Here is a 57,671-nt window from a genome sequence, read left to right on the forward strand (position 1 = left end):
ATGCGCGGGGCTACCAGCTCATGGTGGGGCAGAGCGGCTACGACGTACCGCGCGAGGACGCGCTGCTGCGGGCCATCATCGGCCGTCGCCCCGACGGCATCGTGCTGACCGGCGTCATGCATTCGCCGCAGGGGCGCCGCCTGCTCCAGGCTTCCGGCATCCCCGTCGTCGAGACCTGGGACACCACGGCCACGCCCATCGACATGCTGTTGAGCGTGTCGCACGAGCAGATCGGCGCGGCCGTCAGCCGTTATCTGTTCGAGGCCGGCAAGACCCGTCTGGCGGTGTTGAGCGGGGATGACGAGCGGGCGCACCTGCGCGCCGCGAGCTACGTGCGTGCGGCGCTCGCAATGGGCCTGCCCGAGCCCGTCGCGCTTTATCTGCCCGCGCCGACCACGCATGCGCAGGGACGCGAGGGCCTGCGCGCGCTGCGGCGCAGCGGCAAGGACATCGACGGCGTCTTCTGCACATCCGACCTGATGGCGGCGGGCGTCCTTACCGAGGCCATGGTGCAGGGCGTGGACGTGCCCGGACAACTGGCCGTCGTCGGTTTCGGCGACATGGATATCGCCGCGTCGATGTCGCCTTCCATCACCTCGGTGCACGTGGACGGGGCCGCGATCGGGGCCAAGGCCGCGGAAATGATCGCGGCCCGCGCCGGCGGACAGCGGCCGGCGGCATCCATCGTCGAGATCGGCTTCCGCATCGTCGCGCGCGAAAGCGCCTGACGGGTTCCGGCCGCGTCCGGGAATCGCGTCGATTAAACTTCCGGCCGATCCGCGATGAAGGTTTGCATGGACATAGAAATCAACGAAGAACTGCGGGCTTACATCGATCCGCTGAGCGAAGACGAGTACGCCGCGCTGGAGGGCAGCCTGCTGGCCGAAGGGTGCCGCGATGCGCTGGTGCTGTGGGGCAACGTGCTGGTCGATGGGCACAACCGCTACGGCATATGCAGGAAGCACGGCATCGAATTCCGGACCGTGCAGAACACGACGTTCCGTTCGATGGATGACGTGCGGCTCTGGATGATAGACAACCACCTGGGCCGGCGCAGCATTTCCGACTACCAGCGGGGCGTGCTGGCCTTGCGCAAGAAGGACATCCTGCAGGCGCGGGCGGCCGCCGCACCGGCCCCCGCCGCGCCGGCGGACGCCGCCGAGACGCCGCCCACGCGGGATGGCGGCGCGCCCGCCGAGCCGGCACGGCCTGCGATGGCGACGCGCGAGGCGGTGGCCCGGGCCGCCCGGCTCAGCACGGCCACCGTCGGCCAGATCGAGAAGATACAGAAAGCGGCCGCGCCCGAACTCGTGGCCGCGGTCAAGTCGGGCACCATCTCCATCAGCGCGGCGGCGGCCGTCGCCACGCTGCCGGCCGAGGAGCAGGTCGTGGCCGTGGCTGGCGGCAAGGACGAGCTGCGGCGCGCGGCGCGCCAGGTGCGCGAAAAGAAGGCCAGGGCCCGTCCGGCGGATGAGCCGGCGGCGGCCGGGGGCGGGGAAGGGGAGGACGACCTGCCGCCCGAGAGTACCGATGTGGCAGAGCTCCAGGGCCTGGTGCGCGCACTCAGGGCCGAGAATGCCGACTTGAAGCGGAAGGTGGCGAATCTGACCGTGGCGCTGAAGGAAGCGCGCGGCGCGAAGGCCGAGAGCGGCATGTAACCAAGGGTTCCCGCGTCATTTACAGAGCTTACATGTAGATTACACGTCCCGAACACTCTCCGCCGTATGCTCGCCCCGCGTTCACGCTTTACCGAAAGGAGGTCGTCGTGGCGAACAACAGATTTCCATATGGCATGCTGGCTCTGGGATGCGCGGGGGCATTGGGATTGGCGGCATGCGGCGGCGGAGACGGCTCGTCCGCTCCCCCCCAGGCACGCTGCAAGTCTCGATGACCGATGCGCCTGCCTGTGGCTTCGATCATGTCTTCGTAACCGTCAGTAAGATCCGTGTGAACGGCAATCCGAACGTCGATGTCATCCGGCCGTTCACCGTTGCGCCCGATACGCTGACCGATCTCGTACTGGACTTCGACGCCTGTAAGTCCATCGTCGCGCGCGGCAATGGCGGCTTCAATCTCAAGCCCGTGGTGACCGCCATTCCCATCGTGGTGAGCGGCAAGGTGGTCGGCTACGCGCCGGCCGGTTCGCGCGTCTATGCCGAGCGCGGCGGCGAGGTCGTCAAGGGCACCGTGGCCACGAGCGAAGGCGCGTTCACGCTGTCGCCCATCGAACAGAGCAGCACGGCCGGCAACGTCGACGTCGTGGTCGTGCCGCCGGCATCGGCCGCGCGCGGCGTAGGCATCATCCGGTCGGTGCCGGTGGTGGCCGGAGCCAGCACGACGGTCTCCACGTCGACGGCGCCGATCGCTCCGCCGCCGTCGGCCTTCAACACCGTGTCGGGAACCGTGACGCCGTTGAGCGCCGAAGCGTCGCTGCGCGCCTTGCAGACGACGGGCGGGGCGAAGTTCGAAGTGGCCTCGACGTTCGCCAACCTGGCGACCGGCGCCTATGGCATGAACCTGCCCGCCGCCGCGTCGGTGGTCGGCACCTACCAGACCACGCTGCCCATTCCCCTGGTCCCGGACGCGACCGTGGCCGGACGCTACACGATAGAGGCCACGACTTCGACGGGCGCCGTGAAGTCCTCGTCCGTCGATATCGGTACGGGACCGGCAACGCGGGACTTCGCGTTCTGATCGGTACGCAAGGAGCAATCATGAAATCCATCCTGACCGCCATCGTTGCGGCGACCGCGCTGGGCGGATGCGCGGTGTACACCCCGGGAGGGGCCGTCGTGGCCCCGGCGCCGGGGTACTACTACGATTCGCCGGGGTATTACTACGAGTATCAACCGGCCTACCGGGGCGGTTATCCCGGGCCGCGCTTCTGCCCGCCGGGACAGGCGAAGAAGGGCCGTTGCTAGCAGAGTAAGAGCGGAGGCGCCGCTGGTACGGGGCGCAGGGGACGGCGCCGTTGGCCCGTCCCCCTTGTCCGTCCAGGCCGGTCAGGCCAGGGCGGGGTAGTCGATGTACCCCTTTTCCGTGCCGCCGTAGAACGTGGTGTTGTCCGGCGTGTTGAGCGGAGCACGCTCGCGCAGGCGGCGCACGAGGTCCGGGTTGGCGATGAAGAGCTTGCCGAAGGCCACGAGATCCGCGGCCCCGCTCTCGACCGCTTGCTCGGCGGCCGCGCGGTCGTAGCCGTTGTTGGTCATCCACGCGCCCCGGCCGCCGGCTTCGGCGTAGGCCGCCTTCAGCGCCGAATAGTCGAACGGCGCGTCACCCTGCCGGTAGTCGCGGGCGCCCCCCGTCGCGCCCTCGATGATGTGGACGTAGGCCAGGCCGTAGCCGGCCAGCTTGCGGACCACGTACTCGAACAGGGGTTGGGGTTCGGGGTCCGAGGCGTCGTTGGCCGGCGTGACGGGCGAGATACGGATGCCGGTGCGGCCGGCACCGATTTCGTCGGTGATGGCGTCCAGCACTTCCGTCAGCAGGCGCGCCCGGTTCTCGATCGAGCCGCCGTAGGCGTCGTCGCGGCGGTTGCTGCCCGAGCGCAGGAACTGATCGATCAGGTAGCCGTTGGCGGCATGCAACTCGACGCCGTCAAAGCCGGCCTCGATGGCCGCGCGGGCGGCGCGCCGGTAGTCGGCCACGATGCCGGGCAGTTCATCCAGGCGCAGCGCGCGCGGCTCCGAGGTCGGGACGAATCCACTCCCGTCCGGCCCGACGAGGTAGGTCTTGGCGTTGGCCCGGATGGCCGAAGGCGCCACCGGCGCGCCGCCGTCCGGCTGCAGCGAGGTGTGCGATATGCGTCCCACGTGCCAGAGCTGGACGACGATCTTGCCGCCCGCGGCGTGGACCGCGTCGGTCACCCGCCGCCAGCCGGCCAGTTGCTCTTCCGAATACAGGCCGGGCACGTCGGCATAGCCCTGGCCCTGGTGGCTGATGGCGGTGGCTTCGGTGATCAGCAGGCCGGCGCTGGCGCGCTGGCTGTAGTAGGTGGCCGTGACCGGCTGGGGGACGGCCCGCGGCGACCGGTTGCGGGTCAGCGGGGCCATGACGATGCGGTTGGCGAGCCGGAGGTCGCCGACGGTGATGGGATCGTACAGCGTGGTCATAGGAAATCCTGGTTTAGAGATGCGGCGAATCATATCGATGACTCTCGAATCATATATCGTTAAGTGACGATATATGCTCATGTCCGTTGTGCCGTAGGGGTTATCCGGCCGGCGGAGCCCTGCCGCAAATCCGGTACTATGCCCGGCTGGTCTCCGTCTGCCGTGCCGCTGTCGCCGTCGTTCCATGTCCGATCGCTCCGCTTCCTCCCGGGTTTCCGCGTCGCTTCCCGTCTTGTCCGTCTCCACGCTGTGCTCCTGGCTGGGTTCGTTCCGGCCGGGCCGGATGCGCATCAACGGCAGGGAGCGCGTGCGCATCGTCCTGGGAGCCCTGGCCGGGATCCTGCTGGCCGCCTGGGCGAGCCGTGCGATGGCCGGCAGCCTGGGGGCCGCCGCCTGGATGGTCGCCCCGCTGGGCGCGAGCGCGGTACTGGTGTTCGCCTTGCCGGCCAGCCCCCTGGCCCAGCCGTGGTCGGTGATAGGCGGGAACACGCTGTCGGCGCTGGTGGGCATCGCCTGCGTCAATCTGGTGGGCGATCCGGTCCTGGCGGCCGCGCTGGCGGTGGGAGGCGCCATCGTGGTGATGCTGTCGCTGCGCTGCCTGCATCCTCCGGGGGGAGCGGCGGCCCTGACCGCGGTGCTGGCCCAGGCGGCCGACTACCGCTACGCGCTGTTTCCCGTGCTGGCCAACTCCGTGCTGCTGATCGTGGCCGGCCTGGCCTACAACAGCCTGACGGGACGCCGCTATCCCCATGCCCAGGCCAAGCCCGTGCCCGGCCCCCGGTCGCGTTTCACCGCGGCCGACCTCGACGCCGCGCTGGCTCACTACAACCAGGTGCTGGACGTCAGTCCCGACGACCTGGAGGACCTGCTGCACCATGCGGAAATGGCCGCCTACCGGCGCAGCCTGGGGGAGCTTCGGTGCCGGGACATCATGACGCGCACCCCGCTCAGCGCCAAGCCGGACATGCCGCTCAAGGACGCCTGGGCGCTGATGTGCCAGCATCGCATCAAGGCGCTGCCGGTGATCGACCAGGCCCGCGGCGTGGTGGGCATCGTGACGGTGGCCGACTTCATGAGGCAGCTGGAAATGGACCGGCCCGAGGGGTGGGGAGGGCGGCTGCGGGCGCTGATCGGTCTCGCGCCCGGGGCCGGCGGGCGTCCGCGGGTCATTTCGCAGATCATGACCCGCCATGTCCGGGTGGTCAGCGCGAGCCGCTACGTGATCGAGCTGATTCCGATGTTCGCCGACGGCGGCCATCACCATATCCCCGTCATCGACGAGGAACGCACGCTGGCCGGCATCATCACGCAGACCGATCTTGTCAAGGCCCTGTCGCGGGCGGTCGGAGCCGGAAGAGACGCGTGATTCGGGGTCTATTCCGCGTCGAAGCGCGTCTCAACTTGGCGGCGGGCCCGCCGTTAATACCGTTGCAAGTACGTTGACCGGAGACAGGCCCTGCTATCGTCCAGCTGTCCAGGCGTGGTTCCGGGCCTCCCTTGAGCCCGTCCCTCCATGCGACTTGATACCTTAGACCGCGTTTGCGCCGATCCGGTGGCCTCTTTCGAAAGCGCCATCGACTTCTTCGCGCGCATCGACCAGCAGGGCCGGTTCCTGTACATCTCCGAGCCGGGGCTTGCGTTCATCGGCTATCACCGCGAATACCTGCGCATCGTGACGCTGCGAGACCTGGTCCCGCAGGAGGACGTGTCCCTGCTCGAAGCCTGCCTGCGCCAGGCCCAGCAGACGGGCGAGGTGCAGAAGTGCACGCTGCACCTGATCAAGACGCTGACCTATCCCCGGCTGGTGGAGTTGCGCGTCGCGCCCGACGCGACCGAGCCGGGGCAGTTGCTGGTGGTCGGGCATGACGTGTCGGCCTGGGCCGACAACGAGCAATGCCTGACCTACGCCATGTACCACGACGTGCTGACGGGGCTGGACAACCTGGCCTCGGCGCGCCACGAGATCGAACGGGCCAAGCAGGAGGCGCTGGACAAGGGCTACCGCGTGGCCCTGCTGCAGATAGACATCGACGAGTTCCATCGCGTCAACCAGGCCTTCGGCTACGAGGCCGGCGACCGCATCCTGCACGAGACCGCGCTGCGGCTCAAGGGCGCCTGCCATGCCCGGGAGTTCGTGGCGCGCTGCTACAGCGACGCCTTCCTCATCCTGTTGCGCGACGTGCCCGACCGCGGCTACGTCGAGGAATTCGCCCGCCGGGTGTCCGATGCGATCCAGCTGCCGTATTCCCACGAGGGGCAGACGCTGCAACTGTCGGTACGCATCGGTGCCGTGCTGTTCCCCGACCGGGCGAACGGCTGCGACCAATTGCTCCACCACGTGGACGAGGCGCTGGCGCAGGCCGGCCGCAATCGCGGCTACAGCTTCGCCTTCTACGAACGGCGCGCGGCCGGCAACCGGCCCGACACGCTCAGGCTCGAATCCGACCTGCACAGCGGCATCCGCAACGGCGAGTTCTCGCTGCACTACCAGCCCATCGTCGAGGCGCGCAACGGGCAGGTGACAGGGATCGAGGCCTTGATGCGCTGGCATCACCCTGTGCTGGGCGCCGTTTCGCCGGAGATATTCATCTCGCTGGCCGAATCGGCCGGCCTGATCAATTTCCTGGGCGGATGGGCCCTGAAGAATGCCTGCATGCAGCTCATGCAGTGGGACGCGCGCGGCATCCATCTGCAATATGCCAGCGTCAACGTCTCGGCCCAGCAGTTCCGCGACAAGCGCTTCCCGGCCGCGGTGCGCGAGGCGTTCAAGCTGACGGGGCTGGCGCCCCGGCGCATCGTGCTCGAGATCACCGAAAGCGTGCTGATGGAGGATCCGGCCCACGCCAAGTCCCTGCTCGAGGAATTGACCGATCTGGGGGTGCGCTTCGCCGTGGACGATTTCGGCACCGGCTATTCCAGCCTGGCCTACCTGCAGAGTTTTCCCCTGGCCGCCCTGAAGATCGACCGGCGTTTCATCAGCAACCTGCCTTCCTCGCGCAATGACCAGGCCATCGTCGACGCCATCGTCGGGCTGGCCGGCACGCTGGGCCTGGACCTGGTGGCCGAGGGCGTCGAAACCGAGGCCCAGCGCGACCTGCTGGTGGCCAGCGGTTGCGAATTGATCCAGGGCTGGCTGGTATGCAAGGCCCTGCCCATCAACGAACTGGCGCACAAATTCGAAACCGGCGAGCTGCGGCCGCTGGCGAGCTGACGCCGGTAGACGGATTCCCCCATGCCGGATACCCAACAACGCCACGCGTTGACCCGCAAGCTGTGGTCGCGCATCAACGAGCGCGGCGACTTCCCGCTGCTGTCGGATTCCCTGCGTGCCACGATCTCGGCGATGAAGGGGGACGACCACGACATCACGGCGCTGGCCCAGATCGTCCTGTCGGACTTCACGCTGACGCAGCGCGTCATCCGACTGGCCAACTCGGCCATGTACATGGCCTTCGGCGGCAATATCACCACGGTGTCCCGCGCGCTGGTCGTGCTGGGCATCGAGGCCGTGGGCCACCTGGTGCTGGGCCTCAAGCTGGTGGATCATTTCCAGCAGTCCCATCTGCAATTGCAGCGGCTCGACGCCAAGCTGGAGCTGAACCGGGCGATGCTGGCGGGCTGCGTGGCGCGCAAGGTATGCGAGGTGCGCGAGCTGCTGACCAGCGAGGAAGCGGTGGTCTGCACGCTGATGCGCCAGCTCGGCAAGCTGCTGTGCATCTTCTATCTCGAGAGCGAATGGACCCAGATTCGGGAGCATGCCCTGGAATATCGCCGTACCGAGGACGAGGTGTCGGCCGAGGTGCTGGGCATCAGCTTCGAGGAGCTGGGCGAGGACGCCGCCGAGCGGTGGGGGTTGCCGGCGGTGATCCGGCGCGGCATGGAGCCCTTCGACCTTGCCGGCCTGCCGGCCGACCAGGACGTCGTGCTGGACCACGACCGGTGGCTGCGCGCGGTGGCCAGCTTCTCGGTACAGATGTCGCGCAGCATGACCATCGCGGGCGGCGACGTCGAATTGCGCGAGCGGCGGATGCGCGAGACGGTTCAACGCTATGCGCACGCGCTGGCGGTGGCGCCTGAGCCGCTGTACGAGATCATGGAGGAGCTGACCCGCGAGCGGGCCAGCCAGCGTTTCATCCAGGAAATCGACGACCTGCACGCGGAGTCGACACAGGGTGGATCGCACAACGCCGAGCGCACGCTGCGCGAGGGCATGCGCGACCTGCGTTCGCTGCCGTCCGAGCATCATCTGGGACCCGTGCTGGCCATGGCGTCCGAAGCCATGCTGGCTGGCATGCAGTTCTCGCGCACCATCGTTTTCGTGCGCGATCCGCGTCGCCATACCTTCGAGGCGCGGCTGGGATTCGGCCGCGGCATCGAGCAACTGCTCCCCCAACTGCGCTTCAATGAGATATTCTCGGTGGACGTCTTCCACCTGGCCATCACCAATTCAGTGGGAATCTTCATCGAGAACGCCAGCGATCCCAAGTTCAGCGTCCACATCCCGCGCTGGTTCCGCGATGCCGTGCCCGATTCGCACGCCTTCGTGCTGCTGCCCGTGCGCGCGGACAAGGATACGGTGGCGCTGATCTATGGCGACTGGAACAGCGCTCAGCTGGCGCGCAAGATTCTTCCCGAGGAAATGGCCGCCCTGAACGAGCTGGCACGGGAGCTGGGCCGATTCTTCGGCCACGCCCGCACGGCGGCTCGCGAAGCGCCTTGAGCGGCGGCCGCGCCGCCGTGCATCGCCAGTTGATCGAGCTGGCACGGCGCAAGGCGTTATCGGCCGGGGCCGCCGAAGAAGGGCTGCGGTTGGCGGCGGTGCTGCCCGACGGACCGGCCTGGCGGCGTTTCCTTGAACGGGTATGCGCCTACGGCGGCACGCTGGCCTGCGCCGCCGGCATCATTTTCCTGGTGGCTTTCAACTGGCAGGAATGGCCGCCCATCGCCAAGTTCGCGCTGTTGCAGGCCCTGCTGGCGGCATCCGCCGCGGTGGCCTGGCGCCTGGGCACGGCGCGCCCGGCGGGCCGGGTGGCGCTGCTGTTCGCGATGATCCTGTGCGGCGCGCTGCTGGCCTATCTCGGCCAGCACTACCAGACGGGAGCCGACAGCTACCAGTTGTTCCTGGCATGGGGCCTCCTCATCCTGCCCTGGGTGGCCGTGTCGCGGTCGGCCGCGGCATGGGCGCTGCTGCTGGTGCTGGCCAACCTGGCCGCCCAGCTCTACGTGGGGCGGTTCTCGCCCATCCTGCTGGCCGCGCTGGACGGGGGATGGCCGCATCCCTGGCTGTTCTGGCTGGACCTGGCCGCCGCCGCGGCGGCCGAAGCGCTGGGCGGGCGGCTCGCCGACGGCGGCCGGATGCGTTTCCTGCCCCGGCTGGCCGGCGTGCTGGTGCTGGCCATCGTCGTGAGCGCGCTGGTCGGCGCCATCCTGGATGACGCGCGTGCCGGCGGCATCCTGGCCTGGGCCAACCGGGCCGTGATGGCCCTGGCCCTGGCCGGCGGTTTCCTGTTCTACCAATGGCGCCGTGACCTGCCCATGCTGACCCTGTGCTGCCTGGCGGCGATCGCGGTCGCGACGGCCGGGCTCGCGCGCCTGCTGGCGCAAGGCGATCCGGGCGCGCTGGCCCTGCTCGTCGTCGGCGGTTTCCTGATCGCGGCCTCGGCGGGCGCGGCCGTCTGGTTGCGGCGCCTGCAGGCCCGCTGGGCGGAGGAGGCATGAACGGCCTGCCGCAGGTCTGGGACCAGCTGCGCCGCCAGGGGCTGGCCGAGGGCGATGTCCCGCCCATGGCACAGGCGGAAGTGGCAACGCCCTGGCACGTGCGCCTGATGCTGGGCGTGTGCGGCTGGCTGGGCGGCCTCCTGCTGCTGGTTTTCGCCGGGCTGGTCCTGCCGGATCCTTTCGATTCGCATAGCCTGGTGGTGGTGGGCGTGCTGCTGCTGATCGTCGCGCGCATGCTGCTGCAGGGCCAGCCGCCCGAGTTGCGGGCGCAGTTCGCGCTCAGCCTCTGCCTGGCGGGTTATGGCGCCGTCGCCGTCGCCGGGGCGGCCTGGCTGCCGGTCTGGGGGACTTTCCTGGCGGCGGCGGGGCTGGGACTGGTCCTGGCGATCGTCATGCCGAACGCGATCGCCCGCTGTTTCGGCGTCATGGCCTTGCTGTTGGCGGGCGAGGGATGTTTCCGCGAACTGGACTGGCCGAGTCCCGTGCCGGTCATCGCGGCCTGGGCCTGCGCGGCGGCCTGGCTGGGCGAGACACGATGGGCGCATCGCCTGGGGCAGGGGCAGGCGCCGTTGTCCTGGGGCGTGACCCTGGCGTTGTGGGTGCTGGGCCTGGCCGGCGCGCTGTTGCACGGCATGGACCTGTCCGTGCCGCCCGCCTGGCGTGCGCTGGCCTGGGCCGCGCATGTGCTGGCGGCGTTGCCGCTGGCCCGGGTCGCCTGGCGCCTATCGGTCCGCGCCCGACCGGCCCTCCGCGGCTGGGCCGCCGCCACGGCCTGCGCCCTGGTCCTGGCCGGGGCCTGGGCTCCGGGAGTGGCCTTCGGCCTGATGACGGCGGTGCTGGGCTACGCCCGTGCCCGGACCCCGCTCTGGGTGGGCGGGCTGCTGGTGGCGCTGTGGAGCGTGGGTTGGTTCTACTACGCACAGGCCTGGAGTCTGCCGCGCAAGGCGGCGGTGCTGCTGGCGCTGGGGGGCGTGCTGCTGCTGGCCTGGCGCGGCATCGCCAGGCTGGGTGCGCCGGAGGGCGGCCATGACTGAGCGCATGGCCCGCTGGCTGATCGCCGCCGGACTGGTCCTGGTGCTGGGCCTGGTCAACGCTTCGATCTGGCGCAACGAGTCGCTGCTGGCCAGCGGGACGCTGGTGTCGCTGGAGCTGGCGCCGGTCGATCCCCGGTCGCTGATGCAGGGCGATTACATGGCGCTGGACTGGGCGCTGGCGCGCGAGCTGCGCCAGCGCCTGGGCGAGGACCTGCCCGCCGCGGGAGCCATCGTCGTCCGGCGCGAGGCCGGCTCCAGCCGCGCAGCCCTGGTTCGCCTGGACGACGGCACGCCGCTGGCCGAGCGCGAGAACCGGCTGGCCTACACGGTGCGCGACGGGCGGATCCGGATCGCCACCGACGCCTATTTCTTCCAGGAGGGGCGGGCCGGGGACTTCGAGCGCGCCCGCTATGGCGCGCTGCGCGTGGGAGGGGACGGACGGGCGCTGCTGGTCGGCCTGCAGGATGCCGACCTGGGGTGGCTCGGCCCTCACGGCGAGCGGCCGTAAGGGCCCGGCGCAGGGGCCCCGCGGGATCAGTCTTCCTGGTTCTTTGCCTGGTTGACGTTGGTGTTGGCCGGCACGCTCTGGGTCAGCCAGACGTTGCCGCCGACCGTCGAGCCCCGGCCGATGGTGATGCGGCCCAGGATGGTCGCGCCGGCGTAGATGACCACGTCGTCCTCGACGATGGGGTGGCGGGCGATGCCCTTGGTGAGCTTGCCGTCGGGATCGGCGGGGAAGCGCTTGGCGCCCAGCGTGACGGCCTGGTAGAGGCGGACCCGCTCGCCGATGATCGTGGTTTCGCCGATCACCACGCCGGTGCCGTGGTCGATGAAGAAACTGGCGCCGATCTGGGCGGCCGGGTGGATGTCGATGCCGGTGGCCGAGTGGGCGATGTCCGAGATCAGCCGTGCCAGGAACGGGGCGCCCAGCTTGTGGATCGCGTGGGCCAGCCGGTAGTGGATGATGGCCTTGATGCCGGGGTAGGACAGCAGGATCTCGGAAATGCTGGTGGCGGCCGGATCGCCCTGGTAGGCCGCGTGCAGGTCGCTGACCAGGACCGCGCGGATGGCCGGCAGTTGCGAGGCGAAGCGGCGGGTGATCTCGATCGCCTTGCCCTGCAGGTTCTGCTTGTCGTGGGTGTCCGGCGCTTCCGAGAAATACAGCGCGCGGCGGACCTGTTCGCAAAGCAGGTTGAGCGTGGCGTTCAGCGTGTTGCCGACGAAATAATCGATGCTGTCGTCGGTCAGCTTGCAGCGGCCGTAATGGGTGGGGAAGAGCGCGGCCGACAGGCCGTCCAGCACGGTGACCAGGGCTTCGCGCGAGGGCAGCTCGCGCACCCGGTCCAGGTAGCGGATCTTGTGCTCGATCTCGCGCGAGGTGCGCAACTGCTCGACGATGTCGGCCAGGTGCCACTCGGGAGCGATGTCCGGGGAGGGCGTGTGCGGTAGGTTCATGACGGAAAAATGAGTTGCGTGGGCAATGCCCACAAGCATAGTCGAAGCGGCTTTCCCCGCTAGGGGAAACCCTTTCGACTCGTCTGGTATGGCCCGAAACGGTAGAATATCGCCCCAAGTCGCCCGCGCCCGGGGCCCGCGCCGTCCCGCGCCGTGGACGCCCAGGCGCAAACGCGACACCTATAGGGACACTCACATGAACCGCATTTTCAGTCAATCGCTGGTGGCAGCGGCCGCCCTCGGCGCCGCTGCGTTCGCCCAGGCCGCCGACGTCAAGATCGGCCTGGCGGCCGCCCTGTCCGGCGGTGCCGGCCAGTACGGCGCCGCCATCCGCAATGGCTTCCAACTCGCCGCCGACGAACTCAACGCCGCGGGCGGCGTCAACGGCAACACCATCAAGCTGGTCATCGAAGACGAACAGGGCAAGAAGGAAGAAGCCATCAACGTCTTCAAGAAACTGGTATTCCAGGACAAGGTCGTGCTGATCTTCGGCCCGACGCTGTCCAACTCGGCCCAGGCCGCCGACCCGATCGCGCAGGCCGCCAAGACCCCGGTGTTCGGCACCTCGAACACCGCCGACGGCATCACTTCCATCGGCAACTACGTCTTCCGCAACTCGGTCACCGAGGCCGACGTGCTGCCCGAGACCATCCGCGTCGCCGCCAAGCACAACGGCATCAAGAAGGTCGCGGTGTTCTACGGCAACGACGACGTGTTCACCAAGAGCGGCTACGACAACTTCAAGAAGGCCCTGGAAGACCTGAAGATCCCGGTCACCACGACCGAGACCTTCGCCAAGGGCGACGTCGACTTCAAGGCCCAGCTGACCAAGATCAAGGCCACCAATCCCGACGCCGTGGTGCTGTCGGCGCTGATCGCCGAGGGCGGCCCCATCATGGTCCAGGCCCGCCAGCTGGGCCTGAACGTGCCCTTCATCGGCGGCAACGGCATGAACTCGGTCAAGGTGTTCGACCTGGCCAAGGAACGGGCCGACGGCCTGTGGGTCGGCAGCCCCTGGTCGATCGAGAACGCGACCCCCGAGAACACCAAGTTCATCGCCGCCTACAAGGCGAAGTACAATGTGGCGCCGGACCAGTTCGCCGCCCAGGCCTACGACGCGATGCACATCGTCGCCGAAGCCCTGAAGAAGGTGAAGCTCTCGGGCAACCTGCAGGCCGACCGCGACGCCCTCCAGGCGGCGCTGCCCGCGGTGAAGATCACCGGCGCGACCGGAGCCTTCCAGTTCCGCCAGGCCAAGGGCGCCGCCGGCAAGCCCGGCGGCTACGATGCGGTCCAGACCCCCATCGTGATGGTCACCCGCGGTGGCCGCTACGTCATCGAGAAATAAGCGGCACCCGCGGAATCCGCCGGCCTCGCGCCGGCGATCCGAAAGGGCGCGGGACTCCCGCGCCCTTTGTAATAGCAAAGTAGGGCTCGTGCCCATTTTCCATTGGTAATCTTGCTGCTTCGCTCCTGTATCCGGCCCTGGCAAAAAGTAGGCCGCCCGATCCAGGGCGCCGAGGATCCGGCTCCGCCGGTCCTCCAGCGCCGCCCCCTGGGGGGCGCGCGAAGCGCGTAGGGGGGGGCATGTTCCAACAGCAACTCGTCAACGCACTATCGCTGGGGTGCGTTTACGCTCTGTTCGCGCTCGGCTTCACGCTGGTATTCGGCGTGCTGGGCGTCATCAATCTCTCGCACGGCGCGGTGTTCATGGTCGGCGCCTACGTGGCGCTGCAACTGATCACCCAGTTCGACCTGCCCCTGTGGGCCGGCCTGGCCGCCGCGGCGGTGGGCAGCGGCATCGTCGGCATCCTGATCGACGTGCTCGTCCTGAAGCGCCTGCGCAAGCGCAACGCGCCGCACCTCATACCCATGATCGCCACCATAGGCGTGGCCATCGCGCTCAACAGCGGCATGCAGGGCATCTATGGCGCCGCGAACATGCGCTTCCCGTCCGGCCTGGTGCCCGACGACGCCATCGAGATCGCCGGGCTGCACATGACGGTGATCGAGCTCATCATCATCTTCCTGTCGTTCGCGCTGATGGCAGCGCTGATGGTCGTCATGAAGCGTACCCAGCTGGGCAGGGGGCTGCGCGCCATCGCCGAATCGCCCAAGGCCGCCTCGCTGCTGGGCATCAACGTCGAGGGGCTGTTCATGCTGACCTCCTTCGCCGCTGCCGCCCTGGGCGGCGTGGCCGGCGTGCTGATCGGCCTTTATTCCAACGCGGTGTTCCCGCTGATGGGCCAGCCCATGCTGCACAAGGGCATCGCCGTCATCATCCTGGGCGGCATGGGCGACATACGCGGCGCCATGATAGGCGGGCTGTTCCTGGGCTTCGCGGAGGTGCTGTCGGTGGCCTACATCGGGTCGACCATGCGCGACGCCGTAGCCTTCGGCCTCCTGTTCCTGATCCTGCTCGTCCGGCCGCAGGGCTTGTTCGGCAAGGTGCTGGAACGCAAGGCATAAGGACGCAGACAAGAAATGGAATGGTTCGATAACTTCTGGTCGATCTACAGCAACCTGGTGCTGACCCTGGGCACCAACGCCCTGCTGGCCCTGTCGATCTACCTGACGCTTTCCTGCGGCATGCTGGCCATGGCCAATGCCGCCTTCATGGGGATAGGCGCCTACACCGCGTCCATCCTGACGATGAATTTCGAGATGTCCTTTCCGGTGGCGCTGCTGGGCGGCATGGCCGCGCCCATGCTGGTGGCCTTCGTCATCGGCAAGCCCACGCTGCGCCTGTCCGGGGTCTACCTGGCCATGGCCACGCTGGGCTTCGGCGAGGTGGTCCGGGTCGTGATCCTGAACACGGAGTCGTGGACGGGCGGTGCCCTGGGCCTGAACGGCATCCCCCAGCTGACGCAGTGGTGGCACATCGCGCTGGCCGTGGGGTTGTCGCTGGCGGTGCTGTTCCGGCTGCTGCGCTCGAAGGTCGGCCGCGCGTTCGAGGCCATCAAGGAAGACGAGACCGCCGCCGGACTGATGGGCATCGACGTCAACAACACCAAGATGCTGGCCTTCGTCCTGGGGGCGTTGCTGGCGGGCCTCGCGGGCGCGCTGAACGCCCACCTGACCTTCTTCATCGGACCCAACGAATACGGGTTCGACCGGGGCGTCGAGATCCTGACCATGACCATACTGGGCGGCATCGGCAGCCTGGCCGGGCCCGTGGCCGGCGCCGTGATCCTGACGCTGCTGCCCGAGACGCTGCGCGCGTTCAACGATTTCCGGCTCGTCATCAACGGCGTGATCCTGGTCCTGATCGTGCTGTTCCTGCCCAAGGGCATCTGGGACCCGGCGCTGCTGCGCAGCTGGTTCCGCCGGCGGAGCCAATGACATGCTGAAACTGCAATCCATCTCCAAGAGCTTCGGCGGCCTGCACGTGCTGCAGGACGTCAACATCGAGGTTCCGCAGGGAACGATCTTTGGCCTGATCGGCCCCAACGGCGCGGGCAAGACGACGGTGTTCAACCTGATCACGGGCCTGCTCGAACCGACCGGCGGCTCGCTCACCTTCGACGGCCAGAGCCTCGTCGGCGCCAAGCCGCACCAGATCACCCGGCGCGGCATCGCCCGCACGTTCCAGAACATCCGCATCTTCAAGGAAATGTCGCTGCTCGAGAACGTGGTGGTCGGCATGCACCGCCACCTGGACTACGGTCCGGCAGGCCTGCTGCTGGCGTTGCCCGGGTTCCGCGCCCAGGAACGCCGCGCGCGCGAACGGGCGCTCGAGCTGCTGTCCTGGGTCAAGCTGGAGCACAAGGCGCACCAGACCGCGGACAACCTCTCCTACGGCGACCAGCGCAAGCTGGAGCTGGCTCGGGCGCTGGCGACCGAGCCCAAGCTGCTGCTGCTGGACGAACCCGTGGCGGGCATGAACACCGGCGAGAAAGTGGACCTGATGGCCGAGATCCAGAACATCAAGGCGCGGGGCTACACCATCTTCATGATCGAGCACGACATGCGCTTCGTGATGGGCCTGTGCGACCGTATCGCGGTGCTGAATTTCGGTCGGATCATCGCCGAGGGCCTGCCCGAGGAAATCCGCAACAATCCGATGGTGATCGAAGCCTACCTGGGACGCGAGGACGACGTGGCGGACGAGGTGCAAGCATGAATCCGCTGCTGAAAGTCGACGGCCTGAAGGTTTCCTATGGCCACATCGCCGCGGTCAAGGGCATAGACCTCGAGCTGCGCGAAGGCGAGATCACGACGCTGGTCGGCGCCAACGGCGCCGGCAAATCCACCACGCTGCTGGCCTTGTCGGGCCTGATCCCCAAGGAAGCGGGCACCGTCACGTTCCAGGGCGAGGACATCTCGCGCCTGGCGCCGCACCGTATCGTCTCCAAGGGCATCGTGCAGGTGGCCGAGGGTCGTGCCATCCTGACCACGATGACGGTGCGCGAGAACCTCGAACTGGGCGCCTATACCCGGCGCGACAAGGGCGGGATCGGCGCCGACCTGGATCGCGTGTTCGAACTTTTCCCCCGGCTCAAAGAGCGCCTGAACGGCATGGCGGGCAACCTGTCAGGCGGCGAGCAGCAGATGCTGGCGATCGGACGGGCGCTGATGGCCAAGCCGCGGTTGCTGCTGCTGGACGAGCCCTCCATGGGGCTGGCGCCTATCATCGTGCAGGAGATCTTCCGCATCCTGCGCGAGATCAACCGGCAGGGATTGACGATCTTCCTGGTCGAGCAGAACGTGCGGCAGGCGCTCAAGATCGCCCATCGCGGCTACGTGCTCGAGACGGGCGGCATCGCCTTGTCGGGCTCCGGCAAGGAACTGCTGGGCGATCGCAGGCTGGTGGAAGCCTACCTGGGCGGCTGAGGGCCGCGCCGGCAAAAGCACGATATCCTCCGCTCTTTGGCGTCCCGGTGAAACCGGGGCGCGTACCAGCCAGGAGATCGCTTCGTGCAAGCAAGGCATTCCCCGCCGACCCGGATCGCGTTGCCGGTCGGTTTCATCGTCGTGCTGGGCATGCTGGCCGGCCTGCCGCCCCTGTCCATCGACATCAGCCTGCCCGGGCTGCCCGCCATCGGCGCCGAACTCGGCGCCACCGACTCGCAGATGCAGGCCACGCTGGGCGCCTTCATGCTGACTTTCGGATTCGGCCAACTGGCCTGGGGACCCTTGTCCGATCGCCACGGGCGCCTGCGCGTCATCCTGCTCGGCCTGGCCGTGTACGTGGTGGCGGCCATCGCCTGCACGCTGGCGGCGGACGGCGCCGCGCTGATCGGCTGGCGGGCGGTCCAGGGCTTCGGCGCGTCGGCCGCATCGGTGGCCGGCATCGCGCTGGTCCGCGACGTCTTTCCCCAACCGCAGCAGCGGGCCACCATCCAGTCCTTCATCGTCGCGGTGCTGAGCCTGGCGCCCATCGTGGCGCCGCTGATCGGAGCGTTCGTCATCCACGCGGTGGGCTGGCGCGGCCTGTTCGCGGTGCTGGCCGGGGCGGGGCTGCTGCTGGCCGCCATCGTCGGGATCCGCCTGCGGGCGGGACGGCTGCGCGCGCTCCGGGGCGTGCAGCCGGCGGCACCCGCTTCCGAAGACCGGCAGGCGGGCCCGGGCCAGCCGCAGCCAGAAGGCGGCGGGCGCCCCGCGGGCTATCGGAGCTTTCTAGCGCTGCCTCATGCGCGCGCCCTGTCGTGCGCGCTGGGTGTCGTGTTCTGCGGCATGTTCGTCTTCATCAGCGGGTCGCCTTTCGTGCTGATCGACGGCATGGGCGTGTCCAGTTCGGTCTATGCGATCGCGTTCGCGCTGGCCTCGGCCGCGGTGCTGGCGGGATCGCTGACGACCGCGCGCCTCTCGCAGCGAGGCGTGCCGCCCCAGCGTGTGTTGTACGCGGGCGTGCGCGGCGCGGCCTGCGCCGGCCTGGCCGCCCTGGCGGTCGGGCTCGCGCTGCGTGGCGCGCACGGGCAATGGTGGGAGATCGCGGTCTTCGTCGTGGCGATGGCGGCCAGTCTTTTCTTCGGCGGCTTCATCATGCCGACCCTCTTCGCGCTGGGATTGCAGGACGCGGGAGCGATGGCGGGCGTGGGTGCCGCGGTGCTGGGCGCATCGCAGATGCTGGGCGGCGCGCTGGGCAGCACGGCGGTCGGCATGCTGCCGGTCGCGCCCATCGTCGCAGTCGGAACGCTCGCCGCGCTGTGCGGCGTGGCGGTATGGATCATCGCTCGCGCAACGTTCGGCCGGACGTCGTCATGACGATCATGCACGATGCGATGACGTGACATCGCGCGTGGTGCCGAAGCAAAAATTTTCGTCGTTGGCATCCAAAAGGGTTGACATTGTTTTGAGCACCATTAACACTTCGGGCCTCGACTTTTAGAGATTGATATGGTTAAGAAATCGCAACCCGTTAAGGCCGCCGCCAAGCCGGCAGCCAAGAAGCCGGCCGCGAAGGTCGCCAAGAAAGCCGCTCCGGCCAAGTCGGCCGGCGTGCTGGCGAAGCTCGAAGCCGCCGCCGTGCGTCTGGGCGATGCCGCCAAGAAGGCGCTCGAGCGTTCCGAGAAGGCCCGCAAGGACGCCGCTCAGCGCGTGAGCCTTTACGAGAAGGCCGTCAAGGCCGCCGTGAAGGAAGCCAAGGCTGTCGTGGCCGCAGGCGACAAGAAGCCTGCTGCCAAGAAAGCCAAGGCCGCCACGAAGGCCGCCGCTCCGGCCAAGAAGGCTGCTGCCAAGCCCGCCGCCAAGGCCGCCAAGCCCGCGGTGAAGCCGGCCGCCAAGCCGGCTGCCAAGCCTGCCGCGAAGAAGCCCGCCGCCAAGCGCGTGGCGAAGAAGGCTGCTGCCCCGGTTGCCGCTCCGGCCGCCGCCGAACAGCAGGCTGCTTCGGCTCCCGCCGCCGCCTGATCGGCTGCAGGATGAAAAATGCCGCCCTTCGGGGCGGCATTTTTTTTGCCTGGCGACTGCGTCAGAACGGATAGTGCCGCGGCGTGGTCTGGACGGTGATCCACCGCAATTCGGTGAACTCGTTGATCCCGGCCTTGCCGCCGAAGCGGCCGTAGCCGCTGGCCTTGACGCCGCCGAACGGCATCTGCGCCTCGTCGTGCACGGTGGGGCCGTTGATATGGCAGATGCCGCTTTCTATGTGCTTGGCCACTTCCATCGCCCGTGCGATGTCGCGGCCGAACACGGCCGACGACAGCCCGTACTCGCTGTCGTTGGCCACGCGTATGGCTTCTTCGGTGCCGCTGACCCGAACGATGCACACCACCGGGCCGAAGGATTCCTCGCCGTAGATTTCCATCGCCGGGGTCACCTTGTCGAGTACGGTGGCCGCCATGATGTTGCCTTCGATGCCGCCGCCGGCAATGAGCTTGGCCCCCTTGGACACGGCATCGTCGATCAGGCGCCGGATGCGCTGGATGGCTTCCGGCGTCACGACCGCACCCAGCACGACGTCGTCGCGGCGGGGATCGCCGGCGGGCAGCGAAGCCGCCTTGGCGGCGAACCTGGCGGCAAAGGCATCGGCGATGGCGTCGTCGACGACCAGGCGTTCGGTGGACATGCAGATCTGGCCCTGGTTCATGAAGGCGCCGAAAGCCGCCGCGTCGACTGCGGCGTCGAGATCGGCGTCGTCGAGCACCAGCAAGGGCGCCTTGCCGCCCAGTTCCAGCAGGACGGGCTTCAGGTGGCGGGCGGCGCTCTGGGCGATGATGCGGCCGACGCGGGTCGAGCCGGTGAAGTTGACCCGCCGGATCGCGGGATGGGCGATCAAGGCCTCGACCACGGCGGGCGCGTCGTCGGGCGCGTTGGAGACGACATTGACGGTGCCGGCGGGCAGGCCGGCGTCACGCAGGGTCTGGGCGATCAGGTGGTGCGTGGCGGGGCACAGCTCCGACACCTTGAACACGACGGTATTGCCGCAGGCCAGGGGCATGGCGATCGAGCGCGTGCCCAGGATGATGGGCGCGTTCCAGGGCGCGATGCCCAGGACCACGCCCACCGGCTGCCGGACGGCCATGGCCAGGCTGCCAGGCACGTCGGAGGGGATGACCTCGCCAGCGATCTGCGTCGTCATGGCGGCGGCCTCGCGCAGGATGCCCGCGGCCAGGTGCACATTGAATCCGGCCCAGCCGCGCGTGGCGCCGGTTTCGGCGATCATGCGGGCGATGAACTCCGGCGTGCGCTGATCGAGCAGGTCGGCCGCCCGGTTCAGCAACTGCCGCCGTTCGCCAGGACCCAGCGCGGCCCAGGCCGGAAAGGCTGCCGCGGCGGCATCGGCGGCGGCGCGGGCATCGGCCACCGTGGCGGCCGCGGCACGCGTGCTGTCGGCGCCGGTGACCGGGTCGCGCCGCACGAACGTGGCGCCGCCGGTAGCGTCGCGGTCTTCATCGTCGATCAGGAGCTTGATGTCGAACATGGTGGTTGACTCCAGTAATGGCGGCCCCGCGGCCGCCTTGATTCGCGTCAGGCTTTCGCCATGCCGAGATAGGCCTGTTGCACGGCCGGGTCGTTCATCAGCGCGCCTGCTTCGCCTTCGCCGGCGATGGCGCCGTTCTCGATCAGGTAGCCGCGCTGGGCGATCGCCAGGCTCAGGCGGGCATTCTGCTCGACCAGCAGGATGCCGACACCGTCCTGCCGGATGGCGGCCAGGGACTTGAACAGCTCGGCGCTCATCAAGGGAGACAGGCCCAGCGACGGCTCGTCCAGCAGCAGGATCTCCGGCCGCGACATCAGCGCCCGGCCGATGGCGACCATCTGTTGCTCGCCGCCGCTCATGGTGCGGGCGGTCTGGCCCAGGCGCTCGCCCAGCCGGGGGAACAGGGCCAGCACGCGTTCCAGGGTCGCGGCCTCGGTTTCCCGGGCGCGGTGCGCATAGGCGCCCAGCCGCAGGTTCTCGCGCACCGTGAGCTCGCCGAAGATGCCCCGGCCCTCGGGGACCAGGGCGATGCCCAGCTCGACGATACGATGGGCGGGCGTCGCGGCGATGTCCTGCCCCGACAGGCGCACCACGGCCTGGCCGTCGTGCGGGACGAGGCCGGCCACGGCCTTGAGCAGCGTGCTCTTGCCGGCGCCGTTGGCACCCAGCATGACGACGATCTCGCCCGGCCCGACCGACAGCGCGACCTTGCGCAGCGCCGTATGCTTGCCGTAGGCGACGGACAGGTTGGCGACTTCAAGCACTGGCGTCTCCCAGGTAGGCGCGGATCACTTCCGGATCCGACAGGACGGCGGCGGGCGTACCCTCGGCGATCTTGGCGCCCGCGTTCATCACGACGCAGCGATCGCACAGCGAGTGCACGGCATCCATGACGTGCTCGACCAGGATGATGCTCATGCCCTCGTCCTTGAGCGAGCGCACCAGCGCGATGCCTTCGAGCAGTTCGGACGGATTCAGGCCGGCCAGCCATTCGTCCAGCAACAGCAGGCGGGGCGACAGGGCCAGGGCGCGCGCCAGCTCCAGCCGCTTCTGGTCGATGTAGGTCAGTTCGCCGGCCAGCGTCCGGGCATGGCGCGCCAGGCCGACGCGCGCCAGCAGTTCGGCGGCTCTGGCCGTGGCCTGCGCGCCCCACATCGGTTCGCGCGAGAAGGCCAGGCCCGCCACGACGTTCTCGGTCGCGTCCATGTCGGCCAGCACTCGCACCAGTTGGAAGGTCCGGGCCACGCCCGCGTGCGCCACCTTGTGCGGGGCCTTGCCGGCGATGGGCAGGCCCGCCAGTTCGATGTCGCCCGCATCCGGCGCCAGGGCGCCCGAGATCAGGTTCATGACCGTGGTCTTGCCCGAACCGTTCGGCCCCAGCAGGCCGACGATCTCGCCGGCCTCGACCGAGAAGCTCAGGTCGTTGACCGCGGTCAGGCCGCCGAAGGTTTTCCGCAGTTGGGAAATGCGCAGGCTGTTCATGATGCCTCCCTGGCGGCGGGCGCCGCCGCGCGGTCGGCCTTGCGCAGCCGCCGGGCGAGGCCGACGACGCCGTTGGGCAGCAGGTAGACGATGATCATGAAGACGGCGCCGAGCAGGATGCTGTAGTGGTTGGGGAAGTTCGCGCCCAGGTATTCGAACAGCAGCGCGAGGGGGATGACGCCCAGCAGCGGGCCGTACAGCCGTTGCACACCGCCCAGCAGCGCCATGATCAGCACCTGGAACGACATGACGGGATTGAACGCGATGGCCGGGTCGATGTAGGTCCAGCGCGGCGCCATGATCGCGCCCGACAGTGTCATGAACACCGCGCTGAGCGCGAACAGCAGCACCTTCGCGCGGGTGGTGTCGATCCCGCAGTGCCGGGCCACCGTTTCGTCCGCGCCGATGATGCGCAGCGCGAAGCCCAGGCGGGAGCGGCCCAGCAGCAGGGTGGCCACGAACAGCACCGCGCCCAGCGCCAGCAACTGCCAGTAGATTTGTTCCTGGCTGATGTCCAGGAATACATAGCGGCCGATGGAGTTGGACACGTTCACCTCGTACCAGGTGACCAGCTGGCGGATGAGCTCGGTCAGCCCGAAGGTGAAGATGACGAAGTAGACACCGGCCAGCCTGAGGGTGGACAGCCCGACGACGACAGCGACCACCAGGCCGACCACGGCGGCGGCCGCCAGTACCGCCGGCCAGGGCAGGGCATCGCCCAGGACCGCCACGGTATAGGCGCCGATGCCGAAGAAGGCGACCGTGGCCAGCGACACGTAGCGGGTGGGGCCCGAGAACATCGCCCAGGCGGTGGCCAGCACCGCGTAGTTGAGGATGTTGATGGCCAGCGACAGGCCATAGCCGTCGGCCACCAGGGGCACGCCGGCCAGCACGGCCAGCACGGCGACACCGGCGATCAGGGGAATGCGCAGCGGGGCGTTCATCGCGCGGCCCTCCCGAACAGGCCGGTGGGACGCACCAGCAACACCAGCAGGAACACGCCGTAGGTCACGGCGATCGTCAGTCCGGGATCCACGTAGGTGGCGATGAAGGATTCCGCCAGGCCCAGCAGCAGGCCCGCGACCAGCGCGCCCAGGACGTTGCCCACGCCGCCCATGATGATCACGATCAGCGCCTTCATGGTGAAGATCACGCCCATGTTGGCGTTGAAGGTCAGGAACATGCTGACCAGCACGCCGCCGCTGGCAGCCAGCGCGCCGCCGGCGGCGAAGGCCAGGGCCGAGGCCCAGCGCACGTCGATGGCGACCAGGCGCGCGGCCACCGGGTCCACCGCCACCGCCCGGATGGCGGTGCCCAGGCGGGTGCGGGTCAGCGCCAGGTAGAAGCCGATGCCGAACACCGCGGCGAAGCCCAGGGCCAGCAACCGGTTCAGGGCCAGTACCGAATCCAGGATGCGCACGGGTTCGTTCAGGTAGGAATAGCTGTAGTAGTTGCCGCCGAAGGTGACCTGCATCACGCCCTGCACGATGAACAGCAGGCCGAACGTGGCCAGGATGCTGTCCACCTCCAGCGCGGCGCGCGTGCGGGTGCGCCTGACCAGCGGCGTCAGCAGGAAGCTGTAGACCAGCCAGTTCAGGGCGAAGGCGACGGGGACGATCAGCAGCAGGCCCCACAGGGGCGCGATCTGGAGACCGGTCATCAGGAGGTAGGCGCAGAAAGCCGCGGCGACGAGAAACTCGCCATAGGCCAGATTCATGATGCGCGAGACGCCATACTGCAGGGTCAGCCCCATGGCGACGAGCGCGTACATGCCTCCCAGCGTGATGCCGGAGAAGAGTGCATCGATGAACATACGGGATTCCTGTCGCGCGCCATCCGGCGGCGTGCCGGACGGCGCGGGTTGAGGGTCAGCGCGCGGCGGCGCCGGCCTGCCAGGCGGACTTGGGGAAGACCAGCTTGGCGGCGCCGGCGTGGCTGGCCGGCTCGATGCCGACGAACTCGCCGTTCTGCCATTGGCCCAGCGTCAGCATGTTGGGCACCATGTGGTTCTTCAGGTTGATGCGGCCCAGGATGGTGTCGAACTCCTCGCTGGCGATCTTGGCCGACACGGCCTTGCGGTCCAGGGTCCCGGCCTTCTCGATGGCCTGTTGCAGCACCTGCAGTCCGGCATAGGTGACCAGGCTGGCCCAGCGGTCCGGTTCGGCCCCGGTCACTTCCTTGTGGCGCTGGATGTAGGCCTTGACGGCGGGGCTGTTGGCGTCGATGCCGCCCAGGCTGGCCACGCCCTCGACGTTCGCGCCGAAGCGGTTCTTGTACAGCGGGAAGGCGGTGCCCACCCCGGTGTAGAACACCTTGGGATTGAAGCCCAGCACCCGCGCCTGGTCGGTGATGGCCATGGTGTCGGGCGGATAGCTGAACGCGATGAAGACGTCGGGGTTCAGGTTCCTGGCTTCGGTCACGATGGGGGCCAGGTCCTGCGTGCCGACCGGGTAGGTCTTGGCGTAGGCCAGCTTGAAGCCGGCCTTCTGGAACGCGGCGCGCGCCGCGGTGGCCAGCTCGATGCCGAAACCGTCGGCGATGGAGACCATGGCGATGGAGTCGCCGATCTTGCCGGCCTTGCGCAGGCTGGTCAACTGGTCGACCAGGGCCTCGGCGTATTGCGAACCGGTGCCCAGCAGCCAGTAGCTGTTGGGCCAGCGCTTGGCGAACTCGGGCGCGCGTTCGGTCACCGCCGAGCCCGCCAGCAGCGGATAGCCGTAGCGGTGGAAGGTGGGCGCGACGGCCAGGTTCATCGCGGTCGACCACGGAGGCAGCAGGAAGTCGACCTTGTCCTGCGTGATGAGGCGCTCGACGGCGCGCACGGCGTCCTCGGAGCTGGAGCGGTCGTCGTATTCGACGACCTTGATGGGCAGGCGCTTGGCACCGACCTTCAGGCCGCCCGCCTGGTTGACCTCATGGACCCAGAGCTTGTAGTTGGGAATGGTCGTGATGCCCGCGCCGCCGGCGTTGACGCCGGTCTTGGACACCGCGTAGCCGATGGTGACGGCGTCCTGGGCATGGGCCGGAAGGGCGAGCGAGAACGCCGATAGGGCAACGGCCGTGCCCAGGCGGCGCAGCGATTTCAGGGACGAGGTGAGCATGGTGTGTCTCCCGGTAATTTTGTAACAATCGCGGAGTTTTGTTGTAGCGACGTACAAATTCTGGCTAGAGGGCTCGGCCGTGTAAAGTTGCAGGCATTGATGAAATCGGACGAATACTTGTACTTTTTTGCCCGCCTTCCCGAGGATCCGCATGGCCGTTTATCCGCATTCCCTGCCCGACGTGCATCCGGACATCGGCGAGACGCCGCTGGCCACCCTGATGGAGAGCGAAGTGATGATGCCCGCGCTGGCCGCGCGCGAATGGGTGGTCGAGGCCGCGCGCAGGCAGGGGCGCAGCCATGCCTTGCTGCTGACGGCGGGGAAGGGCGTGGCCACGCTGCGCCATGGCCAGCTCGCATTGCGCGCGCCTTGCCTGGCCTGGCTGCCACCCGGCATGGCGCAATCCATCCGCCTGGAGGCCGGCGGTGCCGGCTACATGCTGTCGGCGGCCGAGGAGCTGGTGTCGCGCGCGTCGGCCGCCAGCCAGCATGCCGCGGCCCTGCGCAACGTGGCCGACCGCCTGCTGCACATCGGGCCGGACGAGATGGCGGCCGGGCGGGACATGCTCTGTCCCGTGTTCGAAGCCGTCAGCCATGAGCTGCGCCAGGCGGCCAAGGGCGCCGCGGGGATCGCCGTCGCCTACCTGTCCATCGTCCTGACGCATCTCTGGCGCATGAGCGACATCGACCCCGAGGCGCCTACCGGCGACCGGCCCGGTTCCGTCGTGTTCCAGCGTTTCCTGCGCGTGGTCGAGATGCACTTCCGCGAGCACTGGCCGATTTCCCGCTACGCCCGCACGCTGGGGGTGACCGAACGCCGGCTGCATGCCGCGTCCATGCGCAGCGCCGGCTGCGGCCCGCTGGCCGTGGTGCACGAGCGCCTGTTGCAGGAGGCCCGGATACGCCTGCAGCAGTCGCCGCTGCCCGTGGCCCAGGTCGCCTACGGCCTGGGGTTCCGCGACACCGCGCACTTCAACCGTTTCTTCAAGCGCCACATGGGCATGCCTCCCGGCAGCTACCGCCGCCGGGTACTCGAAGAAGCGGGCCGCGAGGATCTCACGTACTCTGCCTGGCCGTAGAGGTCCCCCCTACGCGCTTCGCGCGCCCAGCATGGTTGAGCCCCAGCCGCTACGCGGCAGCCCCCGAGAAGGCCGGGACCCGCCTCGGGGCGGCCCGGCGCCGGGTCCCGGGAGAAAATCGAAAGCTATACTTTTCCCATCTAGCCTTGGGTGTGAATGTCGTGAAGGTTTTCGTCGGACGGGATTTGTCGTGGGGAGCGCTGGCCGGGGCGCTGGGGCTGATGTTCCTCGTGTCCAGCGCGCTGCGCGGGCCGCTGCCCGAGGGGCCGTTCAGCGAGCGCGTGCCGGTGCTGGCGCAATACGCCGGTTCCTTCCTGGCGGCAGCGCTGATGGGGGGCTTCATCGTGCTGGTGATGTGGGGCTTCCGGCGTTTCCGCTCGCAGCGCTACGAGACGCCCCGGCGCGACCTGGCGCTGGCCATCCTGCTGATGGCCATCGTGACGTTTCGTCCCGCCCATGCCGAGGTGGCCGCACCGGTGGCGCCGGCGGCGGGCGTGGAGCACTACGCGCCGTAGGCGGCGCGGCCCTTGGCCAGGTAGGGCGCCAGTGCGAACAGGTCGACGTTGCCGCCCGAGACGATGACGCCCACGCGCTTGCCGCGCGCATCGACCTTGCCGGACAGCAGCGCGGCCGCGCCCAGGGCGCCGGTGGGTTCGAGCACGAACTTCATCCGCTCCATCAGGAAGAACATCGCGCGCAGCAGTTCGTCGTCGGTCACCGTCAGCATGTCGTGGACGTGGGACTGGATGAGCGGGAAGGTGTACCGGCCCGCCGATTGCGTGCGCGCGCCATCGGCGATGGTGTCGGGATTGTCGACCGATTGCAGCGTGCCGCTGCGGAACGAGCGGGTGACGTCGTCGCCCGCGGCCGGCTCCACCCCTATGACCCGGATGCCCGGCGCGCAGGCGTTGGCCGCGATGGCGGACCCCGACAGCAATCCGCCGCCGCCGCAGGGGACCAGCAGGTAGTCCAGCGGTCCGGTCTCGCGCAGCAGTTCCAGCGCGGCGGTGCCCTGGCCGGCGATGACGTCGGGATGGTCGAAGGGAGGGATGGTGGTCAGTCCCTCGCGGTCCGCCAGTTCGGCCGCGATGTCCTCGCGCCGTTGCGTGTCCCGGTCATACAGCACCACGCGGGCGCCGTAGCCGCGCGTGGCTTCCAGCTTGACCCGCGGGGCATCCGACGGCATGACGATGGTGGCCGGTATGCCCAGCAGTTGGCCCGCCAGCGCGACGGCCTGGGCATGGTTGCCGGACGAATAGGCCACCACGCCGCGCCGACGGGCATCATCCGGAAGCCGGGCCAGCGCGTGATAGGCGCCGCGGAACTTGAAGGCCCCCATGCGCTGGAAATTCTCGCACTTGAAAAAGACCGTGGCCCCGGTGCGGGCGTCGACGGTATGCGAAGTCAGCACCGGCGTGCGGTGGGCGTGGCCGGCGAGCAGCGCGGCGGCCGCTTCGATGGCGGGGAAGGCGACGGACATGGTGTTTTTCCACCTGGGTGCCGGCCGGAGGCGGCCGAGGAGCCAAGCATATACGAAGCGGATCGCCGGAGGCGCGGCCTGCCGGGAATCCCCAGGCGGCGCCGTTCTCTTGGGGTATCCCCCGATGTTGACGCGAAGCCGGCGGGCAGGCGAAAATGCCGGCTGACATGTCTATGGCATGTCCCTCCAAAGGGGAGTAGTTCGAGAGTCCAACAGGCTCTTTCGTACGATCGTCAATACGTGGAAGTCCGCTTCCTCCGGTCGTGCGGATCACCGCCCGGTGATTGAACAAGACCTTTGCAGCCTGGCCTCAGGTCCTGCATGGGTACTCCCGTCCCCAGTCATTCCTGTCGCCAGCAGAGGCCGTCAACTTCTCTGGAGAACAACTCGTGGAATGGCTTTCGGCTTTCGCCGCAGAAACTTTCACCACCCAATTCCTGTTCGCGCTCGCGTCCATCGTCGTGATCGACATCGTGCTGGCCGGCGACAACGCCATCGTCATCGCGCTGGCCGCGCGCAACCTGCCGCCGGCCTTGCAGAAGAAGGCCATCGTCTGGGGCACGGTCGGCGCCATCGTGGTCCGTACGTTGATGACGCTGGCCGTGGTATGGCTGCTGAAGATCCCCGGCCTCATGCTGGTGGGCGGCCTGGCGCTGCTGTGGATCGCGTATCGGCTCCTGACCGCCGAAGAGGACGAGCACGGAAGCGGCGCGGCCAATACCAGCTTCGTCGCCGCCATCAAGACCATCGTGATCGCCGACGCGGTCATGGGCGTGGACAACGTGCTGGCGGTGGCCGGCGCGGCGCACGGCAGTTTCCTGCTGGTGGTGCTGGGCCTGTTGATCAGCGTGCCCATCATGGTCTGGGGCAGCCGCCTGATCCTGCGCCTGATGGAACGTTATCCGGCCATCATCTACATCGGCGCCGGCGTGCTGGTCGTGACCGCGGCCAAGATGGTGATGGGCGAACCGCTGGTCAAGCCCTGGTTCCAGGCCCACGCCTGGGTGCAGTGGGTGCTGTATCCGCTGGCGCTGGTTGCCATCCTTGGCGGCGCCCGGATGGTCGTCAACAATCGCGGCAAGGGGCAACCCGAATCCAACGCGGCGTGACGCCGCCGCCCAGGCCGTGCGAGGGAAATACCCCCTCTCGCGGCAGGGGCGAACTGGGTTAAGCTTGCGGCTTTCCCGGGGTGGATACTCCGCCCGCAGCAGAACGGCGCCCGGTTTCGGCCGGACGCCGTTCTTTACGTAGGAAGGCCGCGGGCCGCTTGATCGAGTGCGAATGACGACGAATTATTCCCTGACCCTGATGCCCCGGCCCGGGACGTGGAACTGGCGGCACCTCGCCCAGCGGGGCGCGCTGGCCCTGCTGACCACATCGCTGCTGATGCTGGACGACTGGATCCAGCAGTGGTTCACGGTCGCCAACCAGGCCGATTTCGAACTGAACTACTTCGCGGCGCTGCTGGCCTTCAACCTGGGCCTGTGGCTGTCGGGCAGCCGGGTGTTCGTGACGTGCATCCTGGTGCTGCTGGGCGGCATGGAACTGGTCCAGCTCAGCCACATCTCCTACGCCGGCCGGCCGCTCGATCCCGTGGTGCTGGCCAGCCTGTTCTCGGAATTCGGCGACGTGCGGGAAGTGGCGCTGGCCGATTTCGGCGACCACGTCCACGTGCTGTTCGCGGTGCTGATTCCGTACCTGGCCGCGTGGTGGCTGTTCATGACTTACATGCGGTCGGACGTGCGGCGCTGGCAGCGCGCGCTGGGGGTCATGCTGGTGGCCGCGGGCCTGCTATCCAAGCCTTATCGCGCCACCTACCGCGACCTGAATTCCTTCCTGCCCGGCCCCACCCGCAGCGGCCTGCACAACTCCCTCAATACCTTCAGCTTCTTCCTGGTGCACAACGTGCTGCGCGGATCGCTCCACGCCGCGCCTGCGCCGGTGGCGGCCATCGCCCAGCCCGAGGTCGTGCCCTTTGCCTCGGATGCGCGGCACGTCTGGCTGTTCGTGGCCGATTCGCTGCGCAGCCAGCACCTGGGCATCATGGGCTACGAACGGGACACGACCCCCAACCTGGCGCGGCGCATGGAGCAGGGATTGGTTGCGCGCCATGGGGTGGCGGCGGCCGTTTCCACCGCGGCCAGCATGCCGCTGATCCTGAACGCCGTGCGCGAGCCCGGCCAGCTGGCGCAGATCCGGGGGCTGTCCACGAACCTGTTCAAGTTCGCCAAGGAGGCGGGCTTCAAGACCTACTGGATCTCGTCCCAGGAGTCCAAGCTGCTCAACGACGTCGGCAGCCGCTACGTCGACGTGTCGATCACCCGCGAGGACGAGCCGGCCCGGTTCGGCAGGCAGGGCGACGAGGCGATCCTGTCGCTGCTGCGGGAACAGGCCTGGGCCGAGAAGACCTTCGTCGTGGTCCTGCTGCGGTCGACTCACGCGCCCTACGAAGCCAACTATGCGCACGCGCGGGACCGCTACGCGCGCTGGCCGGACAGCCACGACCAGCCGCGCGCGGAGCGCCAGCGCAACGCCTACGACAATTCCGTGCTGTACCTGGACGCGCTGCTGGATCGCATGCTGGACGAGTTCGACCGCCTGCCGGGCCCGCGCCACCTGGCGATCACCGGCGACCACGGGCAGTTGCTGGGGGCGCGGGGCATGTGGGGGCACAACGTGCTGGAACCCGAGGTGGCCGACGTCCCGGTACTGTCCTGGAGTCGCGATGCGCCCGAATCCGTGTCCGAACCCATGCGCCGGGCGGGCTGGATCAGCCATTTCGAGATGTCGCGCTGGCTGGCGAACCGGCTGGGGCACGATGTCCGCTCGCCGTCGGCCATCGAAGGCGTGCACTACGTGCAGGGCAAGAACCTGTACGGAGCCAACACCTTCCGCGAAGTGCACGAGGGCGCTTCGCTGGAGTTCTCCGATGTCCTGCCCGTGGGCCACAGCCTGCCGGTCCGCCCTTACAATCCGGTCCGCTCGCTCGTCGCACGCTGAGTGCGCGTGTCCACGGACCTACGCATGTCTTCCCCCCAGGAAAAATCCTCTCCCTTCGAACTGATGACCGGCCGCAACGCGCTGCGTTCGCTGGCGCTGGCCGGCGGCGTGGCGCTCCACGCCATCAACGTCTACGTCGTCACCACCATCATGCCCACCATCGTGCACAGCATCGGCGGGCTGGCGTACTACGCCTGGAGCACGACGCTGTTCGTGGTGGCGTCCATCCTCGGCTCGGCGCTGTCCTATCGGCTGATCGACCGGATCGGGCCGCGCCGCGCCGCGCCTATCTGGGCGCGTTGGCGCTGTTCTGCCTGGGGTCGCTGGTCTGCGCCACCGCGCCGGCCATGTGGTGGCTGCTTGCCGGGCGGACCGTCCAGGGGCTCGCCGGCGGCGTGCTGCTGGCCTTGTCCTATGCGCTGATACGGATGGTGTACGAGCCGCGCCTGTGGCCGCGCGCGCTGGCCTTCGTCTCGGCGATGTGGGGCGTGGCGACGTTGTCGGGCCCGGCCCTGGGCGGCCTGTTCGCCTCGCTGGGGTGGTGGCGCCCGGCCTTCCTGTCGCTGTTGCCGGTAGCCGCCGCGCTGGCGGCCATCGTCCATAAGCTGGTGCCGGCCGCCGCGCCCGCGTCGTCGTCGGCCGCGGCGGGCGTGCCCTGGGGCAAGCTGGCGCTGCTGGCGTGCTCGGTGATGGTCGTCTCGGTGGGCAGCCTCTCGCATGAACTGGCCTGGAACGCCGCCGGCGTGGCGGTGGGGCTGGCGCTGGTGGCAGGGATGGGGCGGCTGGACGTGAAGGCCTCGTCGCGGCTGATGCCCACGGGCGCCTATTCGACCCGCACGGTGCTGGGCGCTTGCTACCTGACGATGGCCATGCTCATCATCGGCTTGACCAGCGAGATCTTCGTGCCGTATTTCCTGCAGACCCTGCACGGCCAGACGCCGCTCGTGGCGGGTTACCTGACGGCGGTCATGGCGGGCGGCTGGACGCTGGCCTCGCTGATGTTCTCGGGATATACCGGCGCCGCCGTCGTGCGCCTGGTCCGTGCCGGGCCGGTGGTGACCGCGGCGGGCCTGGCCGCGCTGGCCGTGCTGGTACCGCCGGGCGAGTCGGGCGGCGTGGCGTTCGCCGCGCTGTGCGCGGCGCTGGCCGGGGTCGGGTTCGGGATAGGCATGTGCTGGTCGCACCTGGTCACGCGGGTGTTCCGCTCGGCCCCCGCGGGCCAGGAGAACCTCGCTTCGGGCGCGGTGACGACCCTGCAGCTCTATGCGATCGCGCTGGGATCGGCGGTGGCCGGCATGGTGGCCAATGCCGCCGGCCTGGCCGACCCCGGCGGCATCGAAGGCGCCCGCACCGCGTCCGCCTGGCTGTTCGGCCTGTTCGCGCTGGCGCCGGCCCTGGCGGCCTGGAGCGCCCGGCGCTCGTAGTCCAGGCTGCTCGCGCTGCCCGCGCGGCCGTCAGCGCATCGACGGGGCCTCGCCCCCCAGGGCATCGACCACGTCGGCGATCAGCTTGGCCAGTTCGCCCGACATCAGCGTGAAATCGGCGTCGAAGCGTTCGGCGTCGTTCTGCGCCAGGGCGTCGGCGTTTTCCTTGAGCACGTCCAGCGGCGCGATGCGCTTGATGGCCAGCGATTCGCTCAGCACGAACGAGATGCGGTCGGCCCAGGTCATGGCGAGCCGGGTGCACTGCTTGCCGGCCTCGATGTGGCGGCGCACGTCCTCGGCCTCGATGGATTGCCGCACATAGCGCACCGTGGCGCGGCCTTCGCCGGTGGAGCGCAGCTCGGTGTCCTGGTCGATCGTGAAATTGGCGGGAGCTTCGCCGCCGGCCAGCCATTCCGTCATGGCGGCCGCGGGCGAGGTCTGCACGTGCAGGTTGGCCAGCGGGAATTTGTCGATGGCCCGGTTCAGGAGCTGCAGCAGTTCGTCGCAGCGCGCCGCCGAGGAAGCGTCGATGCACAGCCAGCCGTTGCGCGTGTCTATCCACGCGCGGGTGTCGCGCAGGATGCTGAAGGCGCGCGGCAGCAGCGTTTCCTTGACGTTCTCCTTGATCTCCTTCATCTGCTTGCGGCCCGGCTTGAAGCCTTGCTGCTCTTCGATCTCCTGGGCCTTGGCCTTGGCCACCTGATTGATGACGGTGGTCGGGAGCAGTTTCTTCTCGGTGCGCAGCGTGATCAGCAGCTGGCCGTTCACGCCGTGGGCCAGCAGGCTGCCGTTTTCCAGCGGGGGCGCCCATCCCTGCGTCTGCAGCTCCAGGCTGGAGCCGGGGGCGAAGACCTGGGGCCGGAGCAGTTCATCGAGCCCCTCGGGCGTCATGGGCCAGGGGGCGGGAAGGCGATAGATCTGTAGATTCTTGAACCACATGGCGGGCCGCGCAAAAGGGTCGATTCTATACGACGCGGCCTTCGCCCTTCGTTACCCCAGGTCCAGCGAGTCATCCTTCTTGGATTCGCGCGGCACGTCGGGCGACAGTTGCCAGAAGATCCACGCCGAAGCCGCGGTGAGCAGGCCGATGCAGATGAAGGTGGCGTGGAAGGCGGCCAGCGCGTCCTCGGGCGCGCCATGGTCCACCAGGTGACTGAACGCGGCCAGGATGCCGCCGGCCACCGTCACGCTCAGGCTGATCGCCAGCATCTGCATCATGGACAGGATGCTGTTGCCGCTGCTGGCGCCTTGCTGGCCCAGATCCTTGAGCGTCAGCGTGTTCATCGCGGTGAATTGCAGCGAGTTCACCGCGCCGAAGAAGGCCATCAGCAGCACCTGGGTCCAGACCGGGTGCGAGACATCGACCAGCGAGAACGAGACGATGGTCAGGCCGACCAGCACCGTATTGACCACGAGGACGTGGCGATAGCCGTAGCGGGTGATGAGCGAGGTCGCGAGGCGCTTGCTGAGCATGCCGGCCGCGGCCACGGGCAGCATCATCAGGCCCGAATGCGTGGGCGAATAGCCCAGGCTGACCTGCAGCAGCAGCGGCAGCAGGAAGGGCATGCCGCTGCTGCCCAGGCGCGCGAACAGGTTGCCCAGCAAGCCTATGGTGAACGTATGGATGTGGAAGAGGGTGGGCGAGAACAGCGGCGCGGCCTGCCTGCCCGCGCGCAGCCAGTAGGTGACGATGCTGATCAGGCCGAACACCAGCATGAGTACGACGGTAGCGTGGCCCGTGGCGCGGCCCGAGAACCCGTCCAGCGAGAGCGAGATGGCCGCCATGCCGAAGGCCAGCAGTCCGTAGCCCACGCCGTCGAAGGAGGCCGGCTGCTTCTCGCGCTTGTCGATCATGAAGGTGCGCGTGGCTATCGCGCCGGCCAGGCCGACCGGGATGTTGATCAAAAACACCCAGTGCCAGGAGAACTGCTCGGACAGCCAGCCGCCCAGCACGGGGCCGATCATGGGGCCGACCATGGCCGGGATGGCGACGAAGCTCAGCGCGGGCAGCAGGCGCTCCTGGGGGAAACTGCGCAGGATGACCAGCCGGCCCACCGGCATCAGCATCGCGCCGCCGGCGCCCTGGACCACGCGTGAAGCGACGAGCTGGCTGAGGTTCTGGGAGACCGCGCACAGCACGGAGCCCAGCGTGAAAAGGACGATGGCCGAGAAATACACCTTGCGCGTGCCGAAGCGGTCGGCGACCCAGCCCGAGGCCGGGATCAGCACGGCCATGGTCAGCGCATACGAGATCACCACCGATTGCATGCGCAGGGGGCTTTCGCCCAGGCTTGCCGCCATCGCCGGCAGGGCCGTATTGACGATGGTGGTGTCCAGCGTCTGCATGAAGAGGCCGATGGCGACGAGCCAAAGGGTGATGTTCAGCGTTTTTCTGTGTTCCACGGTCGGCGGGCGGGAGGCGGGCGGGTGCCATAGGATAGCTTGATTCATGCCCGCGGCTTGGACTAAGGTGGCCTGGCCGGCTCCCGGTGCCGCGCGGCGCCGGGAATGGCCTTTGCTGGCCGGCATCCCAGGCAACCAGGAGACGACGATGTCGGAACACGTGTACAAGCAGCTCGAATTGGTCGGGTCCTCGACGAAGTCCAGCGACGACGCGATCCGCAACGCGATCGACCGCGCGGCCCGGACGATGCGCCATCTGGCATGGTTCGAGGTCACCCAGGTGCGGGGCCACATCGAGGACGGCAAGATCGCGCACTGGCAGGTGGGCCTGAAGGTGGGGGTGCGCCTGGAGGACTCGAAGTAGGCTCCCGAGGCAAGGGCGGCGGCGGGAGGCCGCCGCCTGCGCGCCGGCCCGGTGCTGGCTACAGTGCTTGAGAATTGTTATCATTATTGATCTTAATCATCTCAAGCATGCAGTGCCGCGCACCGCCGTATGGACAAACAGTCGGATCGCTTCCTGGAGCAGAAGCGTCGCTCATTCTGGTTGAAGCATCTGCATCAATGGCACTGGATCAGCTCGGCGATCTGTCTCGTCGGCATGCTGCTGTTCGCCGCCACCGGCATCACGCTGAACCACGCCTCCCAGATCGAAGCCCATCCGCGCGTCGTCTCGAAGGAAGCGCAGGTGCCGGCCGAACTGGCGCGCGCGCTGGCGCCTGAAGGGGGGGCCGACAAGGCGCCATTGCCGCCGGCGCTGCGGCAATGGCTGGAAGACCAGTTGTCCGTGGCGATCGGCGACCAGCTGGCCGAATGGTCGTCCGACGAGATCTATGTTTCCCTGCCACGCCCCGGCGGCGACGCCTGGCTGAGCGTCGAGCTGCCCGACGGCGCTGTGAAGTACGAGAGCACCGACCGCGGCTGGATCTCGTATTTCAACGACCTGCACAAGGGCCGCAACACGGGCGAGGCCTGGAAGTGGTTCCTGGATATTTTCGCGGTCGCCTGTCTGGTGTTCTGCGTGACCGGTTTCTTCCTGCTGCAGATCCATTCGCGCAACCGGCCCGTCACCTGGCCCATGGTGGCGCTGGGCGTGGCTGTGCCGCTGTTCCTGGCATTCGTATTCATTCATTGAAGAGGTTCTGGCTATGCGTACATTGATCCCGGTGGCCGTCACCGGCCTGATGGTCGGGCAGGCCCAGGCCGCCGACCTGGCGGTAAGGATCGAGATCCCCCGGCTGAACGTGGCCGAGTACCACCGTCCGTACGTGGCGGTGTGGGTGGAGGGGCCGGACCAGAAGGTCGCCGCCAACCTGGCGGTCTGGTACGACGTCAAGCTCAAGAACGACGAAGGCACGAAGTGGCTCAAGGACATGCGCCAGTGGTGGCGCCGCACCGGCCGCGAACTGACCATGCCCGCCGACGGCATCAGCGGCGCCACGCGGCCCGTGGGCGAGCATCAACTGGCGTTCAGCGACGGCAAGGCGCCGCTGGGCAAGCTGGCCGAAGGCAAGTACGAACTGGTGGTCGAAGCCGCGCGCGAGGTCGGCGGCCGCGAGTTGCTGCGCATCCCGTTCCAGTGGCCGCCGCGCGCGCCCGAGAAGGGCGAGGCGCGTGGCCAGCACGAGCTGGGCCGCGTCGCGCTGGAAACCAAACCCTGATTCCCTAGCAACCCCTTCCGAGGAAAAGAACATGAAGATGTCTCTCAAGTGGGCCGCGCTGGCCCTGGCGTTCAGCCTGCCCCTGTCGGCCCAGGCGCACCGCATGTGGATGCTGCCCTCGGCCACGGTGCTGTCGGGCGCGGATCCGTGGGTGACGGTGGACGCCGCCGTGTCCAACGACCTCTTCTACTTCGAGCACTTTCCGCTGCAACTGAACAACCTGTCGGTGACCGCTCCCGACGGCACCGCGGCCAAGGCCGAGAACCAGTCCACGGGCCGCTATCGCAGCACCTTCGACGTGCGCCTGACCCAGGCCGGCACCTACAAGATGGCGGTGGTCAACAACGGCGTGTTCGCGTCGTACAAGGAAAACGGCAAGAACAAGCGCTGGCGCGGCACGGCCGAGAAGTTCGCGCAGGAGGTGCCGGCCGACGCCCAGGACCTGCGGGTCACGCAGGCCAACAGCCGCCTGGAGACCTTCGTGACGGTGGGCAAGCCGACCGACACGGTGCTCAAGCCCACCGGACAGGGGCTGGAACTGGCGCCCATCACCCATCCGAACGATTTGTTCGCCAAGGAAGAAGCCAGTTTCCGGCTGCTGCTCGATGGCAAGCCCGCGGCCGGCATAGAAGTGTCCATCGTGCCGGGCGGGATCCGCTACCGCGACCAGTTGCATGAAATGAAGACGCGCACCGATGCCGACGGCAAGTTCACGGTGACCTGGCCCGAGCCCGGCATGTACTGGCTGGAAGCCGAGACCAAGGACGACAAGACCACCTTCGACAAGGCGAAGGAGCGCCGGTCGACCTACATCGCGACGTTCGAGGTCTTGCCTGAATAAGCCCTCCCGTACGCCCTTCGGGCGCCCCCCAGGGGGCGATGCGGGTGGACCGGCGGAGCCGGATCCGCCGCATCCTGGGCCTGGTGCCGCTATCTTGGGTTATGGCAGCGGTGCTTCGCTGGCTGCCGGCCATGGTAACGAGCCCGAAGGGCGTAGGGAGGGGCGAGTGCTCGTGCCGCTGGCGGTGTCGGAGCAGGCGCGGCGGGGCTATGGGAGCGGGGCTCGGGTGGTTTCCATGGGCGGGCCGACGATGGGGACGAGCTGGTCGGTCAGGCTGGTGGATGATGGCGGGGTGCCGCCGGACCTGGACGAGCGGGTGCGGGCGACGCTGGACGGGGTCATCGACGAGATGAGCAACTGGCGGGACGATACGGACCTGAGCCGCTTCAATGCCGCGCCGGCGGGGAGTTGGCACGTCTTGCCCGATGCCTTGTTCGTGGTGCTGGAGCAGGCGCTGAGCGTGGCCCGCGAAAGCGGGGGCGCCTACGATCCTACGGTGGGGCCGCTGGTCGACCTGTGGGGGTTCGGGCCGCAGGGGCCGCGCGCCCGGCCGTCTGCGGCCGAGATCGAGGCCGTGCGTGGGCGCGTGGGCTGGGAGCGGATCGAACTGGACGTGGCGGGCCGCCGTGCGCGGCAACCAGGCGGGGCCCATGTGGACCTGTCCGGCATCGCCAAGGGCTACGCGGTCGACGCCGTGGCCCGCTGCCTGCGGCGCGCCGGCGTGGCGGGCTATCTGGTGGAGATAGGCGGCGAGCTGGCCGGCCACGGGGTGAAGCCGGACGGTACGCCCTGGTGGGTGGAGCTGGACCGGGCCTGGGATGCGAACGGCGAGTCGTCCGTGCCGCCGACGCTGGTGGCCCTGGAGGGCCTGGCGGTTGCCACCTCGGGCGACTACCGGCGCCATGTCTCCGATGGGCAGGGCATGTACAGCCATACCCTGGACCCGCGCACCGGCGCGCCCATCGGCAACGGCGTCGTCTCGGTCACGGTCCTGCACCCCGAGTGCATGGCCGCCGATGCGCTGGCGACGGCGCTGACGGTGATGGGGCCGGACGAGGGGCTGCGCTGGGCGGCGCGTCGCGGGCTGGCGGCGCAGTTCGTACAGCGCACCGCCCAGGGGTACCGGGAAACGATGACGCCCAATTTCGCGGCGATGATGGAATGAACGACGAATCTCGCGCGGCATCCGCGCGCCGGGCGGGCGTGGCGGTGTTGTTGCTGCTGGCGGCCCTGGTCCTGGTGGCCGCCGTGCTGCCGCTGTCGCCGGCGGCGCACCGCGCCGTGGCAGGGGGACTGGTAGTCGCCTGCTATGTGGCGTTCTGCGTATGGACCGCGCTGGCATGGCGCGCCGCGGCGTCTCCGTCCGGCGGCCCGATCGCGGCCGATGCGCTGCTGGTGGCCTATGCCAGCCAGACGGGCTTCGCCGAGCAGATCGCGCGGCGCAGCGCGCAGGCGCTCCAGGCCGCCGGATTGCCCGTGCATCTGGCCAACCTGGCGGAGATGGGCGGTTCGGCCCTGCAGCGTTTCCGCCAGGCCCTGTTCGTGGTCAGCACGACGGGCGAGGGCGATGCCCCGGACAGCGTCGCCGGCTTCGCGCGCAAGACGCTGGCCGGCGAACTGGCCCTGCACGGCATGAGCTACGGCGTGCTGGCCCTGGGCGACAGCAGCTACCAGCGCTATTGCGCCTTCGGCCAGTCGCTGGCGAACTGGCTGCACCGGCAGGGCGCCGAGCCCATGTTCGATCCTATCCTGGTGGACGATGGCGACGAGGGTGCGTTGCGCCACTGGCAGCACTACCTGAACGTGCTGGGCGCGAGCGCGGAAATGGAAGACTGGGCTGCGCCCAGCTACCAGGCCTGGACGCTGGCCGAGCGCCGATTGCTGAACGACGGCAGTCCCGGCGGCCCCGCCTATCACCTGGCCCTGGTGGCCGCGGATGCATCCCCGGCCGACTGGGAGGCCGGCGACATCGCCGAGATCGGGCCGCGCAATGCTCCCGATGACGTCGCGTCGCTGCTGGCCGCGCTGGGCCTGGATGGCGCCATGGGGGTGGACGGCGGGCAATCGCTGAGCGATGCGCTGGCGGCACGGGTGCTGCCCCATGACGAGGCCGGACGCGCCGCGCTGCGCGGCTTGCCGGCCCCGGCGCTGCTGGAGGCGCTGCCGCGCATCCCCCATCGCGAGTATTCGATCGCCTCGCTGCCGGCCGATGGCCGCCTGGAGCTCCTGGTGCGGCAGATGCGGTATCCCGACGGCCGGCTGGGACTGGGGTCGGGATGGCTGACCCGGCATGTCCGCGTGGGCGGCAAGGTGGACGTACGGCTGCGGCGCAATGGCGGCTTTCATCCGCCTGCGCCTGGGCGGCCGTTGATCCTGATCGGCAACGGCACGGGCATGGCGGGCTTGCGCGCGCACCTGAAGGCGCGCGCCGCCGCCGGGGCGCATCGCAACTGGCTGCTGTTCGGAGAACGCACGCCGGAGCACGACTTTTTCCATCGCGACGAAATCCAGGCGTGGCGCGGGCAGGGCGTGCTCGAGCGGCTGGATCTGGCGTTCTCGCGCACGGCCGGCTGGCCGCGCTACGTGCAGGACTGCCTGCCCGCCGCGGCAGGCGAACTGCGGGCGTGGGTGGACGATGACGCCGCGATCTACGTCTGCGGCAGCCTGCAAGGCATGGCGGCGGGTGTCGCGGCCGAACTCGAACGCATCCTGGGCCGCGATCGCCTGGACGAATTGGCCGAACAGGGCCGCTATCGGCGCGACGTGTACTGATCAGGCGGTGCCGCCGCTGCGCCGGTGTCCGCTGACCTCGGCACCGGCGTCGTGCCGCAGCCGCACGAAGCTCAGCAGGCTGCTCAGGGCCAGCAGGCCCACGACGAGGAAGGTGATCCGGAAGTCCGTGACGTCGTAGGTCGCGCCGCCGGTGTCGCGTGCGGCGGCGGTAAGATGCAGCACCACGGCCCCGACCGCGATGCCCAGGCCCATGGACATCTGCTGGGTGGTACTGAACAGGGTGTTGGCGCTGCTCATCTGCGGGTGTGGGACCTCGGCGAAGGCCATGGAAGTCAGTCCGGTGAACTGCATCGAGCGGGTCAGGCCGCACACCAGCATGATCGCCACGACCACCGGCACGGGCGTATCGGGCGACAGTACGGCGCACAAGGTGATCGAGGCCCCCGCCAGCGCGCCGTTGAAGACCAGCACGTTGCGGAAGCCGAAGCGGCGCAGCGCCTGCGTCGTGCCCAGCTTCATGCCCAAATTGCCCAGCATGCTGGCCAGGTACAGCATGCCGGCCTCGAAGGCGTTCAGGCCGAAGCCCACCTGGAACAGCAGCGGCAGCAAAAAAGGCATGGCGCTGATCGCCGTGCGGGCGATCGTGCCGCCTATCATGACGGTGCGGAACGACGGCACGGCCATGATGGTGGGGTCGATCAACGGATGGGGGTGGCGGCGCAGGTGCGCGGCCAGCGCCACGCCCAGCGCGATGCTGCCGGCGACGAGCAGGGCGCCCAGCTGCCACCGTCCGCCGTAGCCCAGGAGCTCCACCCCGACCATCAGGAAGCTGAGCGCGAGGCCGCTCAGGGCGAAGCCCGCCGTGTCCAGCGGCCGCCGTGGCTGCGGGGCGGATTCGGGGATATAGGCGCGGATCAGGAAGATGCCGGCCACGCCCAGGGGGACGTTCAGGAGGAAGATCCACTGCCAGCTCAGGTAGGTCGCCAGGAAGCCTCCCAGCGGGGGGCCGATCACGGGCGCGATCAGTCCCGGCCAGACGATGAAGGCCATGGCGCGGACCAGGTCTTCCTTGCCGGTGTTGCGCAGCACCGCCAGCCGTCCCACGGGCACCATCATCGCGCCCGCCATGCCCTGGAATACCCGCGCGGCGGTGAATTGCGCGACGCTGGTGCTCAGCGCGCACAAGACGGAGGCCAGCGTGAAGGCGGCGACCGCCCAGGCGAAGACGCGGCGTGTGCCGAGCCTGTCCGCGACCCAGCCGCTGATGGGGATGAACACGGCCAGGGTCACCAGATAGGACGTCATGCCTATGCTGAGGTTGACCGGGTTGGTACGGAAGGTGGCGGCCATTTGCGGCAGGGCGGTCGCGATCACCGTGCCGTCCAGCGTTTCCATGAAGAAGGCGGCGGCGACGATGAGCCAGATGATGTTGGGCTTGGCGGTGGGGGCGGTCATGGGCGGCGCGTGGGGTGAGGCCGGATCGGGCCCGGGCAGTATATGCCGTGTGCCGCGATATTTGACCGGAGCCGGATGTCGAGCGGTCCAAATAACCTAGAATCATAAAAACATCGAAACCGGGACGTCCGCGTACGAGCATGAATGCATTGACCGAGAAGGATGTGCGCCGCAATGCGCTGGTGCTCAGTTGTGCGCAGTCGCTGGGTGGGGCCAATCCCGCCATCGTCATTTCGCTGGGCGGGCTGGTGGGGCAGATGCTGGCCACCGACAAATCGCTGGCGACGCTGCCCGTCAGCCTCTACAACCTCGGCCTCGCGCTGGGGACGATCCCGGCGGCCATGCTGATGCGCAGGCTGGGGCGCCGCGCCGCCTACATGCTGGGCGCGGTGATCGGCGGCGTGGCCGGGCTGCTGGCGGCCTACAGCATCGCCACGGGCATGTTCGCGCTGTTCTGCGTCGCCACCGCCATCGCCGGTACCTACGGATCGTGCGTGCAGAGCTACCGCTTCGGGGCGACCGACGGGGCCGACGCGGCGTTCAAGGCGCGGGCGATTTCCTGGGTCATGGTGGGCGGACTGGTAGGCGCGGTCATCGGACCCCAGACCGTGATCTGGACGCGCGACGCGATCGGCGCCATTCCCTTCGCCGGCAGCTTCGTCGGCCAGGCCGTGCTGGCGCTCGCGGCGCTGCCGGTGCTGATCCTGCTGCGCGGATCGGTGCGTCCCGCGGCCGAGCAGGGCGGGGGGCGGCCGCTGCGCGAGATCGCGGCCTCGGGCCGCTTCGTGGTGGCGGTGACCGCGGGCATCGTCTCGTACGGGATGATGAGCTTCGTCATGACGGCCGCGCCCATCGCGATGGTGGCGTGCGGACACACGGTGGGCGAGGCCGCGCTGGGCATCCAGTGGCACGTGCTGGCGATGTACGGGCCGAGCTTCGTCACCGGCAGGCTGATCACGCGCTTCGGCAAGGAGTGGGTGACGATGGCCGGCCTGCTCCTCATGGCGGTGTCCGGAGCGGTCGCGCTGCATGGCCTGAGCGTGGGGCATTTCTGGCTGTCGCTGGTCTTCCTGGGCGTGGGCTGGAACTTCGGTTTCATCGGCGCCACCGCCATGGTCACCGACTGCTACCGGCCCGAGGAGCGCACCAAGGTCCAGGCCCTGAACGATTTCCTCGTGTTCGGTTCCGTGGCCGTGGCGTCGTTCTCGTCGGGCCGGCTGCTCAACGCCTCGGGATGGGAAACCATCAATTGGCTGCTGTATCCGGCCGTGGCGATCGTGCTGCTTCCCCTGTTGTGGCAGGCGGGCCGCACGCGCCGCGCGGCGGCCTGAGGCCGGCGTTTCCCGCCGCGTTCAGTTCGGGAGGCCGAACAGGTCGGCCCGCCCGAACATGCGCGCCGTTTCCCTTGCCGACGGCGTGCCCAGGTCGGGATTCGCGCCGCCGTCCAGCAGCGCCCGCACCACCTCTTCTTCTCCCTTGAACACGGCCCCGGCCAGCGGGCTCTGCCCCCGGTCGTTGACGCGGTTGGGATCCGCGCCGTGCTCCAGCAGCGTCCTGACCGTGCCGGCATGGCCATGGTAGGCCGCCAGCATGATCAGGCTATCCCCTTTCTGGTTGGTCAGGTCCGCGGGCGCCCCGGCGGCGAGGTAGGCGGCCAGCGTCTCGGTTTCTCCCGCGCGGGCAAGATCGAACAGCTTGGTGGCCAGGGCCAGCACGGCATCGTTGGGCTGGTAGGAATCGCTAGGGCTCATGGTGTTTCTCTTTTGGTGATCAAAGGCTTCCACGCGGTGCGCGGGAAGAATGTCGTTACAAACCTGGCGCCATGCGGGGCGCGCGCGGCGCACCATGGCATGCATATTGCCCTTGTCCCCGGCAAGGGATGCCCATCCCGGGAAGAATGCCGCATCGGACGTGTACATCTTACTCACAGCGGTAATTTTTATCGGCGAGGATGGACATTATCCGGCGCGGCACCCGCCCGCCGCACGAGAAACATCCCTGCGCGTGTGAAGTCCCGACCCAATCATCAGCTGCCCATGGGGAAGCGTCTTTTGCCGGAGAAACATCTTGCTGCCGAGAGTCATGCTAGTAACGTCGGAGGCCCTGCCGCTCGCCAAGACGGGGGGCCTGGGCGATGCGGTAAGCGGCCTGGCACGGGCCCTGCGCGACGCGCACGTCGACGCGACCATCTTCATGCCCGCCTATGAAAGCGCGCTGCATGCCGCCAGCGACCTGGAGAAGGTGGCCGATCTGCCCGGATTGATCGGGGGCGATGCCGAGGTCTGGGCGGGATGGGTCGCCGATACCGAGATACCGGTGCTGCTGCTGCGCAACGACGCCCTGTACGTGCGCCCCGGCAACCCCTACCTGGATGCGGACGGGAGGGAGTTTCCCGACAATGGAATCCGCTTTGCCGCGCTGGCCCAGGCGGCAAAGCGGATTTCGGTGGGCGAGACGCCGATCAGGGTTCCGCACGTGGTCCATGCCCACGACTGGCACGCGGCCCTGACGCCGCTGTATCTGCACGCGGCCGGCGTCAAGCGGCCCAAGACGGTGTTGACCATCCACAATCTCGCGTTCCAGGGCAACTTCCCGCTGCGCCTGGCGGAGGAGCTCGGCATCCCGCCCGCCTATCGTGGCAGCGAGGGCGTGGAATTCTGGGGCAACCTGAACTTCATGAAGGCGGGGTTGCGCTACGCCGACAAGATCACGACGGTCAGCGCGACCTACGCGCGCGAGATCCTGACCCCGGCGTTCGGCCATGGACTGGAGGGCGTACTGGGCCAGCGCGCCCATGAGCTGCACGCCATTCCCAACGGCATCGACACCGAGGTCTGGGATCCCGCTTGCGATCCCTATCTGCCCGAGCATTTTTCCGCCATGGACCTGCGCGGCAAGATCCGCAACAAGCTGGAGATGCAGCGCGCATTCGGCCTGCCCACCGACCCCGAGGCGCCGCTGCTGGCGATGGGCAGTCGCCTGACCTCGCAGAAGATGGCGGATCTCGCGATCGAGGTGTTCCCCATGCTGCTGGCGGCGCATCCGCGTCTGCAGATCGCCGTGCTCGGCTGCGGCGAGCGCGCGCTGGAAGAGGCATTGCAGGAACTGGCCGCGCGGCATCCGCGCAACCTGGGCGTGCACATCGGCTATGACGAACGCCGCGGGCACCTGCTGCATGCCGGCGCCGACATGCTGCTGCACGGCAGCCGCTTCGAGCCATTCGGCCTGACGCCGCTGTATTCCATGCTGTACGGGACCGTGCCCATTGCGTCGCGTGTCGGTGGCCTGGCCGACAGCATCGCCGGGCTGTCCCAGGCGCCGGATGCCGAGGTCGGATCGGCCACGGGCATTCTGTTCGACGGGGACACACCCGCCGACATGATGGCGGCGGTCGAGCGGGCGCTGGAGGCCTTTGCCCAACCGCAGCGGTGGGCGGCCCTGCAGAAGAACGGGATGACCCGCCACTTCGGCTGGGAAGCTTCCGCCGCCCAATATGTCGAGCTGTACCGCATGCTCGCGCCGGTCGCTCCCGTGGGCGCGCCCATGGTGGCCCGCCGTCCGGAGGCGGCCAGCGCTCCGGTCGAGACCGCCATACGGAAACGGGCCTGATGGCGGCGCGACGTCGACCGCCGCTGCGTATCTACCATGCCAGGGCTTCGGCCCTGGGGCCGGTGCTGGACGAGGCGGGCGCGCTGGCGGCGCCCTGGCGCGCGTGGCTCGAGACGGCCGCCGGGCTGGGATTCGGGCAGGTGCTGGCCGACGCGCGCGAGGCAGGCGACGAGGCCTCGTGCGGTGTGCTGGCGCGCGCCGCCACGCGGCGCCGGCTGGAGCTTTATCTGGATTGTCCACCGGCCGGCGGCGAAGCTGCCGTCGACTGGGCGGCGCGCGCGCCGGCGTGGGGCGAACTGGGCGTGCGCGGCCTGCTGGTCCGGGGATGGGACGCGGCCGGCCCGTGGGCAGGCAAGCTCGCGTCGCTGCGCGGGCGCGAGGACGGACTGGACCTGCTGGCCTGGACGCCCGGCCTGTCGCGCGAGGCGGTGCGAGGGCTGCGCGGAGTGGGTTTTTCCCATGTGTTTTCGTCGCTGGCCTGGTGGGATTTCCGCAGCGCCTGGTTCATGGACGAGTGGCACGCGCTGGCGGACACCGGCTGCGCCGTGCTGGCCTTTCCGGCCGATCCTTACGGCCCCGGCGCGGCGGGCGTCGGCGTGCCGGATGCCGAGGTGCGGCAACGCGCCTCGATCCGTGCGCTGTGGGCCGCCGCCACGTGCGGCGCGGGCTGGCTGGTGCCCATGGGATACGAACGGCACGGGCTGGATGGCACGCCGCACGGCCAGCTGGACCTGGGCGACGAGCTTCGTGCCGCGAATCGCTGGCTGGCCCGCGCGCCGGCCGATGACGTGACACTGTCGCCGCTGGGCGGCGCGGACGCGCCCATCGCCATGTTGCTGCGCCGTGCCGTCGGGCAGCGGGGCAGGCGCAGTCATCTGCTGCTGTTCAATCCCGACCTGCTGGCCGCATCGGCGGTGGATTGGCCCATGATCCAGGCCAGGCTGCCCGATCGCGTGCAACGGCCGGTCGATGGCGGCGTGCCCGCGAGGCTGGGGCCCGGCGCCGCGCAGGCCATCGAACTGGGATCCGCGCCCCCCGTGCTGTCAGGGCCGCCGCGCCGCCGGTCGCTGACCGCGGCCATGGGCGCGGCCCGCGTGGCGATCGAGGCGGTCGAGCCCGTCATCGAACAGGGCCGGTTCGCGGTGAAACGCACGCCCGGCGAGGCGCTCGCGGTGCGCGCGGATATCTTCATGGACGGCCACGACAAGCTGGCCGCCGACGTGCTCTGGCGCGCCGCCGACGAGGAGGCCTGGACCCGGGTGCCCATGGTGCACCTGGGCAACGATCGCTGGGAGGCCGTGTGCCGGCCCGAGCGCGTGGGCATGGGCTACTACGCGATCGAGGCCTGGCGCGATACCTATGCGACGTTCCTGGACGAACTTCGCAAGAAGACCGATGCGGGCGTGGACGTGGCGGTGGAAGTGGAGGAGGTCCGTGGCTGGATACTGAAGGTGCTGGGCCGCGCTACCCAGGCCGGAGCCGAGACGCGGGCCCGGGCCGAGGAAGCCGCCCGCGGCCTGGCGGAGCTGCCCACCGAGGACTGCCTGGCGTGGATACGGTCGCCGCAGGCCGCCGCCCTGGTACAGGCGCTGGAGCCCCGCGAATTCGCGTCGCGCTCGGCCGAGTTCCCGGTGCGGGTCGAACGCCGGACCGCCCGGTTCGGCAGCTGGTACGAGTGCTTCCCGCGTTCGCAAAGCGGCGATCCGCACCGGCACGGCACCTTCGCCGACGTCGCGGCACGCCTGCCCGCGATACGGGACATGGGCTTCGACGTGCTGTACTTCCCGCCCATCCACCCCATCGGCCGCCGCAACCGCAAGGGCCGCAACAACAGCCTCGTGGCCGAGCCCGGGGATCCCGGCAGCCCCTACGCCATCGGTTCGGAAGAGGGCGGACACGACGCGATACACCCCGAACTGGGGACGCTGGACGATTTCCGCGCGCTGGTGGGCGAGGCTGCCCGGCACGGCCTGGAGATCGCCCTGGATTTCGCCATCCAGTGCTCGCCCGATCACCCGTGGCTGGCCCGTCATCCCGACTGGTTCGCCTGGCGCGCCGACGGCTCGCTGCGCTATGCCGAGAATCCGCCCAAGAAATACGAGGACATCGTCAACGTCGATTTCTACGCGCGTGCCGCGAACGGACGCGATGCCGCCTCCGGCCTGTGGCTGGCCCTGCTGGACGTGGTGCTGTTCTGGGCGGCCGAGGGGATACGGATCTTCCGGGTGGACAATCCGCACACCAAGCCGCTGCCGTTCTGGGAGTGGCTGATCGGCCAGGTGCATGCGCGCCATCCCGACGTCGTGTTCCTGTCGGAGGCCTTTACCCGGCCCAAGATGATGTACCGGCTGGCCAAGCTGGGGTTCTCGCAATCCTATACCTACTTCACGTGGCGCGAGACCCGCCGGGAACTCACCGACTACCTCGAGGAAATATCGCGGCCGCCTGTATCCGATTTTTTCCGCCCCAATTTCTTCGTCAATACTCCCGACATCAATCCGCGCCATCTGCAGACGTCGGGCCGGCCGGGTTTCCTGATCCGGGCCGCGCTGGCGACCACGTTGTCGGGTTCCTGGGGCATGTATAGCGGCTTCGAGCTGTGCGAGGGCACGCCGGTACCCGGCAAGGAGGAATATCTCGATTCCGAGAAATACGAGATCCGGGCCTGGGACTGGAACCGGCCGGGCAACATCGTGGCCGAGATCGGCGTCCTGAACCGGATACGACGCGACAACCCGGCGTTGCATATCCATACAGGCACCGGGTTTCTCAACACCGATAATGACCACGTGCTGGCCTATACCAGGGCGACGCCGGAACGCGACAACGTGGTGCTGGTGGTGGTGAACCTTGACCCGCACGGCGCGCAGGGCGCCAATGTCGAACTTCCGCTGTGGGAGTTCGGGTTGCCGGACGATGGCACGCTGCATGCCGAAGACCTGTTGCGCGGGTACCGCTTCGATTGGCATGGAAAGATGCAGCACGTGTGGCTCGAACCTGGCGGCCCCTACGGGATATGGCGCATTTCCCGGCGATTCTAGGATCCGCTCCCTTCGGGGATCCATCGGCAGGCGAGGACGCATGAACAACAAGCGCGAGACATCCGTGAATGCCGTGAACCGGGGCGATCCGCTCTGGTACAAGGACGCGGTCATCTACCAGCTGCACGTCAAGTCCTTCTTCGACGCCAACAACGATGGCATCGGGGATTTTCCAGGGCTGCTGTCCAAGCTCGACTACATCGCGCAACTGGGCGTGGACACGATCTGGCTGCTGCCTTTCTATCCCTCTCCCCGGCGCGACGACGGCTACGACATCGCCGAGTACCGGGGCGTGCATCCGGACTACGGCGAACTGGCGGACGTGCGGCGTTTCATCGCGGCGGCCCACGAGCGCGGCATGCGCGTGATCACCGAACTGGTGGTCAACCACACTTCGGACCAGCATCCATGGTTCCAGCGCGCGCGCCACGCCAAGCCGGGTTCGGCCGCGCGCAATTTCTACGTGTGGTCCGACAACGACCAGGCCTACGCCGGTACGCGCATCATCTTCATCGATACCGAGAAGTCGAACTGGACCTGGGATCCGGTGGCCGGGGCCTATTTCTGGCACCGCTTCTATTCGCACCAGCCCGACCTGAACTACGACAATCCGCGCGTGCTCAAGGCCATCCTGAGCGTCATGCATTTCTGGCTGGACCTGGGCGTCGATGGCCTGCGGCTGGACGCCGTGCCCTACCTGGTCGAACGGGAGGGCACCAACAACGAGAACCTGCCCGAGACCCATGCCATCCTGAAGCGCATCCGGCAGGACCTGGAAGCGTCCTACGACGATCGCATGCTGCTGGCCGAGGCCAATCAATGGCCCGAGGACGCGCAGGAATATTTCGGACAGGGCGACGAGTGCCACATGTCCTTCCACTTCCCGCTGATGCCGCGCATGTACATGGCCATCGCCAAGGAGGACCGCTTTCCCATCACGGACATCATGCAGCAGACGCCGGACATTCCGGACAACTGCCAGTGGGCGATCTTCCTGCGCAACCACGACGAACTGACGCTGGAGATGGTGACCAGCAGCGAGCGCGACTACCTGTGGGAGGTGTATGCCGCCGACCGCCGGGCCCGCCTCAACCTCGGGATACGCCGGCGCCTCGCGCCGCTGATGGAGCGCGACCGCCGCCGCATAGAACTGATGCACAGCCTGCTCCTGACCATGCCGGGCACGCCCGTCATCTACTACGGCGACGAGATCGGCATGGGGGACAACATCCACCTGGGCGACCGCGACGGCGTACGCACGCCCATGCAATGGTCGCCCGACCGCAATGGCGGGTTCTCGCGCGCCGACCCCGAGCGACTGGTGCTGCCGCCGCTGATGGGCAATCTGTATGGCTACGAGGCGGTGAACGTCGAAGCCCAGTCCGGCGACGCCCATTCGCTGTTGAACTGGATGCGCCGCATGCTGGGCAAGCGGCGCCAGTATCGGGTGTTCGGCCGCGGCGGCCTGCGGTTTCTCTATCCGGGCAACCGCAAGATCCTGGCGTACCTGCGCGAGCACGAGGAAACCACCATCCTGTGCGTGGCCAACCTGTCGCACACGCCCCAGGCGGTGGAACTGGACCTGGCTGAATTCGACGGCAGGGTGCCGGTCGAGCTGACCGGGGGGACGGCATTCCCCGCGATCGGACGCCTGACCTATCTGCTGACCCTGCCGCCCTATGGCTTCTATTGGTTCGAGTTGAGCGCCTCGGCGACGCCGCCGAACTGGCACCTGGCCACCGCCGACCAGTTGCGCGAGTTCCGGACGCTGGTGTTGCGCGGCAAGACGGGCTATGACCTGACTACCGAGTCGCGCCGTACGCTGGAGCATGCCGTCCTGCCGGAATACCTGGCGCTGCGGCGCTGGTTCGCCTCCAAGCACGAACGCATCGTTTCGGGGCGCGTGGTCTACGGCGTGCGGCTGCCCGCCGCCGACGAGCTGTACCTGACGGAGATCGAGGCCGACCTGGGCCAGCGGCGCGAGCGCTACGTGGTGCCCCTGGGGCTGATCTGGGAGGAAACCCTGCCGCAGCTGCAGCAGCAACTGGCGCTGGCGCGGGTACGGCGCGGACCCATGGTGGGCATGGTGACCGATGCGTTCAGCCTGCAGAGTTTCGCCATCGCGGTGTTCGACAGCCTGAAGAACGGCATCGAGCTGGAGTCGCGCATCGCCGCCGACGGGGGCGGGGACGCCCGCATACGGTTCCTGCCCGAGCCTGGCCTGGAGACCGTGGCGGTCGATGCGGACACGCCCATCCAGTGGCTGTCGGCCGAGCAGTCCAACAGTTCGCTGGTGGCCGGGACGATGGCGGTATTGAAGATCGTGCGCCGGGTCACGGCCGGCATCCATCCGGAAAGCGAGATGACGCGCCATCTGACGCGGCTGGGATTCCGCAACACGGCGGCGCTGCTGGGTGAGGTGGTGCGCGTGGACGAGGACGGCACGCCGCACACGCTGATGCTGGCCCAGCAGTACGTGGACAACCAGGGCGATGCGTGGAACTGGACGCTGGAGTACCTGCACCGGACCCTGGACGATGCCGCGCTGACCGCCGAAAGCGCCGAGGACTATGGCCAGGAACTGCGCGGCTACGCGACGCTGGCCGCCGCCGTGGGCCGGCGCCTGGGCGAGCTGCACGCCGCGCTGGCGATGCCTTCCGACGATCCGGCCTTCGCGCCGGTCGAGGCTTCGCGCGAGGACGTCGGGCGCTGGGTGGACGATGCCCGGCAGAGCCTGGACCAGGCCCTGGCCATCCTGGCCGCGCGCCGCGACTGGGGCGACCTGGCGGCCGAGGCCGCGCTCCTGCTGGACAACCGCCACCTGCTCGAAGCCGCCATGGACCGCCTTGGCCAATCCGTCCGCCATGTCTGGCTGACGCGGGTGCATGGAGACTTCCACCTGGGGCAGGTCCTGGTGGCGCAGAACGATGCCTACATCATCGATTTCGAGGGGGAGCCGGCACGCACCATGGAAGAACGGCGGCGCAAGCGCAATCCGCTGCGCGACGTGGCCGGCCTGCTGCGCTCGTTCGACTACGCATCGGCGGTGGTGGCGCGGGCGCCGGATGCCACGGTCCCCGCGGCCGGCGCCAATCCCATCGCCGGTCCGTCCGTCGACACCGTGGCGCAGCGCCGGGACGTCCTGCTCGAACGGTTCCGCGTCGAGGCGTCGGGCGCGTTCCTGGATGCCTATCGCGAGGCGGCGGCGTCGGCGCCTCGCCCGTGGGTGGACAGCCAGGACGAGGATGCGCTGCTATCGCTGTTCCTGATCGAGAAGGCCGCCTACGAGGTGTGCTATGAAGCCGCCAACCGGCCGGCGTGGATAGGAGTGCCGCTGCGGGGCCTGGTGACGTTGGCGGCCCGGATCGAACCGGCAATACGGAGGCAAGAGGATCTTGACGGACAACAGCCGTGACGGCGGGATGGCCCCCGCCGATATCGAGGCCCTGGCCGGCGGCCGGCACCCCGACCCTTTCTCCGTGCTGGGGCCGCAGCTGCGCGACGGCCGCCTGTGGCTGCGCGCCTTCCTGCCCGGCGCCCTGACCGTGCAGGCCGTGTCGGATACGGGCGGCGTCGTGGACCTGAGGCCGTCGGGCGGCGGCGTGTTCGAGGCCCAGGCCGATGCCGGCTTCCTGCCCGGCCGCACGGGCTACCGCCTGCGCATCCAGTGGCCCGGTGCTTTCCAGGAGGCCGAGGATCCCTACGCGTTCGGCCTCATCCTGGGCGACGAGGACCTTGCCATGCTGGCGCGGGGCGACCACGACGGCCTGGAGACCTGCCTGGGCGCCCATTGCACCACGATGGAGGGCGTCCCGGGCGTGCGCTTCGCGGTGTGGGCGCCCAATGCCCGCCGCGCATCGGTGGTCGGGAATTTCAACGCATGGGACGGCCGTCGCCATCCCATGCGCCTGCGCCATGCCGCGGGCGTCTGGGAGCTGTTCGTGCCCAGGCTGTCGCACGGGGAACCCTACAAGTACGAACTGCTGGGCCCCGATGGCAGCCTGCTGCCGCAGAAGGCCGATCCGTGCGCCTTCCAGGCCGAGCCGGCACCAGGCTCGGCCTCGGTGGTCGCCGATCCCGCGCCCTACGCATGGACCGATGCGGCATGGATGGAGGGCCGAGCGGCGCGCCATGCGCCCGATGCGCCCATCTCGATCTACGAGGTGCATGCCGGTTCCTGGCTCAGGAAGGAGGACGGCGGAACCTGGTCCTGGCATGAGCTGGCCGACCGCCTGATTCCCTACGTGGCCGGCATGGGGTTCACGCATCTCGAGCTGCTGCCCATCATGGAGTATCCCTTCGGCGGTTCCTGGGGCTACCAGCCGCTGGGAATGTTCGCGCCGACGGCGCGCCATGGCACGCCGCGCGATTTCGCCGCGTTCGTCGATCGCTGCCATGCGGCCGGGTTGGGCGTGATCCTGGACTGGGTGCCCGCGCATTTCCCCACCGACCCCCATGGGCTGGCGCGTTTCGACGGCACGGCGCTGTACGAGTACCAGGACCCGCGCGAAGGCTTCCACCAGGACTGGAACACGTACATCTACAACCTGGGCCGCAACGAGGTGTGCAACTTCATGCGGGCCAGCGCCCTGTACTGGCTGCGCCGCTATCACGTGGACGGGCTCCGGGTGGATGCGGTCGCGTCCATGCTGTATCGCGACTACAGCCGCCGCGCGGGCGAATGGCTGCCGAACGTGCACGGCGGGCGGGAGAACCTGGAGGCCATCGCGTTCCTGCGAGACCTGAACGGCAGGGTGCGGCGTTTCTTTCCCGATGCCATGATGATCGCCGAGGAGTCCACCGCCTGGCCGGGGGTGACCGCGCCGCCGGAAGCGGGCGGGCTGGGTTTCCACTACAAGTGGAACATGGGATGGATGCACGACACGCTGCGCTACATGCAGCGGGACCCCGTGCACCGGCACTATCACCATCACGACCTGACCTTCGGCATGGTGTATGCCTATTCCGAGCAGTTCGTGCTGCCGCTCTCGCATGACGAGGTGGTCCACGGCAAGGGTTCGCTGATCGGCAAGATGCCCGGCGACCGCTGGCAGCGCTTCGCCAGTCTGCGGGCCTATTTCGGCTTCATGTGGAGCCATCCGGGCAGGAAGCTGCTGTTCATGGGCGGGGAGCTCGCCCAGGAGCGCGAGTGGAACCATGACGGACAACTGGCCTGGGAGGCGCTGGCCGATCCGCTGCATGCCGGCGTGCAGCGGCTGGTGGGCGACCTGAACCGCGTCTATGCCGGCAGGCCCGCGCTGCACAGGCTGGACGGCGATCCGGCGGGGTTCCGCTGGGTGATCGGCGACGACGACCGCAACAGCGTGTTCGCCTACCTGCGCATGGACGGCGAGCGCTGCGTGCTGGCGGTGTGCAACATGACGCCTATCCCCCGCGGCGACTACCGGCTGGGCGTGCCCCGGGCGGGGCGGTGGCGCGAGATCGTCAACACCGACGCGGCCGACTACGGCGGTTCGGGCGTGGGCAACGCCGGAGCGGTCGAGGCGCGGCAGCAAGCCGCGCACGGCCTGCCCCATTCGCTGGTGTTGACCTTGCCGCCGCTGGCCACCTTGCTGCTCGAGCCAGAGTGACCATGGGCGCCGTCGTCGATCGCTTGCTGCCGGGCCGCCCCTATCCCCTGGGCGCCCACTGCGACGGAATGGGCGTGAACTTCGCCGTGTTCTCGGCGCACGCGCACCGCATCGATCTGTGCCTGTTCGATGAATCGGGGCGCAAGGAAATCGCGCGCATGCCCCTGCCCGAGTGCACCGACGAAGTCTGGCACGGCTATCTGCCGCGGGCGGGGCCGGGGCAGGTATACGGCTACCGGGCATTCGGCCCCTACGAGCCGCAGCATGGCCACCGTTTCAATCCGCACAAGCTGCTGATCGACCCGTATGCCCGCAAGCTGGCCGGGTCGCTGCGCTGGACCGACGCGCTGAACGGCTTCCGGCGCGAGGATCGCGGCATGGACCGCCGCGACAGCGCCGCCGCGGTGCCCAAGTGCGTGGTCGTGGACGATGCCTTCGACTGGCACGGAGACCAGCGGCCGGAATGGCCGTGGGGCCAGACCGTGATCTACGAGGCCCACGTGCGGGGGATGTCGATCTCGCGCGAGGACATGCGGCCCATCGAGCGGGGCACCTTTCGCGCGCTGACCAATCCCGCGCTGATCGATCATCTGCTGTCGCTGGGCGTCACGTCGCTGGAACTGCTGCCCATCCATGCCCACGTCAACGACCGTTTCCTGGTCGAGCGCGGCCTGCGCAATTACTGGGGCTACAGCAGCCTGTCGTTCTTCGCGCCCGAGCCCGCCTATCTGTCGCGCAACGAGCTGCACGAGATCCGGACCGCCGTGCGCAACCTGCACGCGGCCGGCATCGAAGTGATCCTGGACGTGGTCTACAACCATACCTGCGAAGCCAGCGAGACCGGGCCGACCCTGTCGTGGCGCGGGCTGGACAATGCCAGCTACTACCGCCTGGTGCCCGGCGACGAGCGTCACTACATCAATGACACGGGTTGCGGCAACACGCTGAACCTGTCGCATCCCCGTGTGATCCAGATGGTGATGGATTCGTTGCGCTACTGGGCCGAGGCCTTTCGCGTGGACGGCTTCCGCTTCGACCTGGGCGTGACGCTGGGCCGCGAGGCCGGCGGCTTCGATCCGGGGGCGGGCTTCTTCGACGCGCTGCTGCAGGACCCGCTGCTGTCGCGCCTCAAGCTGATTTCAGAACCCTGGGACATCGGCCCCGACGGTTATCACGTTGGCCATCATCCGCCGGGATTCGCCGAGTGGAACGACCGCTTCCGCGATACCGTGCGCCGTTTCTGGCGCGGCGACGAGGGCGTGCGGCCGGAGCTGGCCACGCGGCTGGCGGGATCGGGCGATTTGTTCAACCGCCGCCATCGCCGGACGTGGGCCTCGATCAACTTCGTCACCGCGCACGACGGTTTCACGCTGGCGGACCTGGTCAGCTACACCCACAAGCGCAACGAGGCCAACGGCGAGGAAGGACGCGACGGAAGCAACGAGAATCACAGCAGCAATTGGGGCGTCGAGGGACCGACCCTGGATCCGGCCGTGCTGGAGACCCGGGCGGCGGTGGCGCGGGCCATGCTGGCGACGCTGTTCTGTGCGCACGGCACGCCCATGCTGCTGGGCGGAGACGAGTTCGGCCGTACCCAGTCCGGCAACAACAATGCCTATTGCCAGGACAACGAGATCTCCTGGTTCGACTGGCGCCTGGCCGCCTCCGGCGAAGGCCGGGCCATGACGGCCTTCGTTGCGAGGCTGGCCGCGCTGCGGCACGAGTATCCGTCCCTGCGCAGTGAGCGCTACATGGCGGACTACCACTTCGTCGAGGATGGCCTGGCCGAGATCGGCTGGTTCGACGAGCATGGGGAACGGGTCGACAGCCAGGCGTGGAACGATCCCGGCCGGCGCGCGCTGGTGCTGCGGCGGGCGGTCCGGCACGACGGCCGCATCGAAGTCACGCAGCTGCTGGTCAACGGCCACGGCCATGCCGTCTCGTTCGCCTTGCCCGCGCCGGCCGTGCGCTGGCGCATGCTGATCGACAGCAGCCGCCCGGAGGCGCCCGAGGCCGACGTGGTCCAGATGCCGCTGGAGCTGGCCCCGCGCAGCGTGGTGCTGCTGGGTTGCAGGATGAACTCGCCATGAAGAAAACTCTGCTTTCCGAGAAATTCGGTGCTCGCCTGCTGGGGCCGGACAGGACGCGCTTTCGCCTGTGGGCGCCGGGCCAGCAGGCGGTGTCGGTGGAGCTCGATCCCGGCACGGCGCAAGCGTCCGTGGTCCCCATGCAGGCCAGGCGGGAAGGCTGGTTCGAGGCCGAGGTGGCTCGCGGCGCGGGCACGCGCTACCGGTATCGCCTGGCGGACGGAACCGCGGTGCCGGATCCCGCCTCGCGCATGCAGGACGGCGACGTGCACGATGCCAGCGTGGTCGTCGATCCGGCCGCCTACCGGTGGCGCAATACGAGATGGCGCGGCCGACCCTGGAGCGAGGCGGTCATCTACGAACTGCACGTGGGCGCCATGGGCGGCTTCGACGGCGTGCGCGGCCACCTGCCGCGCCTGGCCGAACTGGGAGTGACGGCCATCGAGCTGATGCCCATCGCCGATTTTCCCGGCACCCGGAACTGGGGCTACGACGGCGTGCTCCCTTATGCGCCGGACCGCGCCTACGGCACGCCGGAGTCCCTCAAGGCCCTGATCGACGAGGCCCATGGCCTGGGGCTGATGGTTTTCCTGGACGTGGTCTACAACCATTTCGGGCCGGACGGCAATTACCTGCACGCCTATGCGCCGTCCTTCTTCCGCGACGACGTGCACACCCCATGGGGGCCGGCCATCGATTTCCGCCGCCGGCCGGTGCGGGAATTCTTCACCGGCAACGCCGCGTACTGGCTGCACGAATACCGTTTCGACGGCTTGCGGCTGGATGCGGTGCATGCGATTGCCGAGCAGGACTGGCTGGAGGAGATGGCCCACGCCATCCGGCAGGCGACCGACCGCCAACGGCACGTGCACCTGGTCATCGAGCACGATGGCAACGCCGTGCCGCTGCTGGAACATGAGTTCGACGCGCAGTGGAACGACGACGGCCACCACGTCCTGCATCGCCTGCTCACGGGCGAGAACCAGGGCTATTACCGAGACTATGACGAACGGCCGGCGGCGCGCCTGGCGCGCTGCCTGGCCGAGGGATTCGTCTACCAGGGCGAGCCGTCGGCCCATCGCGGCGGCCAGCACCGGGGCCGGCCGTCGGCGCACCTGCCGCCGACCAGCTTCGTGCTGTTCCTTCAGAACCACGACCAGATCGGCAACCGGGCATTGGGCGAGCGCCTGCGGACCCTGGTGGGAGACCGCAGCGAGGCGCTGCGCGCGGCGGTGGCGCTGGTGCTGCTGGCGCCCCAGATCCCGTTGATCTTCATGGGCGAGGAATACGGCGTGGAAACGCCGTTCCTGTACTTCACCTGCCATGGTCCGGAACTGGCCGGCGCGGTGCGGGAAGGGCGGCGCAAGGAGTTCGAGAGTTTTCCCGCGTTCGCCGACGACGCCGCGCGGGCCGCCATCCCGGATCCCAACGAGGCATCCACCTTCGAAGCGTCGCGGCGCGGCCTGTTCCAGGACACGGGGGGCTGGTTTGCGTATTACCAGGCGCTGCTGCGCTGCCGGCGCGAGGCGCTGATGCCCAGCCTGGATGCGACGCGGGCCCTGGGGGCGCGCGCCCTGAGCGACAGCGCGGTCGAGGCGCGCTGGAGCCTGGGGGATGGGCGCGTGCTGGCGATCGCCTCCAATTTCGGCGACGACGCGGTGACGGCGACGCAGCCCGGCGCGGCCTTTGCGCTGCTGTTCGAGAGTCGCCAGGGGCTGGCACGCGGCTTGCGGCAGGGCGTGCTCGATCCCACGTGCACCCTTGCCTGGACGGAGGCGCAGACTTCATGAGAGGACCCGATCACGACCTCGAGCGCCTGGCCGGCGCGGCCGGCGTCGCCGTGCATTGGCGGGATGCCATGGGCCGGGAGCAGGTCGTGGCGCCGGAGGTGCTGCGTACCCTGCTGACCGAACTCGGCTTCGACGTGGAGACGCCCGCGGGCGTCGCCGATTGCCTGGAACGGCTCGAGCACGAAAGCGGACAGGGGCTGCCGGCGTTGAAGACCGC

General features: G+C 68.7%; 47 protein-coding genes and 2 pseudogenes (2 of these 49 only partly in view). 36 read left to right on the top strand and 13 right to left on the bottom strand.

Annotated features, from left to right (window positions below):
* The 4 genes and pseudogenes from N5K27_RS01070 to N5K27_RS01085 form a co-directional block, all read left to right on the top strand.
* Positions 1-728, top strand: the 3' portion of a protein-coding gene (locus tag N5K27_RS01070; RefSeq protein ID WP_087841771.1) for a LacI family DNA-binding transcriptional regulator. It extends 313 nt beyond the left edge of the window; only the last 728 of its 1,041 coding nucleotides appear in the window; its start codon lies beyond the left edge, outside the window; its stop codon occupies positions 726-728.
* A gap of 66 nt (positions 729-794) precedes the next feature.
* Positions 795-1,658, top strand: coding sequence for a hypothetical protein (locus tag N5K27_RS01075; RefSeq protein ID WP_279813895.1), 864 nt, complete (start codon positions 795-797; stop codon positions 1,656-1,658).
* A 134-nt stretch (positions 1,659-1,792) separates the two neighbouring features.
* Positions 1,793-2,694, top strand: a pseudogene (locus N5K27_RS01080) (DUF4382 domain-containing protein).
* Positions 2,695-2,714: 20 nt separating this feature from the next.
* Entirely contained in the window at positions 2,715-2,921 is a 207-nt protein-coding gene (locus N5K27_RS01085) for a hypothetical protein (protein WP_087839232.1), read from the top strand.
* Between the two features lie 81 nt (positions 2,922-3,002).
* Here N5K27_RS01085 and N5K27_RS01090 read toward each other — a convergent pair whose 3' ends face one another.
* Positions 3,003-4,112 carry an alkene reductase gene (locus N5K27_RS01090; RefSeq protein WP_279813903.1) on the bottom strand — a complete coding sequence of 370 codons (1,110 nt, stop codon included), beginning with the start codon at positions 4,110-4,112 and terminating at the stop codon, positions 3,003-3,005.
* A 283-nt stretch (positions 4,113-4,395) separates the two neighbouring features.
* Between N5K27_RS01090 and N5K27_RS01095 the strand changes: the two genes are divergently transcribed.
* From N5K27_RS01095 to N5K27_RS01120, 6 genes are all read left to right on the top strand, one after another.
* Positions 4,396-5,478 (top strand): HPP family protein, encoded by a 1,083-nt coding sequence (locus N5K27_RS01095; protein WP_279814232.1) that lies wholly within the window; start codon positions 4,396-4,398, stop codon positions 5,476-5,478.
* A gap of 186 nt (positions 5,479-5,664) precedes the next feature.
* Entirely contained in the window at positions 5,665-7,323 is a 1,659-nt protein-coding gene (locus tag N5K27_RS01100) for an EAL domain-containing protein (protein ID WP_165963187.1), read from the top strand.
* 21 nt (positions 7,324-7,344) lie between these two features.
* Positions 7,345-8,832, top strand: coding sequence for an HDOD domain-containing protein (locus N5K27_RS01105; protein WP_087839236.1), 1,488 nt, complete (start codon positions 7,345-7,347; stop codon positions 8,830-8,832).
* On the top strand, positions 8,829-9,830 hold the full coding sequence (locus tag N5K27_RS01110) for a DUF2157 domain-containing protein (protein ID WP_279813911.1): 1,002 nt from the start codon (positions 8,829-8,831) through the stop codon (positions 9,828-9,830). Before N5K27_RS01105 ends, N5K27_RS01110 begins: the two co-directional genes overlap by 4 nt.
* Positions 9,827-10,864 (top strand): DUF4401 domain-containing protein, encoded by a 1,038-nt coding sequence (locus N5K27_RS01115; protein WP_279813913.1) that lies wholly within the window; start codon positions 9,827-9,829, stop codon positions 10,862-10,864. The genes N5K27_RS01110 and N5K27_RS01115 overlap by 4 nt, the downstream gene beginning before the upstream one ends.
* Entirely contained in the window at positions 10,857-11,372 is a 516-nt protein-coding gene (locus tag N5K27_RS01120) for a GDYXXLXY domain-containing protein (protein WP_279813916.1), read from the top strand. The genes N5K27_RS01115 and N5K27_RS01120 overlap by 8 nt, the downstream gene beginning before the upstream one ends.
* Positions 11,373-11,398: 26 nt before the next feature.
* On the opposite strand, the gene epsC is transcribed toward N5K27_RS01120, so the two are convergent.
* Positions 11,399-12,319 carry a serine O-acetyltransferase EpsC gene (gene epsC / locus N5K27_RS01125; protein WP_087839240.1) on the bottom strand — a complete coding sequence of 307 codons (921 nt, stop codon included), beginning with the start codon at positions 12,317-12,319 and terminating at the stop codon, positions 11,399-11,401.
* 196 nt (positions 12,320-12,515) lie between these two features.
* Between epsC and N5K27_RS01130 the strand changes: the two genes are divergently transcribed.
* From N5K27_RS01130 to N5K27_RS01160, 7 genes are all read left to right on the top strand, one after another.
* A complete protein-coding gene (locus N5K27_RS01130) occupies positions 12,516-13,667 on the top strand; it encodes an ABC transporter substrate-binding protein (RefSeq protein ID WP_279813920.1) in 1,152 nt (383 codons plus the stop codon).
* Positions 13,668-13,906: 239 nt separating this feature from the next.
* On the top strand, positions 13,907-14,788 hold the full coding sequence (locus tag N5K27_RS01135; protein WP_132979938.1) for a branched-chain amino acid ABC transporter permease: 882 nt from the start codon (positions 13,907-13,909) through the stop codon (positions 14,786-14,788).
* 15 nt (positions 14,789-14,803) lie between these two features.
* Positions 14,804-15,661 (top strand): branched-chain amino acid ABC transporter permease, encoded by an 858-nt coding sequence (locus N5K27_RS01140; protein WP_279813929.1) that lies wholly within the window; start codon positions 14,804-14,806, stop codon positions 15,659-15,661.
* Position 15,662: 1 nt separating this feature from the next.
* Positions 15,663-16,442, top strand: coding sequence for an ABC transporter ATP-binding protein (locus N5K27_RS01145; RefSeq protein ID WP_279813931.1), 780 nt, complete (start codon positions 15,663-15,665; stop codon positions 16,440-16,442).
* Positions 16,439-17,152 (top strand): ABC transporter ATP-binding protein, encoded by a 714-nt coding sequence (locus N5K27_RS01150; RefSeq protein WP_087839245.1) that lies wholly within the window; start codon positions 16,439-16,441, stop codon positions 17,150-17,152. Before N5K27_RS01145 ends, N5K27_RS01150 begins: the two co-directional genes overlap by 4 nt.
* Positions 17,153-17,236: 84 nt before the next feature.
* Positions 17,237-18,526, top strand: a complete 1,290-nt coding sequence (locus N5K27_RS01155; protein ID WP_087839247.1) for an MFS transporter — start codon at positions 17,237-17,239, stop codon at positions 18,524-18,526.
* Positions 18,527-18,658: 132 nt separating this feature from the next.
* Positions 18,659-19,168, top strand: a complete 510-nt coding sequence (locus N5K27_RS01160) for a hypothetical protein (RefSeq protein WP_279813938.1) — start codon at positions 18,659-18,661, stop codon at positions 19,166-19,168.
* Between the two features lie 61 nt (positions 19,169-19,229).
* Here the strand turns inward: N5K27_RS01160 and N5K27_RS01165 are convergent, their stop codons facing one another.
* The 6 genes from N5K27_RS01165 to N5K27_RS01190 are packed head-to-tail and all read right to left on the bottom strand — an operon-like array spanning position 19,230 to position 25,264.
* Positions 19,230-20,681: an aldehyde dehydrogenase gene (locus N5K27_RS01165; RefSeq protein ID WP_279813941.1), complete on the bottom strand. Its 1,452-nt coding sequence runs from the start codon at positions 20,679-20,681 to the stop codon at positions 19,230-19,232.
* A gap of 47 nt (positions 20,682-20,728) precedes the next feature.
* On the bottom strand, positions 20,729-21,445 hold the full coding sequence (locus N5K27_RS01170; protein ID WP_087839249.1) for an ABC transporter ATP-binding protein: 717 nt from the start codon (positions 21,443-21,445) through the stop codon (positions 20,729-20,731).
* The gene (locus N5K27_RS01175) at positions 21,438-22,163 is read right to left on the bottom strand and encodes an ABC transporter ATP-binding protein (RefSeq protein WP_087839250.1); all 726 of its coding nucleotides are present in this window, start codon (positions 22,161-22,163) and stop codon (positions 21,438-21,440) included. Before N5K27_RS01175 ends, N5K27_RS01170 begins: the two co-directional genes overlap by 8 nt.
* Complete coding sequence (locus N5K27_RS01180) at positions 22,160-23,107, bottom strand: branched-chain amino acid ABC transporter permease (protein ID WP_087839251.1); 948 nt, start codon at positions 23,105-23,107, stop codon at positions 22,160-22,162. The genes N5K27_RS01175 and N5K27_RS01180 overlap by 4 nt, the downstream gene beginning before the upstream one ends.
* A complete protein-coding gene (locus N5K27_RS01185) occupies positions 23,104-23,976 on the bottom strand; it encodes a branched-chain amino acid ABC transporter permease (protein WP_279813950.1) in 873 nt (290 codons plus the stop codon). The genes N5K27_RS01180 and N5K27_RS01185 overlap by 4 nt, the downstream gene beginning before the upstream one ends.
* A 55-nt stretch (positions 23,977-24,031) precedes the next feature.
* The gene (locus N5K27_RS01190; RefSeq protein WP_279813953.1) at positions 24,032-25,264 is read right to left on the bottom strand and encodes an amino acid ABC transporter substrate-binding protein; all 1,233 of its coding nucleotides are present in this window, start codon (positions 25,262-25,264) and stop codon (positions 24,032-24,034) included.
* 151 nt (positions 25,265-25,415) lie between these two features.
* On the opposite strand from N5K27_RS01190, the gene N5K27_RS01195 reads away from it, so the two are divergent.
* Positions 25,416-26,342, top strand: coding sequence for an AraC family transcriptional regulator (locus N5K27_RS01195; RefSeq protein WP_087839254.1), 927 nt, complete (start codon positions 25,416-25,418; stop codon positions 26,340-26,342).
* A 161-nt stretch (positions 26,343-26,503) separates the two neighbouring features.
* Positions 26,504-26,857: a hypothetical protein gene (locus N5K27_RS01200; RefSeq protein ID WP_132979944.1), complete on the top strand. Its 354-nt coding sequence runs from the start codon at positions 26,504-26,506 to the stop codon at positions 26,855-26,857.
* Here N5K27_RS01200 and N5K27_RS01205 read toward each other — a convergent pair.
* Positions 26,845-27,822, bottom strand: coding sequence for a threo-3-hydroxy-L-aspartate ammonia-lyase (locus N5K27_RS01205; protein ID WP_087839256.1), 978 nt, complete (start codon positions 27,820-27,822; stop codon positions 26,845-26,847). The two genes, N5K27_RS01200 and N5K27_RS01205, sit on opposite strands and share 13 nt — an antisense overlap.
* Before the next feature lie 389 nt (positions 27,823-28,211).
* On the opposite strand from N5K27_RS01205, the gene N5K27_RS01210 reads away from it, so the two are divergent.
* From N5K27_RS01210 to N5K27_RS01220, 3 genes and pseudogenes are all read left to right on the top strand, one after another.
* Positions 28,212-28,931, top strand: a complete 720-nt coding sequence (locus N5K27_RS01210; protein WP_279813963.1) for a TerC family protein — start codon at positions 28,212-28,214, stop codon at positions 28,929-28,931.
* A gap of 172 nt (positions 28,932-29,103) precedes the next feature.
* The gene (locus N5K27_RS01215) at positions 29,104-30,822 is read left to right on the top strand and encodes a sulfatase-like hydrolase/transferase (protein ID WP_087839258.1); all 1,719 of its coding nucleotides are present in this window, start codon (positions 29,104-29,106) and stop codon (positions 30,820-30,822) included.
* 24 nt (positions 30,823-30,846) lie between these two features.
* A pseudogene (locus N5K27_RS01220) lies at positions 30,847-32,246 on the top strand (MFS transporter).
* 30 nt (positions 32,247-32,276) lie between these two features.
* Here the strand turns inward: N5K27_RS01220 and N5K27_RS01225 are convergent.
* Positions 32,277-33,185 (bottom strand): recombination-associated protein RdgC, encoded by a 909-nt coding sequence (locus N5K27_RS01225; RefSeq protein WP_087839260.1) that lies wholly within the window; start codon positions 33,183-33,185, stop codon positions 32,277-32,279.
* Positions 33,186-33,236: 51 nt separating this feature from the next.
* Entirely contained in the window at positions 33,237-34,697 is a 1,461-nt protein-coding gene (mdtD, locus tag N5K27_RS01230; protein ID WP_087839261.1) for a multidrug transporter subunit MdtD, read from the bottom strand.
* 100 nt (positions 34,698-34,797) lie between these two features.
* Here mdtD and N5K27_RS01235 point away from each other — a divergent pair, with 100 nt between their 5' ends.
* The 6 genes from N5K27_RS01235 to N5K27_RS01260 all read left to right on the top strand — a co-directional run bounded on the left by N5K27_RS01235 (position 34,798) and on the right by N5K27_RS01260 (position 39,920).
* The gene (locus N5K27_RS01235; RefSeq protein ID WP_087839262.1) at positions 34,798-35,013 is read left to right on the top strand and encodes a dodecin; all 216 of its coding nucleotides are present in this window, start codon (positions 34,798-34,800) and stop codon (positions 35,011-35,013) included.
* 129 nt (positions 35,014-35,142) lie between these two features.
* Entirely contained in the window at positions 35,143-35,781 is a 639-nt protein-coding gene (locus N5K27_RS01240; protein ID WP_087839263.1) for a PepSY-associated TM helix domain-containing protein, read from the top strand.
* Between the two features lie 13 nt (positions 35,782-35,794).
* On the top strand, positions 35,795-36,307 hold the full coding sequence (locus N5K27_RS01245; protein ID WP_087839264.1) for a DUF2271 domain-containing protein: 513 nt from the start codon (positions 35,795-35,797) through the stop codon (positions 36,305-36,307).
* A gap of 31 nt (positions 36,308-36,338) precedes the next feature.
* Complete coding sequence (locus tag N5K27_RS01250) at positions 36,339-37,148, top strand: DUF4198 domain-containing protein (RefSeq protein ID WP_132979946.1); 810 nt, start codon at positions 36,339-36,341, stop codon at positions 37,146-37,148.
* A gap of 166 nt (positions 37,149-37,314) precedes the next feature.
* Positions 37,315-38,313, top strand: coding sequence for an FAD:protein FMN transferase (locus N5K27_RS01255; protein WP_243724547.1), 999 nt, complete (start codon positions 37,315-37,317; stop codon positions 38,311-38,313).
* Entirely contained in the window at positions 38,310-39,920 is a 1,611-nt protein-coding gene (locus N5K27_RS01260; RefSeq protein ID WP_279813979.1) for a sulfite reductase flavoprotein subunit alpha, read from the top strand. The genes N5K27_RS01255 and N5K27_RS01260 overlap by 4 nt, the downstream gene beginning before the upstream one ends.
* Here the strand turns inward: N5K27_RS01260 and N5K27_RS01265 are convergent, their stop codons facing one another.
* On the bottom strand, positions 39,921-41,336 hold the full coding sequence (locus N5K27_RS01265; protein ID WP_087839267.1) for an MFS transporter: 1,416 nt from the start codon (positions 41,334-41,336) through the stop codon (positions 39,921-39,923).
* Between the two features lie 140 nt (positions 41,337-41,476).
* On the opposite strand from N5K27_RS01265, the gene N5K27_RS01270 reads away from it, so the two are divergent.
* Positions 41,477-42,667, top strand: a complete 1,191-nt coding sequence (locus N5K27_RS01270; RefSeq protein ID WP_087839268.1) for an MFS transporter — start codon at positions 41,477-41,479, stop codon at positions 42,665-42,667.
* Positions 42,668-42,688: 21 nt separating this feature from the next.
* Here N5K27_RS01270 and N5K27_RS01275 read toward each other — a convergent pair whose 3' ends face one another.
* Positions 42,689-43,087, bottom strand: coding sequence for an ankyrin repeat domain-containing protein (locus N5K27_RS01275; RefSeq protein ID WP_087839269.1), 399 nt, complete (start codon positions 43,085-43,087; stop codon positions 42,689-42,691).
* Positions 43,088-43,418: 331 nt separating this feature from the next.
* Between N5K27_RS01275 and glgA the strand changes: the two genes are divergently transcribed.
* The 7 genes in view from glgA to malQ are tightly spaced (at most 40 nt apart) and all read left to right on the top strand, a layout consistent with a single transcriptional unit that may run on beyond the window.
* Positions 43,419-44,945, top strand: coding sequence for a glycogen synthase GlgA (glgA, locus tag N5K27_RS01280; protein ID WP_279813983.1), 1,527 nt, complete (start codon positions 43,419-43,421; stop codon positions 44,943-44,945).
* Positions 44,945-47,986: an alpha-1,4-glucan--maltose-1-phosphate maltosyltransferase gene (locus N5K27_RS01285; protein WP_279813986.1), complete on the top strand. Its 3,042-nt coding sequence runs from the start codon at positions 44,945-44,947 to the stop codon at positions 47,984-47,986. The genes glgA and N5K27_RS01285 overlap by 1 nt, the downstream gene beginning before the upstream one ends.
* Positions 47,987-48,026: 40 nt before the next feature.
* The gene (gene treS, locus N5K27_RS01290) at positions 48,027-51,401 is read left to right on the top strand and encodes a maltose alpha-D-glucosyltransferase (protein WP_279813988.1); all 3,375 of its coding nucleotides are present in this window, start codon (positions 48,027-48,029) and stop codon (positions 51,399-51,401) included.
* A complete protein-coding gene (gene glgB / locus N5K27_RS01295; protein ID WP_279813993.1) occupies positions 51,382-53,577 on the top strand; it encodes a 1,4-alpha-glucan branching protein GlgB in 2,196 nt (731 codons plus the stop codon). The genes treS and glgB overlap by 20 nt, the downstream gene beginning before the upstream one ends.
* A gap of 2 nt (positions 53,578-53,579) precedes the next feature.
* Entirely contained in the window at positions 53,580-55,667 is a 2,088-nt protein-coding gene (gene glgX / locus N5K27_RS01300) for a glycogen debranching protein GlgX (protein WP_279813996.1), read from the top strand.
* Positions 55,664-57,454 (top strand): malto-oligosyltrehalose trehalohydrolase, encoded by a 1,791-nt coding sequence (treZ, locus tag N5K27_RS01305; RefSeq protein WP_279813999.1) that lies wholly within the window; start codon positions 55,664-55,666, stop codon positions 57,452-57,454. The genes glgX and treZ overlap by 4 nt, the downstream gene beginning before the upstream one ends.
* Positions 57,451-57,671, top strand: partial view of a 4-alpha-glucanotransferase gene (malQ, locus tag N5K27_RS01310; RefSeq protein WP_279814002.1) — the 5' portion only. The gene runs 1,900 nt beyond the window's last position; the window shows 221 of its 2,121 coding nt (coding positions 1-221); its start codon is at positions 57,451-57,453; its stop codon lies beyond the right edge, outside the window. The genes treZ and malQ overlap by 4 nt, the downstream gene beginning before the upstream one ends.

This window comes from Pigmentiphaga sp. GD03639 (assembly GCF_029845405.1).
In the GTDB taxonomy this organism is placed as follows: domain Bacteria; phylum Pseudomonadota; class Gammaproteobacteria; order Burkholderiales; family Burkholderiaceae_B; genus Pigmentiphaga; species Pigmentiphaga daeguensis.

What these genes read in the sequence shown, in the direction of transcription:
- N5K27_RS01075 (WP_279813895.1), top strand. Translation starts at nt 795, where the DNA reads ATGGACATAGAAATCAACGAAGAACTGCGGGCTTACATCGATCCGCTG.
- N5K27_RS01085 (WP_087839232.1), top strand. Translation starts at nt 2,715, where the DNA reads ATGAAATCCATCCTGACCGCCATCGTTGCGGCGACCGCGCTGGGCGGA.
- N5K27_RS01090 (WP_279813903.1), bottom strand. Translation starts at nt 4,112, where the DNA reads ATGACCACGCTGTACGATCCCATCACCGTCGGCGACCTCCGGCTCGCC.
- N5K27_RS01095 (WP_279814232.1), top strand. Translation starts at nt 4,396, where the DNA reads ATGCGCATCAACGGCAGGGAGCGCGTGCGCATCGTCCTGGGAGCCCTG.
- N5K27_RS01105 (WP_087839236.1), top strand. Translation starts at nt 7,345, where the DNA reads ATGCCGGATACCCAACAACGCCACGCGTTGACCCGCAAGCTGTGGTCG.
- N5K27_RS01115 (WP_279813913.1), top strand. Translation starts at nt 9,827, where the DNA reads ATGAACGGCCTGCCGCAGGTCTGGGACCAGCTGCGCCGCCAGGGGCTG.
- N5K27_RS01120 (WP_279813916.1), top strand. Translation starts at nt 10,857, where the DNA reads ATGACTGAGCGCATGGCCCGCTGGCTGATCGCCGCCGGACTGGTCCTG.
- epsC (WP_087839240.1), bottom strand. Translation starts at nt 12,319, where the DNA reads ATGAACCTACCGCACACGCCCTCCCCGGACATCGCTCCCGAGTGGCAC.
- N5K27_RS01130 (WP_279813920.1), top strand. Translation starts at nt 12,516, where the DNA reads ATGAACCGCATTTTCAGTCAATCGCTGGTGGCAGCGGCCGCCCTCGGC.
- N5K27_RS01135 (WP_132979938.1), top strand. Translation starts at nt 13,907, where the DNA reads ATGTTCCAACAGCAACTCGTCAACGCACTATCGCTGGGGTGCGTTTAC.
- N5K27_RS01140 (WP_279813929.1), top strand. Translation starts at nt 14,804, where the DNA reads ATGGAATGGTTCGATAACTTCTGGTCGATCTACAGCAACCTGGTGCTG.
- N5K27_RS01145 (WP_279813931.1), top strand. Translation starts at nt 15,663, where the DNA reads ATGCTGAAACTGCAATCCATCTCCAAGAGCTTCGGCGGCCTGCACGTG.
- N5K27_RS01150 (WP_087839245.1), top strand. Translation starts at nt 16,439, where the DNA reads ATGAATCCGCTGCTGAAAGTCGACGGCCTGAAGGTTTCCTATGGCCAC.
- N5K27_RS01160 (WP_279813938.1), top strand. Translation starts at nt 18,659, where the DNA reads ATGGTTAAGAAATCGCAACCCGTTAAGGCCGCCGCCAAGCCGGCAGCC.
- N5K27_RS01165 (WP_279813941.1), bottom strand. Translation starts at nt 20,681, where the DNA reads ATGTTCGACATCAAGCTCCTGATCGACGATGAAGACCGCGACGCTACC.
- N5K27_RS01175 (WP_087839250.1), bottom strand. Translation starts at nt 22,163, where the DNA reads ATGAACAGCCTGCGCATTTCCCAACTGCGGAAAACCTTCGGCGGCCTG.
- N5K27_RS01180 (WP_087839251.1), bottom strand. Translation starts at nt 23,107, where the DNA reads ATGAACGCCCCGCTGCGCATTCCCCTGATCGCCGGTGTCGCCGTGCTG.
- N5K27_RS01185 (WP_279813950.1), bottom strand. Translation starts at nt 23,976, where the DNA reads ATGTTCATCGATGCACTCTTCTCCGGCATCACGCTGGGAGGCATGTAC.
- N5K27_RS01190 (WP_279813953.1), bottom strand. Translation starts at nt 25,264, where the DNA reads ATGCTCACCTCGTCCCTGAAATCGCTGCGCCGCCTGGGCACGGCCGTT.
- N5K27_RS01195 (WP_087839254.1), top strand. Translation starts at nt 25,416, where the DNA reads ATGGCCGTTTATCCGCATTCCCTGCCCGACGTGCATCCGGACATCGGC.
- N5K27_RS01205 (WP_087839256.1), bottom strand. Translation starts at nt 27,822, where the DNA reads ATGTCCGTCGCCTTCCCCGCCATCGAAGCGGCCGCCGCGCTGCTCGCC.
- N5K27_RS01215 (WP_087839258.1), top strand. Translation starts at nt 29,104, where the DNA reads ATGACGACGAATTATTCCCTGACCCTGATGCCCCGGCCCGGGACGTGG.
- N5K27_RS01225 (WP_087839260.1), bottom strand. Translation starts at nt 33,185, where the DNA reads ATGTGGTTCAAGAATCTACAGATCTATCGCCTTCCCGCCCCCTGGCCC.
- mdtD (WP_087839261.1), bottom strand. Translation starts at nt 34,697, where the DNA reads ATGAATCAAGCTATCCTATGGCACCCGCCCGCCTCCCGCCCGCCGACC.
- N5K27_RS01235 (WP_087839262.1), top strand. Translation starts at nt 34,798, where the DNA reads ATGTCGGAACACGTGTACAAGCAGCTCGAATTGGTCGGGTCCTCGACG.
- N5K27_RS01240 (WP_087839263.1), top strand. Translation starts at nt 35,143, where the DNA reads ATGGACAAACAGTCGGATCGCTTCCTGGAGCAGAAGCGTCGCTCATTC.
- N5K27_RS01245 (WP_087839264.1), top strand. Translation starts at nt 35,795, where the DNA reads ATGCGTACATTGATCCCGGTGGCCGTCACCGGCCTGATGGTCGGGCAG.
- N5K27_RS01250 (WP_132979946.1), top strand. Translation starts at nt 36,339, where the DNA reads ATGAAGATGTCTCTCAAGTGGGCCGCGCTGGCCCTGGCGTTCAGCCTG.
- N5K27_RS01260 (WP_279813979.1), top strand. Translation starts at nt 38,310, where the DNA reads ATGAACGACGAATCTCGCGCGGCATCCGCGCGCCGGGCGGGCGTGGCG.
- N5K27_RS01265 (WP_087839267.1), bottom strand. Translation starts at nt 41,336, where the DNA reads ATGACCGCCCCCACCGCCAAGCCCAACATCATCTGGCTCATCGTCGCC.
- N5K27_RS01270 (WP_087839268.1), top strand. Translation starts at nt 41,477, where the DNA reads ATGAATGCATTGACCGAGAAGGATGTGCGCCGCAATGCGCTGGTGCTC.
- N5K27_RS01275 (WP_087839269.1), bottom strand. Translation starts at nt 43,087, where the DNA reads ATGAGCCCTAGCGATTCCTACCAGCCCAACGATGCCGTGCTGGCCCTG.
- glgA (WP_279813983.1), top strand. Translation starts at nt 43,419, where the DNA reads ATGCTAGTAACGTCGGAGGCCCTGCCGCTCGCCAAGACGGGGGGCCTG.
- N5K27_RS01285 (WP_279813986.1), top strand. Translation starts at nt 44,945, where the DNA reads ATGGCGGCGCGACGTCGACCGCCGCTGCGTATCTACCATGCCAGGGCT.
- treS (WP_279813988.1), top strand. Translation starts at nt 48,027, where the DNA reads ATGAACAACAAGCGCGAGACATCCGTGAATGCCGTGAACCGGGGCGAT.
- glgX (WP_279813996.1), top strand. Translation starts at nt 53,580, where the DNA reads ATGGGCGCCGTCGTCGATCGCTTGCTGCCGGGCCGCCCCTATCCCCTG.
- treZ (WP_279813999.1), top strand. Translation starts at nt 55,664, where the DNA reads ATGAAGAAAACTCTGCTTTCCGAGAAATTCGGTGCTCGCCTGCTGGGG.